General features: G+C 57.0%; 33 protein-coding genes. 22 read left to right on the top strand and 11 right to left on the bottom strand.

The window, feature by feature from the left end:
* A partial coding sequence (locus tag PEH01S_RS25035; RefSeq protein WP_246063061.1) for a leucyl aminopeptidase occupies positions 1-1,187 on the top strand: 1,187 nt, incomplete at its 5' end.
* Between the two features lie 110 nt (positions 1,188-1,297).
* On the opposite strand, the gene PEH01S_RS25030 is transcribed toward PEH01S_RS25035, so the two are convergent.
* A complete protein-coding gene (locus tag PEH01S_RS25030) occupies positions 1,298-1,888 on the bottom strand; it encodes a hypothetical protein (protein WP_025849310.1) in 591 nt (196 codons plus the stop codon).
* A 182-nt stretch (positions 1,889-2,070) separates the two neighbouring features.
* Here PEH01S_RS25030 and PEH01S_RS25025 point away from each other — a divergent pair, with 182 nt between their 5' ends.
* From PEH01S_RS25025 to PEH01S_RS24975, 11 genes are all read left to right on the top strand, one after another.
* A complete protein-coding gene (locus PEH01S_RS25025; protein WP_127488702.1) occupies positions 2,071-3,030 on the top strand; it encodes a Gfo/Idh/MocA family protein in 960 nt (319 codons plus the stop codon).
* A 45-nt stretch (positions 3,031-3,075) separates the two neighbouring features.
* Positions 3,076-5,226 carry a PAS domain-containing protein gene (locus PEH01S_RS25020; protein WP_127488700.1) on the top strand — a complete coding sequence of 717 codons (2,151 nt, stop codon included), beginning with the start codon at positions 3,076-3,078 and terminating at the stop codon, positions 5,224-5,226.
* Between the two features lie 110 nt (positions 5,227-5,336).
* Positions 5,337-5,948: a sulfite oxidase-like oxidoreductase gene (locus tag PEH01S_RS25015; RefSeq protein WP_127488698.1), complete on the top strand. Its 612-nt coding sequence runs from the start codon at positions 5,337-5,339 to the stop codon at positions 5,946-5,948.
* A 243-nt stretch (positions 5,949-6,191) separates the two neighbouring features.
* Positions 6,192-7,307: a UDP-N-acetylmuramoyl-tripeptide--D-alanyl-D-alanine ligase gene (locus PEH01S_RS25010; protein ID WP_127488696.1), complete on the top strand. Its 1,116-nt coding sequence runs from the start codon at positions 6,192-6,194 to the stop codon at positions 7,305-7,307.
* Between the two features lie 241 nt (positions 7,308-7,548).
* Complete coding sequence (locus tag PEH01S_RS25005) at positions 7,549-7,977, top strand: universal stress protein (protein ID WP_127488693.1); 429 nt, start codon at positions 7,549-7,551, stop codon at positions 7,975-7,977.
* 80 nt (positions 7,978-8,057) lie between these two features.
* Positions 8,058-9,842, top strand: a complete 1,785-nt coding sequence (locus tag PEH01S_RS25000) for a LytS/YhcK type 5TM receptor domain-containing protein (protein WP_164828038.1) — start codon at positions 8,058-8,060, stop codon at positions 9,840-9,842.
* Positions 9,817-10,599 (top strand): LytR/AlgR family response regulator transcription factor, encoded by a 783-nt coding sequence (locus PEH01S_RS24995; protein WP_025849317.1) that lies wholly within the window; start codon positions 9,817-9,819, stop codon positions 10,597-10,599. Before PEH01S_RS25000 ends, PEH01S_RS24995 begins: the two co-directional genes overlap by 26 nt.
* Before the next feature lie 243 nt (positions 10,600-10,842).
* A complete protein-coding gene (locus PEH01S_RS24990) occupies positions 10,843-11,172 on the top strand; it encodes a DUF485 domain-containing protein (RefSeq protein ID WP_127488689.1) in 330 nt (109 codons plus the stop codon).
* Between the two features lie 3 nt (positions 11,173-11,175).
* A complete protein-coding gene (locus tag PEH01S_RS24985; protein ID WP_127488686.1) occupies positions 11,176-12,708 on the top strand; it encodes a solute symporter family protein in 1,533 nt (510 codons plus the stop codon).
* A gap of 139 nt (positions 12,709-12,847) precedes the next feature.
* A complete protein-coding gene (locus PEH01S_RS24980) occupies positions 12,848-15,304 on the top strand; it encodes a CoA-disulfide reductase (protein ID WP_127488684.1) in 2,457 nt (818 codons plus the stop codon).
* A gap of 15 nt (positions 15,305-15,319) precedes the next feature.
* Positions 15,320-15,580 carry a metal-sensitive transcriptional regulator gene (locus tag PEH01S_RS24975; RefSeq protein WP_025849321.1) on the top strand — a complete coding sequence of 87 codons (261 nt, stop codon included), beginning with the start codon at positions 15,320-15,322 and terminating at the stop codon, positions 15,578-15,580.
* A 91-nt stretch (positions 15,581-15,671) separates the two neighbouring features.
* Here PEH01S_RS24975 and PEH01S_RS24970 read toward each other — a convergent pair whose 3' ends face one another.
* Positions 15,672-16,049 (bottom strand): winged helix-turn-helix transcriptional regulator, encoded by a 378-nt coding sequence (locus PEH01S_RS24970; protein WP_127488706.1) that lies wholly within the window; start codon positions 16,047-16,049, stop codon positions 15,672-15,674.
* 148 nt (positions 16,050-16,197) lie between these two features.
* Between PEH01S_RS24970 and PEH01S_RS35065 the strand changes: the two genes are divergently transcribed.
* Positions 16,198-16,395 (top strand): DUF2306 domain-containing protein, encoded by a 198-nt coding sequence (locus PEH01S_RS35065; RefSeq protein WP_174807171.1) that lies wholly within the window; start codon positions 16,198-16,200, stop codon positions 16,393-16,395.
* A gap of 69 nt (positions 16,396-16,464) precedes the next feature.
* On the opposite strand, the gene PEH01S_RS24960 is transcribed toward PEH01S_RS35065, so the two are convergent.
* Positions 16,465-19,077 carry a LuxR C-terminal-related transcriptional regulator gene (locus PEH01S_RS24960; protein ID WP_127488682.1) on the bottom strand — a complete coding sequence of 871 codons (2,613 nt, stop codon included), beginning with the start codon at positions 19,075-19,077 and terminating at the stop codon, positions 16,465-16,467.
* Positions 19,078-19,154: 77 nt separating this feature from the next.
* Positions 19,155-21,419, bottom strand: coding sequence for a helix-turn-helix domain-containing protein (locus PEH01S_RS24955; protein ID WP_127488680.1), 2,265 nt, complete (start codon positions 21,417-21,419; stop codon positions 19,155-19,157).
* Positions 21,420-21,668: 249 nt separating this feature from the next.
* Between PEH01S_RS24955 and PEH01S_RS24950 the strand changes: the two genes are divergently transcribed.
* A complete protein-coding gene (locus tag PEH01S_RS24950) occupies positions 21,669-27,104 on the top strand; it encodes an S-layer homology domain-containing protein (RefSeq protein WP_127488678.1) in 5,436 nt (1,811 codons plus the stop codon).
* 210 nt (positions 27,105-27,314) lie between these two features.
* Here PEH01S_RS24950 and PEH01S_RS24945 read toward each other — a convergent pair whose 3' ends face one another.
* Positions 27,315-27,803: a DUF6022 family protein gene (locus tag PEH01S_RS24945; protein WP_025849327.1), complete on the bottom strand. Its 489-nt coding sequence runs from the start codon at positions 27,801-27,803 to the stop codon at positions 27,315-27,317.
* Positions 27,804-27,960: 157 nt separating this feature from the next.
* On the opposite strand from PEH01S_RS24945, the gene PEH01S_RS24940 reads away from it, so the two are divergent.
* A complete protein-coding gene (locus tag PEH01S_RS24940) occupies positions 27,961-28,662 on the top strand; it encodes a MerR family DNA-binding transcriptional regulator (protein ID WP_246063062.1) in 702 nt (233 codons plus the stop codon).
* Positions 28,663-28,736: 74 nt separating this feature from the next.
* Here the strand turns inward: PEH01S_RS24940 and PEH01S_RS24935 are convergent, their stop codons facing one another.
* A complete protein-coding gene (locus PEH01S_RS24935; protein ID WP_127488673.1) occupies positions 28,737-29,174 on the bottom strand; it encodes a DUF6843 domain-containing protein in 438 nt (145 codons plus the stop codon).
* Entirely contained in the window at positions 29,168-30,073 is a 906-nt protein-coding gene (locus PEH01S_RS24930) for a LysR family transcriptional regulator (RefSeq protein ID WP_127488671.1), read from the bottom strand. Before PEH01S_RS24930 ends, PEH01S_RS24935 begins: the two co-directional genes overlap by 7 nt.
* A 232-nt stretch (positions 30,074-30,305) precedes the next feature.
* Between PEH01S_RS24930 and PEH01S_RS24925 the strand changes: the two genes are divergently transcribed.
* Genes PEH01S_RS24925 through PEH01S_RS24905 form a run of 5 tightly spaced genes read left to right on the top strand, consistent with a single transcriptional unit; the run spans position 30,306 to position 35,136 of the window.
* Positions 30,306-31,685 carry a GntP family permease gene (locus PEH01S_RS24925; RefSeq protein WP_127488669.1) on the top strand — a complete coding sequence of 460 codons (1,380 nt, stop codon included), beginning with the start codon at positions 30,306-30,308 and terminating at the stop codon, positions 31,683-31,685.
* Positions 31,686-31,709: 24 nt separating this feature from the next.
* Complete coding sequence (locus PEH01S_RS24920; protein WP_025849332.1) at positions 31,710-32,495, top strand: 3-hydroxybutyrate dehydrogenase; 786 nt, start codon at positions 31,710-31,712, stop codon at positions 32,493-32,495.
* A gap of 36 nt (positions 32,496-32,531) precedes the next feature.
* Entirely contained in the window at positions 32,532-33,233 is a 702-nt protein-coding gene (locus PEH01S_RS24915; protein ID WP_025849333.1) for a CoA transferase subunit A, read from the top strand.
* Positions 33,234-33,249: 16 nt separating this feature from the next.
* Positions 33,250-33,909, top strand: a complete 660-nt coding sequence (locus PEH01S_RS24910) for a CoA transferase subunit B (RefSeq protein ID WP_025849334.1) — start codon at positions 33,250-33,252, stop codon at positions 33,907-33,909.
* Between the two features lie 39 nt (positions 33,910-33,948).
* Positions 33,949-35,136: an acetyl-CoA C-acetyltransferase gene (locus tag PEH01S_RS24905; RefSeq protein ID WP_025849335.1), complete on the top strand. Its 1,188-nt coding sequence runs from the start codon at positions 33,949-33,951 to the stop codon at positions 35,134-35,136.
* A gap of 100 nt (positions 35,137-35,236) precedes the next feature.
* Here PEH01S_RS24905 and PEH01S_RS24900 read toward each other — a convergent pair whose 3' ends face one another.
* The 4 genes from PEH01S_RS24900 to PEH01S_RS24885 all read right to left on the bottom strand — a co-directional run bounded on the left by PEH01S_RS24900 (position 35,237) and on the right by PEH01S_RS24885 (position 40,637).
* On the bottom strand, positions 35,237-36,661 hold the full coding sequence (locus PEH01S_RS24900; RefSeq protein ID WP_127488667.1) for a sugar porter family MFS transporter: 1,425 nt from the start codon (positions 36,659-36,661) through the stop codon (positions 35,237-35,239).
* Between the two features lie 217 nt (positions 36,662-36,878).
* Entirely contained in the window at positions 36,879-38,225 is a 1,347-nt protein-coding gene (locus PEH01S_RS24895; protein WP_127488665.1) for an AraC family transcriptional regulator, read from the bottom strand.
* The gene (locus PEH01S_RS24890) at positions 38,200-39,654 is read right to left on the bottom strand and encodes a sensor histidine kinase (protein ID WP_127488663.1); all 1,455 of its coding nucleotides are present in this window, start codon (positions 39,652-39,654) and stop codon (positions 38,200-38,202) included. Before PEH01S_RS24890 ends, PEH01S_RS24895 begins: the two co-directional genes overlap by 26 nt.
* Positions 39,651-40,637 (bottom strand): substrate-binding domain-containing protein, encoded by a 987-nt coding sequence (locus tag PEH01S_RS24885; protein ID WP_127488661.1) that lies wholly within the window; start codon positions 40,635-40,637, stop codon positions 39,651-39,653. The genes PEH01S_RS24890 and PEH01S_RS24885 overlap by 4 nt, the downstream gene beginning before the upstream one ends.
* Positions 40,638-40,921: 284 nt before the next feature.
* Here PEH01S_RS24885 and PEH01S_RS35565 point away from each other — a divergent pair, with 284 nt between their 5' ends.
* Both PEH01S_RS35565 and PEH01S_RS24880 read left to right on the top strand, forming a co-directional pair.
* A complete protein-coding gene (locus tag PEH01S_RS35565) occupies positions 40,922-41,008 on the top strand; it encodes a putative holin-like toxin (protein WP_220388992.1) in 87 nt (28 codons plus the stop codon).
* A gap of 221 nt (positions 41,009-41,229) precedes the next feature.
* The coding region (locus PEH01S_RS24880; protein ID WP_164828037.1) for a serine hydrolase domain-containing protein at positions 41,230-42,213 on the top strand (984 nt) is incomplete at its 3' end.

Genomic DNA, 42,213 nt, shown 5'->3' with positions numbered 1-42,213 from the left:
CGCTGCCGCGCGCCGGGCGCGCGGCCTCACGCGAGCTGGCGCAAGCGCTCGCGGAAGGGCTCTGGCTCGGCGCGTACCGCATGCCGAGCTATGCCGCCGCAGGCGGGGCGCAGCCGCCCGCGCTGCAGGAAGTCGCCCTGCTGCACGGCAGGGCGGAGGGCCCGGACACGCTCGCGGGACTCGAGCGTGCCATCCTCGCCGCGGAAGCGCTGGCGCTGGCGACGAATTATGCCCGCGACCTCACGAACTTGCCCGGCAACTATCTGGTGCCGGAGACGCTCGCGCGGGAAGCGCAGGCCTTGGCCGCCCGGTATGGGCTGGAATGCACCGTGCTAGACGAGCACGGCATTCGCGAGCAGGGCATGGGCGGCCTGGAGGCCGTCGGCAAGGGCAGTGCGAACCCGCCGCGCATGATTGCCGTCCGTTACCGGGGAACGGAGGAAGAGGGAGCCGAAGTGATCGGCCTCGTCGGCAAAGGCATCACCTTCGATACCGGCGGCATCTCGCTCAAGAAGCCGGAGGGCATGGAAGAGATGATCAGCGACATGGGCGGAGCCGCGGTGCTGCTCGGTCTGATCCATGCGCTCGGCCGGCTCAAGCCGCCGGTGAATGCGGTGATCGTCATTCCGGCTGCGGAGAATATGCCTTCCGGCTCGGCCTTTAAGCCGGGCGACGTCATTACGGCGATGAACGGCCAGACGATCGAAGTGCTCAACACGGACGCCGAAGGGCGGATCGTGCTGGCGGACGGTGTGCTGTATGCGAAGGCGCTCGGGGCGACGCGTCTGATCGATGTGGCGACGCTGACCGGCGCGGTGCTGGTTTGCTTCGGCGACGTCGCGACCGGGGCCGTGGCGAATGACGAGCCGCTGCTGCAGGAGCTGCTGTCTGCCGCCAAGCGGGCGGGGGAAAAGGTGTGGCCTCTGCCGAACTATCCGGAATATCATGATATGCTCAAGAGCCAAACGGCCAATATCCGGAACGCCACCTCGCGCGACCGTTGGGCCGGCAGCATCACGGCAGGATTGTTTATCGGCTTTTTCGCCGGGGAGACGCCGTGGGTGCATTTGGATACCGGCGGCACGGCATGGCTGTGGAGCGAACGGGGGACGGAGCCGCTGGGCGGTACGGGGGCGATGGTACGCACGTTAGGCTGCTATTTGTGCCATTCCGTATTGAACGGGTAGAGCATAGCGAGACGCAAAAAAAGCGGATTCCGCAGCGGCGCTGTCGCGTACGCTTTGAAATCCGCTTTTTTTGCAATCCCATCATGCAGGGAGGCGGCCGGTCCGGCAGCTTACGCCTGAAGCTGGTTGCCTTCGTTCGCCGCGACCGCGCCGGGTGTAACCATTACCTTCATCGCCGCTTCTTCCAAATCGGCCATCCGAATGAGCAGGCGCGACACTTCGTCTGTCGTATAAGACAGACTGCGGGTCCGCTCGGCTAATTGCGGAAGGTCGATGCCGATCCATCCCTGCTTGCGGGGATGAAGGGACAGGTCAAAAGGAAGGACGGCCAACGCCGCTTCGGTGCTTTCGGAGCCGCCCGCAGCTTTGGCTTCCGTCGCCCCGGAAGATTCACTATTCCCCATACTGTTTAAGTGGAAATACAGCTTGCGGCTTTGATTCCAACGAATAAATCCGGGCTTGAACGAGATGGTCAGCACCGGATCGCCGCCGATGGTTTGTTTTACGAACCGGACCCCGGATTTCGGCTTCATGCGAATATATTGATGCCGTCCCAAGTCGGGCAAAAATATGACGATCGCGACCGGCAGCGCGCTGGCCGCATACAAGTATACGATGGATTCATAGTAAACCGCGAGCCCAAGCAGACCGATAAATAAAATAACGGATAATACGAGCAACCACTTGTTTGATTTGAACATGAACGTAAATCCCCCAGATGATCAGGCATTTTCAAAAACAGCCGATACTCCTATTTTACCATAACCTTCACAGCCTTTGAAAGCGATCCGCCTGTTCGCGAATTGTCAATTTTTTGTAAGGGTTGTGGAAGGGGGGCGGCCGAAACGTAACATGAACAAATTATGAATCGGGGGGCATCCGAATGAAACGCAAAATAGGCATCATCGGGCTGGGAGATATCGCCCAAAAAGTGTACTTGCCGCTGTTATCCGCCAACGAGAAAGTCGAAATCGCAGGGCTTTCCAGCCGTTCGATGTCCACTGTAGACCGAATCGGCGCACAGTACCGGATCGCCGGACGATATGCTTCCCTCACGGACATGCTTCGTCAGGCCAAGCCGGAGGCGGTATTTGTCCACAGTCCGACAGAAACGCACGATACCATCGTGACGACATGCTTAAAGGAGGGAATTCACGTTTACGTCGATAAGCCTCTGGCTTATGACATCGCAGCCTCGGAACGGATGGCGGCCTATGCCGCCGAGCGCGGGCTGCTGCTTGCCGTCGGGTTTAACCGCCGCTTTGCGCCGCTGTATGTGCAGGCCAAGCGATGGATGGAGGAAGGGGGCGGCTTCGATCTGGTTACGGCGGCGAAGCACCGGACAAAGCTGCAAAGCCACGGTGCCAAGCAGACGCTGTACGACGATTTGATTCATATGCTCGATTTATTGCTTTGGCTTGGCGGGGATGCCTTTGACGTGGCGTCGTACCGGCAGCGCACCGATCGGGAAGGAAGGCTATTGTTCGGAGCGGGAACCTTGACGTTCGGTCATGGCGCATCCGCATCTTCCTCGCAGGACTCGGGGGTGGCGCAATTCAGCATGGTGCGCCAAGCGGGAGCCGATCTCGAACAGCTGGAGCTGCACGGAAGCGGCCGGTCCGCTGAGGTGCTGAACATGGAAACCGCCGTATGGAGAAAAACGGGTGCATTCCCCCAAGAGCAAACGTTCGGAAGCTGGGATACGATCCTGCACCGCCGGGGGTTTGCCGCTGCGGTGGAGCATTTCTTGGAATGCATAGCGGACCCTTCGCGCTGTACGATCCGCGCCGACCGGACCTTGCCGGCTCACCGGCTGGTGGAAAAGCTGTTCCCGATGAAGTGAGCGGGACCGCGTCAGGTTGACATGTCGAAGGAGGTGTCTGCTTTCATGGAGCAGGATTCCCTGATCAAGTACAGCTTCACCTATGCCCCCGGCGGTATCGCGCTCATTTCGGCGGAAGGATATTTTGTCAGGGTCAACCCGGCGTTCGGCCGTCTGCTGGGCTATACCGAAGACGAATTGGCGAACCGGCAGGAGAAGCAGCTTACTTCTCCTAACGATCCGGGTGTCAAGGAAGCGGCTGCCCCGCTGCTTGAGCCGGGCGCCGCATCCCGGATCACGGTGGTCAAACGCTACCTGCGCAAAGACGGCGGCACGGTCCGGGTAAAGCTCGAGGTCATCCTCATTCGCGACCAGGACGGGGCGCACGCCGGCTTCTGCGCTTACGCATCAGAATGGCCGGAACCTGAGGAGCCGAAGATGCTTCAAGCGGCGGAGCTGTACGAAATGGTCTCGGAGCATGCCCGAGACGTCATCTCTTACGGGATTGACGGCGTGCTGCAGTTCGTTTCGCCGGCTTCTCTCAAGCGCCAGCTTGGCTTCGAGCCGGAGGAGCTGATCGGAAAGCACGCTTCCGAATTCATCCATCCGGAAGACCTTGAGTCCTTGGGGGAGCAAACCTTTCGGGAATCCGATTCGTTCATCTGCCGGGTTCGCCACAAGCAGGGGTATTACATCTGGTTTGAACTTTCCGTGAAGCGGGTTATCGACCCGGAAGGAACCCAGGTTAAAGAGATCTATATCGGCCGGGACGTCTCCGAACGGGAGCGGGCGCAGGCTGCGCTTCGCCATAGCGAGCAGAATCTGGCGCAATCGCAGCGCATCGCCCGTTTGGGCAGCTTTGAATGGGACGCGCTAACCGGCAAGATGCTGTGGTCGGACGAGCTGAGCCGCATTCTCCAAACCGATCGGCTTGCGGGCGTGACGTGCGAGGAGCTGCTGGCCCGCATCCACCCGAACGACCGGGAGGCGGTGCGGAAGTCGATGCGGGAAGCTTTGGCCGGACGCGAAATTCAGTTGGAAAGCAGGATCGTCCTGAGCGACGGGACCGTCAAGTTCATTCGGATGCAAAGCATGACGACATTGACGTCGAACGGAAGACCGCTTCGAATCAGCGGGACGGTCCAGGATATTACGGGCCAGAAGCTGATGCTGCAAATGCTTGAAGAAAGCGTGGACCGGTATACGTCGCTCAAAAAATATAATTTGGACGCGATCGTGTCGCTGAACAAGAGCGGGATTATGACATCGGCCAATCCTGCGGCCGAAACCATTACCGGCTATTCCGTGCTGGAGCTGATCGGCATGCCTTTTACCGATTTGCTGGCCCCCGAAGAAGAGAGGGCACAGACGCTGCTCCATAAAATCATGCACGAAGGCGCCTTGTCCAGCATGGAGATGAAGATCGTCCGCAAATCGGGACAACCGGCCTATTTGCTTGCAACGCCGGCCCCGATCTACGTCAACCGCAAGCAGGTCGGCTGCTATATCATCGCCAAGGACATTACGGAGCAGAAGCGGAAGGACGAGCTGCTGCTCAAGTCCGAGAAGCTGACGATCGCCGGACAGCTCGCCGCAGGGGTCGCTCACGAAATCCGCAATCCGCTGACGGCGCTCAAGGGCTTCGTTCAGCTGATGGGCCGGTCGGAGCATAGCTATTCGCAATATTTGCCGATCATGAAGGAGGAGCTGGAGCGAATCGAGACGATCATCAGCGAGCTGCTGATGCTGGCCAAGCCGCAAGCCGTCCAAATGAAAATCGCCGACCTCGCCGTGCTTGTTCAGGATGTCGTAATGCTGACCAGCGCACAGGCGATGCTTCTTAATATCGAGATCCGTTTCTCCACAACGAGCGAGCCGCTGCCGATCCGCTGCGACCCGAATCAAATCAAGCAGGTGTTCGTCAACTTTCTGAAAAATGCCATTGATGCGATGCCCCGAGGGGGGATGATTGACGTAAGCTTGGAGGCCGCAGAGCAGAAACTTGCTTTGGTCTGCATCGCCGATCAGGGCTGCGGCATTACGGAGGAGCAGCTGCGGCAGATTGGCGAGCCGTTCTATTCGACCAAAGAAGCGGGGACGGGACTCGGCCTGCTCGTCAGCCACAAAATTATCGAGCATCACAAGGGCAGGATTCATATCGCCAGCGAGGTGGGCGTCGGCACGACGATACAAGTCACGCTGCCCCTCCACCGTTAGCCGGCGGGGAAAGGTTCCTGGAGAAGCCGGATGTAAGACAACAATGTCCAGTCCCCTTTTTACGGGTATACTATAAGGAAAAGACGCAGCGTGAAAAGGAGGCGTAATTGATGACGACGGATGATAAAAGGCCGGAGCCTGAAGCGGGAGGATCTGCGCCGGAGCGCGTGCCTCCCGGCCAGAAGGTGACGGAAGGCTTCCCGGTGCTGCACTATGGCGATATTCCTTACTACAACGACATGGGCAAATGGAATCTGCGCCTATTTGGGCTGGTGGACGAGGAGCTTACGCTGAGCTATAAGGAATTTTTGGCGCTGCCGCGCCGGGAGTTCCGCAACGACATCCACTGCGTCACGACCTGGTCCAAGCTGGACAACGTCTGGGAAGGCGTAGCCGTAGCCACGCTGATGGAGCGGATTCAGCTGAAGCCGGAAGCGCGGTACGTGATGCTGCACGCCGAGCACGGGTGGAGCACGAACCTGCCTTTAGCGGATTTCCTGCGCGATACGACGTTTTTCGGTATCCGCCATAACGGCGTACTGCTTTCGCCGGAGCACGGCTATCCGGTTCGCGCGGTCGTCCCGCACCTGTATTTCTGGAAAAGCGCCAAATGGCTGCGCGGCATCGAGTTTATGGAAAAGGACAAGCCCGGCTTTTGGGAGCGGAACGGATATCATATGTATGGCGATCCCTTCAAGGAGGAACGCTACGATTTTGATTGACGGGCACAAGCACTGAAATGACCGGCATCTGTAACGACCAGGTGCCGGTTTTACGTTAGGCTGAAATCGCCTGGAACACTCTTTTTATGAAAGCCGGCAGCCTAAATCAGCCTTGAATTTATGAATCGGGCATGTACCCCTGTTGGGACAAAATAACGATCCTTTAAACTAATTGTAAAAAGTTATCACCCAGGGATAAGTATTTCTGGGGAAACATTTTACGATTGGCGGTGGGCGGGGAATATGAAGGGAAAATCAATTCTGTACAGACCGATCATTGCGGTCACCGGCAGCTCCGGTAAAACGACAACGAAAGAAATGATTGCCGCGATATTGAAGAAACGTTGGAAAATCTTCAAATCTCCCCAAAATAGAAATGCTATATCGGCCACCAAAAGGCATGCAAAATTGCTCCGTTCTGTTCACCGTGCCGTTGTTTTGGAATATGGCATGCAGTATTACGGAAACATCAAACGTCACTGCCACTATATTCGTCCTAATATAGGGGTTATCACCAATATTGGAAGGGCCCATATCGGCAATTTTGGCGGCCGAATTCAAGGTGTGGCCAAGGCGAAGTCGGAATTAATCCGTTATATGAAATCGACAGGGACATTATGGCTAAACGCCGACGACCGCCATTCCAAACTGCTGCGAACGAAGGGATTCAGGGGCCGCATCATGCGAATCGGAATCCGCAATAAAGCCGATTACCGGGCGTCTCAAATCCATAACGCCAATCGTGGAACGACATTCCGGGTAAAGCTTGGCGGGACAGAGCGCCGTTTCTATATCCCGATTTTAGGAAGGCACAATATTTATAACGCGTTATTTGCCATTGGCATTTCGCATCGTTTGGGATTTGCACCGCAACAGATACAGAACGGTCTCCACACCTTTGAAAAGCAAAAAAGACGGCTGTACGTATACAGCTTGAGAAGAGGCATAAGATTAATCGATGATTCTTACAGTGCCAATCCGGATGCGGTAAAAGCCGCTCTTGATGTGTTGTCCGCTGCCGGCAAAAAGAAAAAAATTGCCGTACTGGGTTCCATGCTGGAATTAGGCGCATATTCGGTCAAGGGCCATAAAGAAATAGGAAGATATGCAGCACGAAAAAACATCACCCATGTATTCGCAATTGGAAAAAATGCCCCACAGATTATCGCTGGGGCCAAAGAAGCAGGCTTTCCCACCCAAAACTTGCACAGCTTCGTCTCCAGGGCACAGCTCCACAAGGCATTAACCCAAGTTATACAACCGGGCACGACGATTCTTGTCAAGGGGTCAAATCAGATGGGCATGAACAAAATCGTAGCATACCTAAAGCAAACTTATTACAAAAATGGCGATTCGTGAAATGAACAGCGCTGCGATTTTGATGCATGCAATTTAATTTAAGGGAAATGACCGGCGTTCGTATCGGACGCCGGTTTTTCTATGACCGCATTAGGCGCACCTTATTTCCATGTTTTATCGTATCGTTTGTTTGCATTTGTATTTCCTCGTGTTGCCGCAAGACTGTGATCAATGTCATTCCTATCGGGCAGGAAGAACGGTAACATAAATATAGTAGATCTCGGGGAAAGGGATGGTTTTTATGCCGTATCAAAACATATTGGTTGCCTTTGACGGCTCGGCCTTATCGGTAAAAGCGCTGGAAAAGGCAATGAAATTTGCTCAAGAGTATGCTGCGAGGCTTGAAGTGATACATGTCTGCCATATTCCCGTTCCTGTGTTCGGAGGACCGTTATATGCAGCCCCGTTCAACGGGGAAAAAGATTACTTGCTTGCCGCCCAAGCCGTTATCGATGAAGCGAAACGGATAACCTCGCAGCTGCCTGACGTGAAGGTGATCCTAAGGCAGGGGCAGCCGGCTCTTGCCGTTCTGGAATACGCTGAGGAAAGCGGATGCGACCTGATCATTATGGGAAGCAGAGGACTTGGCGGCCTGCGCGAGTTTGTTCTTGGCAGCGTCAGCCATCATGTGGTTCAGCACGCCAAAGTTCCGGTGCTGGTTGTCAAGTAACTCGGTTCAAAGCACCTATATGGTGCTTTTTTTATTTCCGGGTATAATGGTGATAACTAGCCAAGGAACGGAGGATGCGGATGCAGCACTTGACCTTGCTGCTCATGGAGCGGATGGGCCTGCTATTGTTGATTACGTTCATCCTGACCCGAATCCCGCAGTTCCGTTACCTGCTCGACCGGCGGCCGGATTGGAGAACCGGACTGACGTTTTCGCTGGTTTTCGGTCTGGTCAGCATCGGGGGCACATACGCCGGGGTGACGATTACCGGGGATAGGGTGGATTCTTCCTTTCTTGTGGCCTCCCTTCAGCCGGAGGAGGCGATGGCGGATTCGGCGCTGATCGGGGTGATGGTGGCTGGTCTGCTTGGCGGGGTCGCCGTAGGCACGGGGGCCGGTCTCATCTCCGGCATTCACGCGTACAGCCTGGGCGGAATTACCGGCGTCGCCGATGCAGTGTCTACGCCAATCCTGGGTCTCTTGGCCGGACTGGTCGCCCGCTTCTTTGCCGAAGAAAGAGTCATCGCGCCGGTGAAGGCGCTGTTTATTAGCGTGTTCGCTCCCATCTTGCAAATGGGCGTCGTGCTGATCGTGAACGAGTCTTCGCCTGCCGCAATCCACACGGTGGACCTCATCGGGATCCCGATGGTGGCGGCCAACAGCGTAGGGGTCGGCATTCTGGTCGCGATGATTCAAGCAGCCATGAAGGAGGAGGAGCGGGCCGCCGCCTCCGAGACGCAGCGGGCACTGCATATCGCGGAGATGGCGCTTCCTTTTCTTAAGCAGGGGTTGACCTTCGAGACCGCCGAAGCGGCGGCCAGTGTACTGCGCCGCGAGCTTCGCGCCAGTGCGGTCGCCATTACGGATACGAAGCAAATCTTGGCGCATGCAGGCACAGGGATGATGCCGGGCATCCAAGGAACGCCGATCGCTTCGGAATTGTCGAGGAAGGCGATCCAAACCGGGGAGATTCAGATTGCCCGAACGAAGGAACAGATTCAGCCGCACCATCCGGCGATCGGCGCGGCGATTATTGTACCGATCCGAAGCGGGGGACAAGTGGCGGGATTAATTAAATTGTATTATCCCAGCGTCAGGCAGATCCGTCCGGTGGAAGAGGCTTTTGCCCAAGGTCTGAGTAAGCTGATCTCGATTCAGCTCGATATCGCGATGGCGGAGCAGCTGAGGAGCTTGATGAAGGATGCAGAGTTGAAAGCGCTTCAGGCGCAAATTAACCCGCACTTTTTGTTCAATACGCTCAATGCGATCGTCACGCTGATTCGGATCAAGCCCGAGGCGGCCAGACGGGTTACCGTGCAGCTCGGGCATTACATGCGCATGAACCTGACGATGACCCAAGCGCCGCTTGTCCCGCTGTATAAGGAATTGGAGCATCTCCATACGTACCTCGGCATCGTGAATATCCGGTTCGAGGACCAGCTTTCCGTCGATTGTCATTGCGATCCCGGCCTGGAATCCGTGTCCATCCCGCCTTCCACGCTTCAGCCGCTGGTGGAAAACAGTATTCATCATGGCTTCAAAGGGCGGACGGACAAGGGGGACATTCATGTCGAGCTCCGCCGCGGAGCGGACGGGGTTCATATCATGGTTAAGGACAACGGCAATGGTTTTCCGGCGGAGGTATTGGAGACCCTGGGAGCTGCTCCGGTTACGGGCGGCGGGAGCGGAAGCACGGGCATTGGGGTCTATAACGTGAACCGGCGTCTGATTCACCTGTTCGGTCCGGAGGCGCGGCTGAGATTTTCCAACCCGCCCGAGGGAGGGGCGCGCATCGAATGTACAATACCCTATCAAGCGGAGGAAAGGCGTGAAACGAAAGATGAAAGTGATGATCGCAGAGGATGAGCGGCTGGCGCGGGAGGAGCTGACTTATTTATTGTCCCGGGAACGGGATGTCGAGCTGCTGCCCTTCGCGACGAGCGGGGTTCAGCTGCTGGAGCTGGCAGCGGTGCACAAGCCGGACGTCGTCTTTCTCGATATTCATATGCCCGGCCTGGACGGGGTGCAGACCGCGCACAAGCTGATGGATGCCGAACCGCGGCCGTATATTGTTTTTGCTACGGCTTACGAACAGTACGCCGTCGAAGCGTTCCGCCTGGAAGCGGCCGATTATTTGTTAAAGCCTTACGACGAGGAACGCCTGCGTCAAACGCTGCAAAAAATACGCAAAATGCGGACTCCCTCCGAAGGAAAGGCGGTCTCGCCCGCTGCCGCGACGGCTTCGGTGGCTTCGGATGGGGCGACCCGGTCCCGGAACGCATTCAAGCCGAAGCTGCTGATTGATGACGGCAGCCGGATGGTCGTCGTCGAGCCGGCAAAGATCAGCTATGCGGTCAAAGAAGAGAAGCTGACGCAAATTCATATGGCCGACGGGCAGGTGCATGCGACCCGGCAGACGCTTCAGGAGCTGGAGGAGAAGCTGACGGGGTATGCTTTTTTCCGGACGCACCGCAGCTATTTGGTCAATGTGGACCGCATCGATGAAATCGAGCCGTGGTTTAACGGCGCTTACAACGTCGTCTTGAAGGATACCGGGCGAAGCCGGGTGCCTTTGTCCAGAGTCGCGGCCAAGGAATTGATCAAGCGGCTGCAGGGAGAGTAGCGGGTGGGATAGACCGCCGTTCAGGACGGCTTTTAACCGTTTGAGGAACGCTTTTTGACATTTCGCGCCGAAGTTCAAGTGATCCTCACCTTCCTATGCTACAATAATAAAGCGCTTACAAGTAAATAACTGGGACCTGGGGCGGGCAGGATAAGACATCCCGGTTCCGATAGCGCCGCAGCCGGTATTTCCGGCAGACGTTAGACCAAGAGCGACGATCAATCTTTGCAGGAGGGAAAGCCCATGAAAGAACAGTCCCAAAGGAATGCTTACAGCGAAATCGTACGCTCCGATACGTTTCGCAGGCTGATGGTCCAAAAGAAACGTTTTATCCTGCCGATGTCGATCTTCTTCCTCGTCTTCTACTTCGTTCTTCCGGTCCTGACCTCGTATTCTCAAGTGCTGAACAACAAAGCGGTCGGTTCGATCACATGGGCATGGATTTTCGCTTTCGCGCAATTTATTATGACCTGGGTGCTGTGTTCGCTGTATACCCGCAAGGCAGTCGAGTTCGACGCCTTGGCCGAACAAATCAAGGACGAATCCAAAACGAGCCTGCGGAAGGTGGGGTAGCTGATGAATACGGCCTTTCTCTTGTTTCTGATCATCGTGGCGGGAACGCTGGTCATTACGTATTATGCAGCCAAAAAAACGAAGACCGCCAGCGAGTTTTACACCGCCGGAGGCGAATTGACCGGCTGGCAGAACGGTCTGGCCATTGCCGGTGACTACATGTCCGCGGCTTCATTCCTGGGGATCGCCGGGATGGTGGCGCTGTTCGGCTTCGACGGCTTCTTTTACAGCATCGGCTTTCTTGTCGCGTATCTCGTCGTGTTATATTTAGTCGCGGAGCCGCTGCGCAATCTGGGCAAATATACGATGGCGGATATGATCGCGGCCCGTTTTGACAACAAGAAAGTGCGGGGTGTGGCGGCGCTGAACTCGATTACGATCTCGATCTTCTACATGATCGCCCAATTGGTCGGCGCCGGAGCCTTGATCAAGCTGCTGCTTGGTCTGGAATATTCGACCTCGGTCTTGATCGTCGGAGCGCTGATGACCGTCTATGTCGTGTTCGGCGGGATGACGGCCACGAGCTGGGTGCAGATCATCAAATGCGTGCTGCTGATGGCGGGTACGTTCATCATTTCACTGATTGTGTTCGCGAAATTCGACTTCAATCTCCTTCATATGTTCGACGAAATGGCGAAGGCTACGCCGTTGAAAGAGGCCTTCTTGAACCCGGGCAACAAGTTTACGAACGGGCTGGACACGATCTCGCTCAATCTGGCGCTCGTGCTCGGTACCGCAGGCCTGCCGCATATTTTGATCCGCTTTTTTACCGTAAAAGACGCCCCGACCGCCAGGAAGTCCGTGGTTGTCGCTACTTGGGTGATCGGGCTGTTCTATGTCATGACGATTTTCCTCGGCTTCGGCGCGGCTGCTTTTGTCGGGAAGGATGTCATTGTGCAGGCGAACGCGGCCGGCAATATGGCGGCCCCGCTGCTGGCCAAGGCGCTCGGCGGAGACTTCCTGTTCGCTTTCGTCTCGGCTGTAGCGTTCGCCACCATTCTGGCGGTCGTCGCCGGACTCGTGCTCTCGGCCGCCTCCGCTTTCGCGCACGACTTCTACAGCCATATTTTGCGCAAAGGGAAGGCGACGGAGAAGGAGCAGGTAAGGTCTGCGAAGCTGGCCTCTGTCGGCGTTGCGATCATTTCGATTATACTGGCGCTGTTTGCCCAGAAGCTCAACGTTGCTTTTCTGGTCTCGCTGGCTTTCGCCGTCGCCGCAAGCGCCAACCTGCCGGTCCTCGTATTCACCGTGTTCTGGCGCAGATTCAATACCGCCGGCGCCGTGACGGGAATGCTCGTCGGCTTGATCAGCTCTTTGATCCTGGTGATCGTCAGCCCCAACGTGTGGGACCCGGTCGCAGGGAAGGCTATTCTCGTCGGGGAGCCGCTGATTTCGTTAACGAATCCGGGCATCATCTCGATCCCGATCGGATTTTTGGGCGCCATTGCAGGAACCTTGCTGTCATCCAAGCGCAACGATGAGAAATACGATGAGATTTTGGTCAAAGCGAATACGGGCATGCAAGAGGTTGTGTGAGTCGAAATGAATAAGGTGGTTCAGGAGTCGTGCAGTCGCACGGCTCCTTTTCTCGTTGTCCGGTTGACTACAATACCCCTTGGGGTATATTATATACCCTATAGGGTATTTATTATTTTATAGAAAAGGACTGATTGCCGTGCCTGGAAATATTGTCATCGTTGGCGGAGTGGCGGGCGGCGCTACGGCGGCTGCCCGGTTAAGACGTTTAAACGAGCACGATTCGATCACGATGTTCGAACGCGGAGAGCATATTTCGTTTGCCAATTGCGGGCTGCCTTATTATATCGGAGGGACGATTGCGTCCCGCGACAAGCTGCTGCTTCAATCGCCGCAGGGGATGAAGGACCGGTTCGGCATCGACGTTAAGGTGCGCACGGAAGTGACGGCGATCGACCGGGCGGGCAAAAAAGTCCGGGTGAAGCAGCTGGATACCGGCGAAGAAGCGGAATATCCGTACGATGTTCTCGTGCTATCGCCGGGGGCGAAGCCCATCGTGCCGGAAATTCCCGGCTTGACCGAGGCGGAGGCGGTGTTCACGCTGCGCAATATTCCCGATACGGACCGGATTCACGCATGGATTGACGAGCATAAGCCGCGTCATGCCGCCATTATCGGCGGAGGGTTTATCGGCGTCGAAATGGCCGAGAACCTGCGTCATCGCGGTCTTGAAGTGACGCTGGTGGAGCGGAACGGGCAGGTGCTGGGGCCGCTTGATCCCGAGATGGCGAAGCCGGTGGAACGGCACATGCGTCTCCAGGGAGTAAATCTTATGCTCGGTACTTCCGTCGTCGCCATCGGAGATCGCGGGAAAACGCTGCGCCTGTCCACGGGGCAAGTTCTCCGGACGGATATGCTGCTGCTGGCGATCGGCGTAACACCGGAGAGCGGATTGGCCCGCGAGGCGGGGCTTGAGCTTGGCGTGAGAGGAGCCATCCGTGTAAACGAACGGCTGCAAACGAGCGATCCGTCTATCTATGCGGTGGGCGATGCGATCGAAGTCAAAGACCGGACGCTCGGCTTTGAAACGGTAGTGCCGCTCGCTTGGGGGGCCAACCGCCAAGGGCGGCTGGTCGCGGACGCGATTTACGGACGGAAAGCTTCCTACCCCGGGGCTTACGGAACGGCGATTGTCCAAGCGTTCGACCTGACCGCGGCCGTTACCGGGGTGAATGAGAAGACGCTGAACAAGCTGGGGGTTGCTTACGAGGCTATCCATATTCATCCGGCCTCTCACGCCGGGTATTATCCGGGAGCCGCTCCGCTATCGCTCAAGCTGCTGTTCGATAAAGCAAGCGGCACGATTTACGGTGCGCAAGCCGTCGGACAGGACGGGGTAGACAAGCGGATCGACGTGATTTCCGCGGCGATGCGCGGAGGGCTGACGGCGGCGGAGCTGGCCGATCTGGAACTGGCGTACGCGCCTCCGTATTCGTCGGCCAAGGACCCGGTGAATATGGCCGGATACGTTGCGTCCAACGTGATCGAAGGCTTGGTCGAGACGATGCAGTGGCACGAGGTGGATGCGTATGTCGAGGGCGGCGGTCTGCTCGTCGACGTCCGGGACGAGGCCGAACGGATGACGGGCTACATTCCGGGCTCGGTCTGCATTCCGCTGAACGATCTGCGCAACCGGCTGCACGAGCTGCCGCTCCGGCATCCGGTTGTCGTCTCATGCCAGGTTGGCTTGCGGGGCTATGTCGCGGCCCGGCTTCTTCAGCAGCACGGCTACCGGGTGCGCAATTTGGACGGGGGCTACCGGACGTATGCCGCGATGGCAGACGAGCCGCCGCTTCCGGCTCCCGAGACGGGCAGCGGTCCGTCGGCGGTGCCGGCCGACTCTCCGGCCCCGGCCGCTGCGGTTCAAGCTCAGGTTCAGGTCGACGCTTGCGGACTGCAGTGTCCAGGCCCTATTATGAAAGTATACGAAGCGGTCCGGCAGATGTCGCCGGGAGAACGGCTCGAAGTGAAGGCCACCGATTTCGGATTCGCCGCGGATATTGCCAAATGGTGCGAAAAAACAGGCAATCCGCTGGAGACGGTCGAATCTTCGCCCGAAGGCGTCCGGGCGGTGCTCGTGAAAGGGGCCGATGCCGCACCGCAGCAATCCGTCCCGACTCCGTCCAAAAACGGCGCAACCATGGTCGTGTTCAGCGGCGACCTGGACAAGACGATCGCCGCCTTCATCATCGCTTCGGGGGCCGCAGCGATGGGCAAGCCGGTCACGATGTTTTTCACCTTTTGGGGCTTGAACGTGCTGCGCAAGGCGGAAGCCCCGGCCGTCAAGAAGGACGGCCTGGAGGCGATGTTCGGGATGATGATGCCCAAAGGCGCAGGCGCCCTTCCTTTGTCCAAAATGAACATGGGAGGTCTTGGCGCGAAGATGATTCGCCGCGTCATGCAGCGCAAACATGTCGATTCGCTGGAAGCCTTAATGGGCAATGCGATCCGGTCCGGCGTCAAGCTGGTCGCTTGTACGATGAGCATGGATATTATGGGCATCCGCAAGGAAGAATTGATCGACGGGATCGACTATGCCGGCGTGGCGACCTATTTGGGCGATGCCGAGGATTCGGGCTTGAATTTGTTTATTTAGAAGAGGTGAGTCGGTGTGGAATACGATAATGCGGTCAAAAACCGGCTGAAGCGGATCGAAGGCCAGATTCGCGGAGTGCTCGGCATGCTGGAAGAAGGACAAGATTGCAGAGACATCGTAACGCAGCTGTCTGCGATAAGGACGGCCGTGGACCGGACGATCGGCACGGTCATCGGGGCGAATCTGGAGCATTGCATCCGGGAGGAGCTGGAAAAAGGCAATTCGCCCGATCAAGTGATCCAAGAGGCGGTGCAGCTGCTGGTTAAGAGCCGATAAGGGGTTAGTTTGCCGCAGCGTGCGACGGCGCTGCACAAGGACCATCGAAGGATAGATGCTGCCAAATTAAGGAAGGGGGGCTGTCCCTCCTTTATTTTTTGGGAGCTTGTTGTGCTGCGGCTGATTGCGGCTCCTTCTTCATCCGGCTGCTGTGCATGAAGCCCCAATCGCACATGCTTTTGAGCACGGCCTGCAGCGTTTTTCCGTGCTCCGATAACGAATATTCGACCCGGGGCGGAATTTCGTGATACACGACCCTCGTTACCAGTCCGTCCCGTTCCAGCTCCCGCAGTTGATTGGTCAGCATGCCTTGCGTGACATGGGGGAGATGGCGCCGTAATTCGCCGAACCGTTTCGTCCCTTCTTCCAGCAGAATGAACAAAATCAGCGGCTTCCACTTTCCCCCGATCGCCTGCAGCGTGGTCACAACCCCATGCGTCGACATGGTATGTTGCGGCGGCTCCTGCATCGTCCTCACTCCTTTCGTAGCGTACATGATTGGCTCCCTTAATTATGGCGAGGCGCAGCGATTTTATGAAGTACTATTTTTATTCGTACTTAGTATGAAAAATATACTATAGTTCCTTTCCCGCCTAATCGTTGTGCGGATTTCAGGGATGATCTTGGGGGCCATTAATTTTTCAACGAAAGTGCTGAACAATTACCGGGGGCTGCACCGGGTAAACGGCTACTTGTACGTCCTGTCCGTTGCGGTTGTCGTCCTCACTTCCGGCTATATGCTTGGCGTCGAATATACGCTCAGCTATATGCTGGAAGTCTACAGCATTCGTGCCGTCAGGAAGCAGGAAAAATAAGGTCATTGCTGACTATTTTGCCGAAAAAAAAGCACCGTCCGAGGACGGACGGCGCTTTTTCGCTATTCGCTATTCAAGGCCGGATGAATCCTGCCGATCGAAAAGCCCCAGCTCCTGCGCCCGCAGCAGCGCTTGGGTGCGGGAGGAGACGCCCAGCTTGCCGTACATGCGGGACAGGTAGACCTTCACCGTGCCTTCGCTTAATGCATGCTCCAGGGCTATTTGCTTGTTCGAGGCTCCTTGCCGGATGCCGTTCAGCATTCTCCATTCGCTTGGCGTCAGCGCCTCCACCAGCCCGGAAGAAGAGGGAACGGCAGGCGGATCGTCCGGCTGCGGGAACCAGCCGAGCAGCTTGCTCGCATAGGCGGTCAAGCGCGTTTCCGGCTCTGACGCGCTTCGCTGCGCGACGTACTGTTGAAGCAGCCGGACCATTGCCGGGCCCTCGTCTACAAAGCTGCGAATGTACGTATATGGCTCGGCCACGCTGAGCGCTTCGTGCAGAAAATCAAGCGCTTGTCCCGCCTGTCCGCGCCTCTGCTCCATCAGCGCCTGCTGGATCGGAATCTCGATCATGCTGATCAAGCAGCCTTCCCTGCGGCCTTGCGGCTTGAGCTGCTCCAGCAGACGAAGCGCTTCGTCTTCCTTGCCCATGGCTCCCAACAGGCGGGTGGCGCTCAAAATCTCCATTTCCCGATTGTACGTCGGCTTGCGCTCCAACCGCAGCTGCAGCAGGGCGATCTGCCCGGCGGCCTCATCGACCTGTCCCTGCAATAAATGAATTCGCGCCCGGAACGCCCGGAGCGGGCGAACCCAATGGTATTCGGCATGATGGGATACGAAGTCGATCGCCTCATCCATCGTTTCGCCGGCGAGCGACAGACGGCCCTCGGCGATATCGATGCGGGCCTGCGTAATGCGGTTCGGCACGAACAAGCCGGGAATCCGTTTGGCCCGGGACACTTTCTCCACCTGCTCCGACAATTGCCGGCTTTCCTCCAAGCGGTTCCATTCATACATGGACTCGGCCACCGTCTGCACCACATATTGATTGATCAGCGAATCTTTCCAGCCGCGGGCTTCGAGCAATTGCATGAATCGTCTGCCGATTCTCCCCGCTTCCTCGGATAGCGCGCCCTTCAATCCGAAGGCGGTGCGGCGGACCAGAGGCTCCGATTCGTTGTAGTTGAAATTGTAGAAAACCGGGTCTTCCGGCAGCAGCTCGTTCATCCGTTCGGCGAACGCATGCCACTGCTCGTACTTGCCGCTCGAAAATGTCAGATTCGCTTTGACGAAAAACAATCCGCTGCGCACGCGGTCCCGGAATTCGGGAGAATATTCTCCGTTAGCGAGCCGAATCTCGACGGTTCGCATCTCGTCCTCGGCGCATTCGAATTGTCCGGTTGCGACCAAAAGAAAAGCATACAGCAAATGCAGCTGAGGCGGCCAAGCCGTACCGACAGGGAAGCAGGCGAACCAGCTCAGCAAGGTGGCGAACTCTCCCCGCAGCAGCACCCTCAAAATGTGCTTGTCGAGGAGAGCCGATGCGAGTGCGTAATCGTCGGCGGCGATCGCATAGTCGATCGCGTCGTCGAACAGCCCCCGCTCGGCAAAGCCAAGGCTCGCCAACCGGTTTAACCGGGTCCATTGCTCCGGGTGCTCATGCCTCAGGCGGGTGCGCAGAAATTCCGAGAAGACATGATGATACCGGAACCATGTGTGCCGGTCGTCCAGCGCAACGATGAACAGATTGCGGCTGCGGAGCTGCTCCAGAAGAAGCCGGCTGTCGCCGCGAAGCGTCACCGTGTCGCAGATGGAAGCATCCATGCGCTGCAGAACGGATGTCTGCAGCACAAACTCATGCAGCTCTTCCGGCAGCCGGGACAGCACTTCGTGGAATAAATAATCCGCTACGTTAAGATCGGTTCCGGAGAAGGTATGGACCAGGCGCTCGTAATCCGGACGCTCTTGGAGCGAGAGGGAGACGAGCTGCAGGCCGGCGGCCCAGCCCTCCGTCACCCCGAGCACTTTGGCGAGATGGTCAGAAGACAAAGGAAGCTTCACGACTTCCCGGTAAAAAATCTCCACCTCCTCGCTGGTAAACAGCATATGGGGGGCCGGGATATCCGTCCGTTCCTCTCTGACCAGCCACTTGGCCGTCGAAAAGGGAAGCTCCCTCCGGCTCGCGATCAGCAAATGCACGTTATCCGGCAAGACATCGATCATATAGCCGACGCTTTGATGAATGCTTTTGTCGTACAGGCAGTGGTAGTCGTCCAGAATCAAAGCAGCGGGCCGGTCCAGCGAATGCAGCTCGTTCATCATCACATCGATCAGGGCGTCGACGGAGCCCTGCGGAAGGGCGTGCAGCACAGGCGCCATCTGCTCGGCGAACCCGGGGGCCACGGAGGCGTCCAGAGCGTAAATGACATAACGCCAGAAGCGGACCAGATCGTTGTCCCTCTCGTCCAGCGATACCCAGGCGACTGGTTGTTCGTTATAACGAACCCATTGGCAAAGAAGGGTCGTCTTGCCGAACCCCGGAGGGGCGCAGACGGTCGTAAGTCTTCCTTGCATACCATTGGAAATTTTATGCAGAAGCCGATCCCGCGCTACGAGGATATCGCGGGTAACGGGCGGTGAAATTTTACTTTTTAGCACGACGGGCTCTGAGTAGCGAATCATAATTCCTCCGCAGAACGGTTAAGTTGGTCTCCTTCCCATTATACTTGATTCGCCTTGTTCAGTTCTATCTCCCCGTCTCAAGAAGTTCGCGCCATCGTTTGCGTTCTCCGGTATTCGCCGGGCGATTGTCCGGTGCGGTTTTTGAACATCCGGTTAAACGAGGAAATATTGCGGTAGCCGACCTGCTCGGCGATTTCCTGAATGTTCAGTCCGGTTTCGAGCAGCAGCAGCTCCTGCGCCTTCCGGACGCGGATGTCATGCAGATGGTCGGTAAAATTGACCCCGGTTTTCTCTTTAATATAGGTGGAGACATAGGCCGGCGTCAGGTTCAGCGACCCTGCCAGCGCCTCGAGCGAGAGGTCCTCCGCATAATGGCTTTGAAGGACGCCGAGCACGTGCTCGACGATCGGATCGGATGCTTCCTTTTTCTCCTTGATGAATACGGTAACGGCGTTCAGGAACGCTTGCAGCGTATCGCGGTATTCCTCCAGCGTACAGCATTCCCCGAGCTGCTGGATCATCGGCTTCAGCCGCCAGGAGATGCTTGCCTCCACTTTGTAGTGCTCCACGATTTTTTGCGCCTGCGCCGAAACGGAGGAGGCGAATAGCCGGAACCGCCGGACGCTCGCTTCATCCCGGTCCAGCTCGTCCAGCCATTGTCCGACGAGCCGGATAGCTTCGGCCGCATTCGCCGCTTGCAGCGCGGCATTCAGCTCCTGCTCCTGGGTCAGCGTCAGCGCATAGACGGACGGATCGGCGCGGCACTCCAGCACGATCTGCATCTCCTCAAGCAGTCTCGCTTGCCGGGCCATCTCCTGCACCTGCTTGTAGGCGTGCCCGAGCTGGGCGGAATGCCCGAACCACGAGCTGACGGCCGCCGTGACCAGGCAATGGCGCCGGTCGCGGTCGAGCATCGGCTTCAGCTCCTCCAGCATCGCCACCAAACGGTCCCGTTCGTTGCCCGGCACGACCGACAGGAATTGATGCGTCTCCATCCGGAACGTATAGGAGCCGGGAAAACGCTCGTCCATCACCAGCTTGAGGTGCTCGCCGATCGATTGGGCCGCGAGCTCCCGGTTGACCGGCATATCCACGAAAGCGGCGGAGCGGAAGCGAAGCTCGTAGAGCACGATGGTGAATGTCTCCGCATGATGCGGAATGCTGTGCCAGTCGCTCAGCTCGTGATTGATATTTTTCAGTTTGGCGATATAGTCGTAGCCGTTCAATACGGATTGCTGCTGCCGAAGCTCGCCGAGGATCTCGTCTTTCTCCTTGAGCAGCGTCTGGATTTTATGGCCGATCAGGTCGAATTCATGGATCTGGCTGTCCGGCGCCGTTTCGCCGGGGTTCGAGATGGAAGAGAGCAGCTCCCGGACCGGCTTATGGATCCGCTTGCTCAACAGGACCGACAGCACGAGGCTGACGATAACCGCCGCTGCCATGACAAGCAGCATGAGCTTATTCAGTCGGTTCGTCTCTTCCGCGAAGCTTAGGCCCGGAACGGTCAGGATGTACTGCAAGCCGTCCGCATCTTGTTGGTTGAAGTAATAGTTGCCGTCCAGCACCGTGTAATCCGGTCCGCCGCCGGCTGCCGGCAGCGCGGACAGCAGCCCGTCCGGCAGCTCCGGTCCGCCGGTGCTCGTCCGATACAGGACACGCCCGTCCGGTTCCAGAATGGTCAGGTTGAGATTGGTCCGCTCTCCGGCTATCGCTTGCCGCAGCCGCTCGGCGTCGATCATGGCAACGACCAGGTAGCTTGCCGTCGGCGGCTTGATGGAATATGGAATCAGCGTTTTTTTCTCCGGATATTCCGCGGGGTTAAAGAACGAAGCCGCCGGATGAATGACATAGTTCGGCTCGCGTTCGAACTGCGCTTTCCAATATGTAGAAGAATACGTTTCGCTCGTGAAAATGTCGGAAAACAGCCGTTCCTCTTCCTCGGCTCCCTTCTTGTCCACCAGCAGCGGAACCGGCTTGAAGAGCAGCATCATATTGTCCAAATACAGCTCCGGCTCCCGTACCGTCACTTGGATGTCTTCGACAATCGCGCCGGTTTTGAACGAATCCTTCTGCGTCATCGAGATGATGAGGCGGTTCAGCCTAGTCACGTCCTTGTCCGTGTACTGCTTGTACAGGGCGTTCTTCACCCGTTCGAATTGGGAATGGTACCGGTCCGCCGCATGGCGCAGCGTCAAACGGTTCTGCTCGATCCGTTCGCCGTGAAGGCGGTTTTTGACGAGCGAGAAGATGGCGACATCGACCAGCGCGAAGATGACGATCAGGATCATAAAGCTCGTTAATATTTTGCGGAATAAAGATTGGCGAACAAGCAAAGCGATCATGCGGACAGGCTCCTTTATCGTCTGGATGCGTCCTTCTATTGTAGCGCAATAGCGGCTGCCAAAGGTATGGGCACTTTTTTGGATCCTGCGCTTTTTTAACGATTTGGCGCTTCACAAAAGCTTAACGGGCGGATGACAAGCGGTGCAAAGGATCGAAGAAGATGTGTATAGGCAGCCGGGACGCTCCCGGGTATAGTTCGATTTGGAAGATCGGAATCACCTACAAGACCAGACGGGAGTGTGCAAAGCGTGTTTAACAGGAAGTGGAAATCGTGGGTTTCGGCGCTGACGGTGGGCGGTCTGCTGCTTGGACTGCTGCCTCCGGGCGGATGGGGAACGCCGGCAGCAGAGGCGGCCGGTATGCCGGATTATGCGAAAGTGCCGAAGCTGCTCGTCACAGAGCTTGTCCCCGACAGCTCGAATGTGGCGGGAAAAGCCGTCGATGCGTACGAGTTCATCGAAGTATACAACAATTCGAAGCAGACGGTGAACTTCAAGGACTATACGCTGGCCTACCTGGCCGGTTCGACCGAGACGGTATGGTCGGCGGTCTATAACAACGATATGGCGATTGCGCCTCAGCAGACGATCGTGCTGTGGGTCATGAACGCCGACAATACGAATGAACCGACAGCGGCCTTCAATGCGAATTACGGCACGCCGCTGCAGGAAAACGTCAATTTGTTCCGCGTGAACGGCGGCGGGGGCATGTCGAACAGCGCGCCCCGGAGCGTGCTAATAAAGGATAAAAGCGGCAGCGTCATCTCTTCCGCTTCGTATGAGAACGACGCCCAGACCGTCAAAGATATGGGGATCGTGTATCAGTATCCGACGGACGGCAGCGTCAACATGACGATGAGCAGCGCGGGAACGACGGCGGCGTCGCCGGGCCGCGTGGAGGCCTTCCAGGTACCGGAGCTGACACCGGACGACGTGCCGTCGGGCTCCAACCTGCAAATCAGCCATACGCCTCCTGCGGAAGCGTCGAATGCGGACGATTTGCCGATTTCGGCCGTATTTACCGGGAATCAGCAGACGGTCACGGCTGCGGTCTATTATAAAACCGGGTCGCAGTCGGCGTTCACTTCGCTGCCGATGGCTCCGGCTCCGGGCGGTGGGTATACGGCGAAAATTCCGCGGGAGTCGCTGGCCGAAGCCGTGCTGCAGTATTTTATTCAGGCGAAGGACGGGAGCCGGACGGTTACTTCGGAGACGTATACGGTAACGGTGAAGCTGCCCGACTTCGATGATTCGAAGCTGCCGCCGATCCTCGTGACCGAATTGCTGCCGAACAGCACGAACGTCGGAGGAGCGGACGGCTATGAATTTATCGAGATTTACAACAATACGGACCAGCCGATTAATTTCAAGGACTACAAGCTGTTCTACCGGTATACCGATTCGGGGCCGGACAGCGACGTGATCTGGCCGACGGACCGGGAGGACCTGATTCTTCAGCCGAAGAAGCCGTTCGTGTTCTGGGTCATCAACAGCCAAAATACGGCCAAAACCGTAGCGGATTTTAACGCGGCCTTCCAGACGAACCTCGTGGAACATACGGACATCGTCAAAGTATACAGCGACGGGATGGCCAATGGCTCCAAGCGGGGCGCAGCCATCGGAACCAATACGCACGTCGACGTATCCGTCGCGTATTATGACGGCTCGCTGCCGAACGAAACGAAAGAAAATTACGGCATCGTCTACAAGTATCCGATGGACGGTACGGGAACGATGATCAAGGCGAGCGCCGGGTTGAAGCCGGCCAGTCCGGGAAGCTTGGAGCCGGGACAAGTCCCTGCGAAATCGCTCATCGTAACTCCGGATACGTCGGCCCCGACAGTGACGAACCTGACCCAAGTGTCGCAAGTGGAGCAGTGGAGCAATCTGGAGCTTGTCGCCGATGCCCAGGACGACCGTCAGGTGCTGACGACGGCGCTGTATTTCCGCTCGGACAAGCAGGCGGAGTATACGAAACGGTACCTGTATCAGGACTACAACGATAAAAAGTATCATTATACGGTGTATTCGCCCGATCTGATCGGTAAAGCGTACATCGAATATTATTTCAAGGTGTCCGACGGGACGAACGAGACGACCTCCCCCGTATACCGGGCGAACGTAACCGGCGGCATGAATCAGGCCGGGCTCCGGCTGAACCTGAAGGACGGGGAGCTCGTATCCGGCCATCGTATCGTCAAGGCGGCTGCAGGGCAGTCCGGCCCGGCTGAGGTGAAGCTGGCCATTGACGGTCAGGACCTGTCTTCCCAGACGTATGCTGCGATGGAGAGCGATGCCTATTTTGCCTTCGACGCGGCTTCGGTCGATTATTATTTCAAAAATGCCGTGACCGTCGGCCAAGAAATCATCTATACGTTCCAAGACCCGATTCCGACCTACCGGACCCTTTCGGTGCCGATCGGCGCTGACCGGCTGCGTGTAGGCGGCAACGTATTTTCCATCCGGGCGGGCTCGAAGTCGTCGCCGTTCGACGACCGTCCGGAGGAGAACAAGGACGATTTCAACGTGAAAAACGTGCGGCTCGTGCTCGCGGACGGCACGGCGCTGTATGACCCGCAGTATGCCAATAAGGAAAAAGAGATCAAGATGGGCGACAGCAGCGGCCGTTTCCCGGCGCTCGATTTCCAATTCAATCTGGATGCCGATCAATTGAAAGCCAGAGCGTATGCTTGGGATACGAAGCAGCTGAACGACGGCGTGCACCAAGTGACGGCTACCAGCGCGGTGTACGGCACGGTAACGGCGAACGTGACGGTCGATAACACGGCACCGGTCATCGAGCCTTCGGTCGAAAGCGGGAAGGTATACCGGGGAGCGATTACGCTTGATGCGAAGGTAACGGATGCGCTGACGGGACTGAAAGACGTCGAGGCGGCCTTGAACGGCAAGCCGGTTACGCTGCCGTATGCGACGACCTCCTCACAGCTTGGCAAGGGGGCGCATACGCTCGTGATCCGGGCGGAGGACAACGTAGGCAACAAGGCCGAGAGCACGGTCAGCTTCGAGGTGCCGGAGGAAGATCCGTATAAGCCGACCGTTGTGGCGCCTGTCGACGGGCAGAGCGGTATCGATCCGAACGCCGTGCTGAAGGTCAAGGTCGGGGACCCGAACCAAGATGAGATGAACGTGGCGTTCTATCGAGGGTTCCACTATGGCGGCAGCCACAGGGCCGGTTTGACCGCCAAGCGGGGCGCATCGGATATCGAGCCGCCGAAGCAGCTGGAGCTGGCCGGGGAGAAGGCGTTCACCGAAGAAGACTATCGGAAGATCGGCGCCCCGGACGGCGACTATCTGATCGACGATTCAATCGGTCAATTCCCGTACCACCGTTTCGAAGCGAAGCTGGACCCGTCCGTGCAAGCGGCGGACCGAGTGAAGGTGGAATGGCAGGGCAAATCGCTCGAAGGCCGCAAGGTCAGCCTGTACGGCTGGAGTCCGAAGGCGCAGCAGTGGACGATGCTCGACAGCAAGGTGGCGGGCACGGAAGATTTTGCATTGACCGCTACCGTGACCGCCGGGGAGTACAATACGAACGGCACGCTTCAATTGATCGTGCAGGACGAGCTTCCGGTATCGCAGCAGCCGTACGATTTTTCGTTCCTGTGGATGTCCGACACGCAGTACTATTCGGAGAGCTACCCGGAAATTTACCGCCGCAACGTGCAGTGGATTGCCGATCGCCACGAAGAGATGAAAATCAAATACGTCGTCCATACCGGCGATATTGTCGATGAAGCGGACAAAGAGTACCAGTGGATCGAAGCGGACCGGAATATGAAGGTGCTGGAGGATGCGAAAGTTCCTTATGGCGTGCTTGCGGGCAATCATGACGTGTCCCATCAGCTGTCGGACTATACGCAGTACTGGAAATATTTTGGCGAGGACCGGTTCAAGAAGCAGCCAACCTTCGGCGGGTCTTATCAGAACAACCGCGGTCATTACGACCTGGTTTCCGCGGGCGGCAACGATTTTATTTTCGTCTACATGGGCTGGAACATCGGTGATGCCGAAATTCAGTGGCTGGACGAGGTGCTGAAGCGGCACCCGGACCGCAGAGCGATTTTGAGCTTCCATGAATTTTTGCTCGTCTCCGGCAACCGGGCCCCGATTGCGGATAAAATTTACGAGCAGGTCGTCGTCCCGAACAAAAACGTCATTGCCGTCTTGAGCGGCCACTATCACGATGCGGAAACGAAAATCGATCCGATCGACGACGACGGCGACGGCAAACCGGACCGCACCGTCTACCAGATGCTTGCGGATTATCAGGGCGCCGAAAAAGGCGGGCTCGGCTACATTCGCCTGCTGCAATTCGATGTGAACAAGAACAAAATTTACGTAAAAACGTATTCGCCGTATTTGGACGACTACAACTACTACGATCCGAAGGAGTATCCGGGCAAGGACGAGCTTGAGCTGGACGTAAACCTGACGCCGATGCAGAAGCGCGTGGCGACGGACTACATGAGCATCAGCGTGTATACGGACCAGGAGATCGGCCAAGCGAATCAGGTCGCCGGGGGGCAGGAGGCTTCCGTCGTTTGGAGCGGTCTGCAGCCGCAAAGCTACTACCAATGGTACGTGCGGGCAGCGGACAACAACAGCGGGCAATCGCTGTCGGACATCTGGGGCTTCACGACAGGCGCTTTACCGCCGACGGACGGCACGGACAAAACGGCGCCGGTATGGCCGGAAGGAAGCGCGCTGCAGGCGACGGATGTGACGGATACGGCGGTCACGTTAAGCTGGAACGCCGCGGCGGACAATGTGGCGGTCACCGGCTACCGGATCAAGAGCGGAGATCAAGAGCTGGTCAAGCTGTCTGGCGACAAGCTGTCGTACCGCGTGACGGGGCTGAGCAGCGACACCCGCTATACGTTCCAAGTCGAGGCGGTAGACGCCGCGGGGAACTGGTCGGCCGGGCCGAGCGTCACCGTGCGGACGGAAAGCTCATCTTCGAGCAGCGACGACAACAGTGGAGACGGCAGCAACGGAAGCGGCAGCGGGGCCAATCCGGGAACCCCGGCTAAACCGGAGCAACCGAAGCCGGAGCAGCCGGCATCTCCGCAGCCGGGCAAGCAAACCCCAACGGCTCCGACGCCTGCGCCGGTACCGAATCCGTTCCGCGACGTGACGGAGAGCTACGCGTGGGCCAGCGAAGCGATTGCCGTGCTCGCTTCGAAAGGAATTATTCAAGGCACTTCCGACACGACGTTTGAGCCGGGTCAAAACATAACGAGAGCGGATTTTATCACCTTGCTGGTACGCGCTCTTGGTTTAAAAGGCGATTTCGATTCCAACTTCAGCGATGTGAATCCGGGCGATTATTATTATCAGGCCATCGGCATTGCGAAGAAGCTGGGCATTACCGACGGGGTGGGAGACAATAAATTCAACCCGAAAGAAAAAATATCGAGGCAAGATTTGATGGTGCTTACGGCTAGAGCGCTGGACGTCTCCAAAAAGCTCGAAATTCGGGGAGCTGCGGCGGATCTGGCTGCCTATAGCGACAAAGCCGCTGTTGCTTCGTACGCAACGAACAGCGTGGCCGCTATGGTCAAAGCCGGTATCGTGGAGGGCAACGGCAGCGGACTGAATCCGCAGGGACAGGCGACAAGAGCCGAGACGGCCGTTATCCTGTACCGGATCTTCAAGAAGCTGTAATTCATCCTGCACGCAGCAGCCTGCGTCGAATAATTAGTTGCTCTTTATGTAAAAGATCAAGTCCCTGTTAGTTATCTAAACCTAAATTTTAAAAAACGATATTAAACAAGGGGTTTCGCATACTAGACATATCTAATATGTGAAACCCCTTATTGTTAAACTATCGTTCTCCGTTTAATTTCGTTGCTCTTCAAACTTGTTTCCCTCCCACTACTCCTTAAGTTGCCGAATCCCTTGAATGATCTGCTCCTTGACGCTCTCCCGTATCGTGTAAAACACCGGTGCTGAAGGGATATCAAACTTCAAATGAGAGTGGGGAATATCTGTCAGTAAAGTTCCAATCGGTTGACCTTGCTTATTTCGGACAACGTTCCAGAATACACGCGATCTGTTGTCTTCCGCTCCCCATTTTTCAAGGGAGTTTCGAAAAATCAAGTTTTTGCCGATGACAAAATCGTCCTCCTCTAGGGTCTCCGATACTTCGAATCCAGCCTCTTCCATTCTCTCAAATACAACCGGCATCAATTGATCCAAGAAAAGACCATACGCTGCATCCTCGATTTCAAGAAAAGCAGCAGTCAATTGTACATACATCGACTCGTACAAGGCCCTCCATTCAGATGCAATGTATCGGTTGCCTTCCGAACCGATTTCTTCGATCGTCATGCCACAATGGTAGGTTGGAAATGGTTTATTCATCCTAATACACCTCTTTTCTCAAGTCTACTTTCATTCTATAACATACAAGCAAATTGAAAGGTTTAACGCAAAATGAGAAGGAAAATCAAATGTAATTCCAGAAAATCTTACAACAAACTTTATCCTGATCTTTTAGGGGAGAGATCGCGAGTTGACAATGCGTCCAAAAAAAATGGCGGCCACATTCATGATTAGCGCCAGCACCTTACGGAATTACGAGGCCAAAGGCCTCATTCCTCCAGCAGAACGATCCGTCAATGGCTATCGTATTTATACGGACCTGCATGCAACATACTTGGCATGTATTCAAGCCATGGCCCCGGCATTTGGGATGGAAGTGACAACCGAAGTGCTTCATTATCTTCGGCAGGACAAGACGCATGATGCTTTGTGGGTCATTAGGGAAAAGGAAGTCGCTTCATACGAGGACAAGGAGAAATTAGAGAAGTTGATCGAGGATATTCGACTACAAGTGAACGAAAATGCGGCTCCATATACAAAGGAACGCTTCACCATCCATGAAGTATCTGAGCTGACTCATGTACCTAAATCGACGATTCGCTACTGGGAGCAAGCAGGTTATGTAACGGTGTACCGAGACCCTCAAAACCGTTATCGTTGTTACGATGGAGCTCATCTGCTAAAGGTCAGGTTGATCCAAGTGCTTCAAAACTCCGTTTATTCAGAGGAAACCGTAAAATTTAAACAATCAATCGCCACTGCCGAACATACGGATCTGCAGATGCTCATGAAGATAGCTGAGAAAATCCGAACTTACCAAGATAAGAGGATTGAGTCCCAAATGTGCGGGATATCTTGTTTACACAAATTAATTCAATTGACAAAAGCACCGGTCTAACTCGGACGGAATCAAACGTTAATGGGGTCACCCGATTGCATCCGCGGCGACCCCATGATTTGGTTTAGCGCGTTTCAATTGCGGCTCTTCGCATCGTTCCACTGCTGTCCCGTACCAACGAAAAAAACATTGACCGAGACTTGTTCCTGGATACCTTTTGAGGTTAGAACGTCTTTTGTTTTCATGGCTTGGGTGCGGATCATCTCAAGTCCGATTTTATTACGCTTCCCTTGCTCGTCAAGATAATAAAATTCCATTCCTCCCGAGGTTGGCGAATCTGACGTATTCAGAACCCCCGTGCGAGGAATGAGATGAACATATTCCTTCCCCTCGCGAATCAGCGGAGGGCTGCCTTCCTGCTCATATCTAATTTCGACCCATCCCGTGTAACCATCCGGCAATAGATAAATGTGACTTTTCTGATCATGAATTCCGTAATTTCCGATAACAAATGCAGCAATGGAGATTCCCAAAAAGACAACAAGATATAGCACATATAATTTTTTTAGCACAAGGGCTCACCGCCAGCCGGGCCGGAAGTCTGCTCGACGAACCGGAGAAATTCGCGCATCGCGTAGGAAACGTACCGCTCTTTGTTCCAAATGACGACGAGATTCCACGGAATCGCAGGATTCGTCATCGGCAGCACCCGGACGTCCGGGTTCACGACCTTGGAGCAGATCGCTTCGGGCAGCAGGGCCACGCCCAGTTCGGCGGCGACCATCTCCACAAGCAAGTCCCATTGGGAGCTTTCGTGCGCGATGAGCGGGTGAAAGCCGGCCTGGTGGCACGCTTCGAGCACATGATGGCGGACACCGAAGCCTTTGGCAAACATGAGGAACGGCTCCCGGCTCAGATCGGCCAGCTTCACGGGGGGACGCTCGGCCAGCGGGTGCGACCGATGGAGCACCAGCGCCAATTGCTGCCGGATAAAGGGCATTGTCCCGAAGCCGGCTTCTTCGTCGGGAGAAATGACGACGCCCAGATCGATCGATCCGTTCAGGACGAGCTGCTCGACGTTTTTGGCGCCTTCTTCGACCATCTCGAATTGGAGACGGGGATACAGCTTCTGAAACGGTGCGACGACGCGCGGGAAAAAAACGGAGCTGATCACGGGAGGCAGTCCGATCGTAAGCGTTCCGGTCTTGAGCTGGGAAACATCGTCCAGCGTAATATACAGGTCGTTCACCGCTTGAAGGATGTGATGGATTTGCTGGATCGCCGCGCTGCCCGCATCGGTTAATTTGACCTGCTTGCCCGAACGGTCGAACAACGTAACGCCCAGCTCTTCCTCCATGCTCCGGACCAGCTTGCTTAACGTCGGCTGCGTCATATGAAGCGCTTCCGCGGCTTTGGTGAAGTTTTGCAGCTTGGCGACCTCAAGAAGATAAGTCAAATTCCGCAAATCCAAAAAACTCATCCCCACCCATAATTTTTTGGCATCGTTGCTATTCGATGTATGAATTTTACCTCGTGACGTTCCCCATTGTAAACTGGAATAGCCGCGAGAACTTCCAATTTCGGGATGCAAAATTTCCAGAACAAAACAGCTTCGGCAAACCGGTGCTCCTGGTTTTGTAATCGCTATCTTTGGAAGGGTTTGCAATGTATTCATCTTAGAGAGAAAAGAGGAGAAGCGCGAGATGATCATCGAAGTTCTGGCCATTGTATTCGCCTTGGGACTGCTTATGTTTTTTGCTTACCGGGGCTATCCGGTCATTGTATTTGCTCCGATTTTCACCTTGCTGGCCGTCGTCATCTCGGGCAATGCGCTCATGCCCAGCTATACGGAAACTTATATGACGAACGCGGCCAACTATGTAAAAAACTTTTTCCCCATTTTCCTGCTGGGGGCTATTTTCGGTAAAGTGATGGAAATGAACGGGGCGGCGGCCTCCATTGCGCAGTCCATCGTGCGGGCGCTCGGCTCGAAGCGGGCGATTCTGTCCGTCATTCTGGCCTGTGCGGTGCTGACGTACGGCGGCGTATCGTTATTCGTGGTCGCGTTTGCGGTGTATCCGTTTGCCGTGGCGATTTTCCGGGAAGCGAACGTGCCGAAACGGTTAATTCCGGGGACGATCGCGCTTGGCGCGTTTACGTTTACGATGGACGCGCTGCCGGGCACGCCGCAAATTCAAAATATTATTCCGACCAGCTATTTCGGGACGGATGCTTATGCCGCGCCGATCGTCGGGATCGTCGGCAGTCTGATGGTGTTTTTCGGAGGGCTCTGGTGGCTGGAACGCCGGCGCAAGCAGGCCGAAGCCGCCGGGGAAGGATACGGAACGGATCATAAGAACGAGCCGGAGCTGCTGGAAAATCAGACGTATCCGAGCCTGTGGATCTCCGTGATGCCGCTGCTGCTCGTGCTCGTTTTCAATTATTTGCTCAGCCGCGGCTTTTTGGACGTGACGACATGGTACAACGCGGAGCTTCTGAAGTCATTTAATATCGCCAATGTGAAAACGGTTGCATCTTCCTGGGCGCTCATTATCGCTTTGTGTATCGGTATCGTCAGCGCCTTATGCATTAATCTTCGCCAAGTGCAGAGCAAGCTGGCCGCGGGACTGACGGCGGCGGCGATGGGGTCGCTGCTGGCGATTTTCAATACCGCCTCGGAGGTCGGCTTCGGGAACGTGGTCAAAACGCTGCCCGGCTTTAAATTGATTCAGAACTGGATTATGGGGCTTAGCTCGCAGCCGCTCATCTCCGAAGCGATATCGGTGAACATCCTCGCGGGCGTGACCGGCTCGGCCTCCGGCGGACTGTCCATTGCGCTTGAAGTGATGGGCAAAACGTACCTGGCCGCGGCCCAAGCGGCGGGCATCAGCCCGGAGCTGCTGCACCGGATCGCTTCGATGGCCTCCGGGGGCATGGATACGCTGCCTCATAACGGCGCGGTTATCACGCTGCTGGCGATTACCGGCTTGACGCACCGCCAATCGTACAAGGACATTTTTGCGGTTACCGTGCTGAAGACGTTGACCGTGTTGATTTTGGCCGTGATCTTCTCGTTCATTTAATAAGTACCAGCGGAGGGATGGACTATGGGAAATTTCTTAACGAATAAAGTCGCATTAATTACGGGGGCCGCCAGCGGCATCGGCCTGGAAATGGCCCGCACCTTTGCGAAGGAAGGGGCCCGCGTGGTCGTCTCCGACATGCATGGGGACAAAGCGGAAAGCGCGGCGGAAGAGCTGCGGAGCGCGGGCTATGAAGCGATGGGCGTGAGGCTCGACGTGACGCAGGAGAGCGATTTTGCCGCTGCGGTCGAAGCGGCCCGCGGGACTTACGGGAGACTGGATATTCTGGTCAACAATGCGGGCTTGCAGCATGTCGCGCCGATCGAGGATTTTCCGGTGGAGAAGTTCGACTTCATGCTGAAGGTGATGCTGACCGGCGCTTTTATCGGGATCAAGCACGCGTTTCCGATCATGAAAGAACAGGGCTGGGGCCGCATCATCAACATGGCCTCCATCAACGGAGTGATCGGCTTCGCGGGCAAAGCCGCTTATAACAGCGCCAAGCACGGGCTGATCGGCCTCACGAAGGTCGCGGCCCTGGAAGGGGCGGCGCACGGCATTACCGTCAATGCGCTGTGCCCGGGCTACGTCGATACGCCGCTCGTTCGCGGTCAGCTGAACGACTTGGCGAAAACCCGTCAGGTGCCGCTGGAGCGGGTGCTGGAAGAGGTCATTTATCCGCTCGTCCCGCAGAAACGGCTGCTGTCGGTCGAAGAAATCGCCGAGTTCGCGATGCTGATCGCCAGCGACAAAATGAAAGGTGTCACCGGGGCGTCGCTGCTTATCGACGGAGGTTATACCGCGCAATAAACCATAATTCACCTGATTTTTAGAGGAGGAGAGGACATGGGCACAAGTAAATTGATGGACTCCATGGCGGAAGCCGTACGGGATATTCAGGACGGAGCCGTGCTGATCGTCGGCGGCTTCGGGCTGTGCGGCATTCCCGAGCATCTGATCGCGGCATTGAAGGAGCAGGGGACGAAGGATTTGACCGTCGTCAGCAATAACTGCGGCGTCGACGACTGGGGGCTGGGGCTGCTGCTGGCCAACCGGCAAATCAAGAAAATGGTGTCCTCCTACGTGGGGGAGAACAAAACGTTCGAGAAGCAGTTCTTGAGCGGCGAGCTGGAGGTCGAGCTGGTGCCGCAGGGCTCGCTGGCGGAACGGATCCGGGCAGGGGGCGCGGGGATTCCGGGCTTTTACACGGCGACCGGGGTCGGGACTCCGGTTGCGGAAGGCAAAGAGCACAAGACGTTCGACGGGCGGACGTACCTGCTGGAGCGGGCGATTGTCGGGGATTTTGCCTTGGTCAAGGCTTGGAAGGCCGATCCGATGGGGAATCTCGTCTTCCGCAAGACGTCCCGCAACTTCAATCCGATGGCCGCTGCGGCAGGCAAAATTACGATTGCGGAAGCGGAAGAAATCGTAGGCGTCGGGGAGCTGGACCCGGACGAGATTCATACGCCGGGCATTTACGTGCAGCGCGTCGTACGGGGCGGAAGCTACGAGAAACGGATCGAGCGGTTAACGGTCCGCAGTGTGTAAAAGAGGAGGGTTCCACATGAGCGATAGCCGAACCAGAATTGTAAAACGGGCCGTTCAGGAAATTCGAGACGGCATGTATGTGAATTTGGGCATCGGGATGCCGACGCTGGTCGCCGACGAAATTTCGGCCGACCTGAATGTAATGCTGCACTCGGAGAACGGGCTGCTGGGGATCGGACCTTATCCGAAGCAGGGCGAGGAAGATCCGGATTTGATCAATGCAGGGAAAGAAACGGTCACGGCGATTCCGGGCGCATCGTACTTCGACAGCGCAGAATCGTTCGCGATGATTCGCGGCGGCCATATCGATCTGGCGATTTTGGGCGGGATGGAGGTGTCCGAAGCGGGCGATCTGGCCAACTGGATGATTCCCGGCAAAATGGTCAAAGGCATGGGCGGCGCGATGGATCTGGTAAACGGAGCCAAGCGGATCGTCGTCATTATGGAGCATGTCAACAAGCACGGGGAAGCGAAAGTGAAAAAGGAGTGTACACTCCCGTTGACAGGCCAAGGCGTCGTACACCGGCTCATTACGGACCTCGCCGTCTTCGACTTTACCGATCAGGGGATGGTGCTGGTCGAATTGCTGGAAGGCGCAGCGTTGGATGAGGTGCGCGCGAAGACGGAGGCTTCGTTTACGGTCGATCCCCGGCTGGCGGAGAAGCTGGGCAATTGATTCGAAATATCGTTTGAATAAAGCTTGAAGGAGGTTCACATGAACAACGATGTGGTGATCGTAAGCGCCGTCCGTACCGCGATCGGCGGGTTTCAAGGGGCGCTGTCGGGCATTCCCGCCACGGAGCTTGGCAGCCTCGTGATCAAGGACGCGTTGGAGCGGGCGGGCGTCAGCGAGGATCAGGTCGACGAGGTGATCATGGGCAACGTGCTCCAGGCGGGGCTCGGACAAAATCCGGCACGCCAAGCGTGGCTGAAAGGCGGCTTTTCCCATGCGGTGCCTGCGGTGACGGTGAACAAGGTATGCGGCTCCGGCCTCAAGGCCGTCATGCTGGCGGCGCAAAGCGTGCGGCTGGGCGATGCGGACATCGTCGTGGCGGGCGGCATGGAAAATATGAGCCAAGCGCCGTACTTGCTGGAAGGCGCCCGTTCGGGTTTACGTATGGGCGACGGAAAGCTGGTCGATTCGATGGTCCGGGACGGGCTGTGGTGCGCCATGTGCGATATCCATATGGGGATCACGGCCGAAAATATCGCGGACCGGTACGGGCTTACCCGTGCGGAGCAGGATGAATTTGCCGCTTGGAGTCAGCAGAAGGCGGAGCAGGCGATCCAGTCGGGACGTTTTCGGGACGAGATCGTTCCCGTGTCGATTCCGCAGCGAAAAGGCGATCCCGTCGTCTTCGATACCGACGAGCATCCGCGCTACGGCACGACAGCGGAGACGCTCGCCAAGCTTCGCCCTTCGTTCCGCAAGGACGGCACCGTGACCGCCGGGAACGCGTCGGGCATCAACGACGGAGCGGCAGCGCTGGTCGTCATGTCGGCGGCTCGGGCAGCGCAGCTCGGATTGAAGCCGCTGGCAAGGATTAAAGGCTATGCGCACGCGGCGTTGGACCCTTCGGTCATGGGACTGGGGCCTGTCGATGCGGTCCGCAAGCTGCTTGGCAAAACCGGCGTGTCGATGGACGATATCGACCTGCTGGAGCTGAACGAAGCGTTCGCCGCCCAATCGCTTGCGGTCGGACGGGACCTCGGCGTGCCGCGGGAGAAGCTGAACGTGAACGGCGGCGCCATCGCGCTCGGCCATCCGATCGGAGCCAGCGGCGCCCGCGTGCTCGTCACGCTGCTCCATGAGCTGGGCAAGCGCGGCGGAAAGCTCGGCCTCGCGGCGCTGTGTATCGGCGGAGGGCAAGGGGTTGCGATGCTGGTGGAGCGGGAGGCGTAACGGCTAACAAGGTATGGGGCGGCGTTATAGCGTAAAAAGAGGAGCGCACAGGGAGCGGCTCCTCTTTTTCGTAGGATGTGATTGTTTGGGCAAAACCGGTTCAATCGACCGCTGGAGCCAGAGCGGGTTGGTCGCCCGGTTCGGCTTTCGCTTTGGCTGACCAGACGGCTTCGATTTCCTCCAGCGATTTTCCTTTCGTCTCGGGCACGACGCGCCAGGTAAACAGGAACGTAACGAGCGACAGTACGCCGAAAATCCAGAAGGTCATCGCCGGTCCCGCGGTATTCAGCATCGGAGGAAACGATTGGGAGACGATATAATCGGCCGCCCAGAGCGACATGGAAGCGATGGCTGTCGCCCGGCCGCGGATGCGGTTCGGGAAAATTTCGGACAGCAGCACCCAGACGACCGGACCGAGCGAGATGGCGAAGGCGGCGACATAGACCAATATCGAGACGAGCACCAGCGGACCCAACGTCTGCCCGCTATGGAAAGCGATACCGATGACCAGAAGGGAGACGGTCATCAACGCCGAACCGACCAGCAGCAGCGCTTTGCGCCCCGCTTTATCGATCAGCCACAGGGCCAGAATCGTGAACAGGAAGTTGATCAGTCCGACCAAGATCGTCTGGACCAGCGAAGCGTTCGTCCCCGCTCCGGCTTCTTTGAAAATTTCCGGGGCATAATACATGATGGCGTTAATTCCCGTCACCTGCTGCAGCACGGCAAGCACCACGCCAACGAGCAAGGCGGTGCGCAGTCCGGGGCTGAACAGCTGGCGGAGCGAGGCGTTTTCCTGCTTGAACGACTCCTTGATGTCCAGCACTTCCTGGCGGGCCGGATCGTCGCCGTGAATCTTGAGCAGGATCGGCAGCGCTTCGACCGGCCTTCCCTGCTTGATCAGCCAGCGGGGGCTTTCCGGAACGAAAAACAGCAGCACCAGAAACAGCAGCCCGGGAAGCACTCCGACGCCGAACATCCAGCGCCAGCCGGTCGCGATATTCCATGCGTCGTCCCCGTAGCCGGCAATGCCCGAATTGACAAAGTAGACAAGGAAAATACCGGTCACGGTGGCAAACTGGTTCAGCGCCACCAGACGGCCGCGGTACCGGGCCGGCGCGATCTCCGCGTTATACAGCGGGCACAAGGTCGAGGTGATGCCGATCCCGATTCCGCCAATCATCCGGGCAATAATATAGCCGGTGAACGTGTCCGGGAAAGCGGAGCCGGCCGAGCCGATGATGAACAGCACCGCCGCGGCAATCAGCACTTTTTTTCGGCCGAATCTGTCGCTCAGCATGCCGGAAACGGCGGCCCCGGCAATACACCCGATAATCAGGCTGGAGACGGCCCAGCCGACCTCCAGCTCGTTCAGGTCGAAGCGCTGTTTCATGAAACCGATGGCGCCCGAAACGACGGCCGTATCAAAACCGAACAATAAACCGCCCAAAGCGGCGACGATAGAAACAAGCGTGACGAACTTCATGCTGACTTGTCCGTTTTGCGTGTTGGGATTGGTACTCATGATTCATTCTCCTTTCCGTGAATCCGGAAGTGGGTTCATTATATCACGCGAATCTGCGCGTCTTACCTTTTATTACCCGCACTTATTTGTGCTCTTTCCGCATTTAATTCGGAAATCCCCTGCTTCACACGCCGCACAGCGCGGGCTAGCATTTTCTTGTTCTCGGAACGCAAAAAAGTCCATGCCTTAAGAGAGCATGGACCTCCAAATGATTCGATTATTTCGTTTGGCCCCGGTAGTCGGTCGGCGTGACGCCGGTCACTTTTTTGAACACGCGGCTGAAGTAATTCGGGTCTTTATACCCTACCTCGAAGCATACTTCCTTCAGGCTTAAATCCGTCGAGGCCATCAGTTCCTTGGCTCTGCCGATCCGCAGGCCCGTCACAAAATCGATAAACGTCTCGCCCACCTGCTGCTTGAAAATTTTACTGAAGTAGTGGGGATTCAGATGAACGAAATCCGCCACCTCCTCCAGCGACAGCTCTTCGGCAAACCGCTCTTGAATATAGCCTTTGGCTTTGTCGAGGACGGTGACCGTCTGCCGCTCGCGCTCTTCCCGAATGCGCTGCAGTGCCGAGATCACGTAGGACTGCCGCGCCGTTTCCCTGTGGGCGGACCTTGCTTCCGGTTCCTGGATCACGCCCGCCTTATCTTCTTTCAGCTCGTCGAAGAGGCAAACTTTTCCGCCCTGCTCGAAATAAGTAGAGGCAAAGACCGCCTCGAAATACGAGGTGCGCAGCCCTGCTGCATCCTTACGGACCGACCCGATACCGACCGATACGGCCAATTCAAGCTGTCGCTCGGTTAATTCGCACAGCTTTTCTCCGCACCGCCTGATTTTGTTCTTCCATGCGGTCTCCGAAGCTTCGTCCGGCTGCTTCCGCACGAAAATCGCCATATGGCGGTCGATCAGCGAGCTGACGATGCAAGGCTCTCCCTGCGCTTTGACAAAGCTGCGGATGAGGTCGTAGATTTTTTTCTTGTCCTGAATGAAAGCCAGCTCCGGAAAAGCAATGACCATCGCGCAGCCTTGATCGAGAGGGAAGCCGAGCCATTCGGACAATTGGCCGGCGCCGGCGTCCAGCACTTGGTCGACCATAAACATCAAGGCCAGCTCGTTTTCCATCAAAGGCACCTGTTGGGATACTTTGTCCCGGAGCTCCAATTCTTCCGTCCGTTTGCGCTTCTCCCGTTCCAGCTCCTCTACGAGCAGCTGCAGCATGCGGACGACTTGCTCCCGCTTGGCCGGCTTGACTATATACTCCTTCACGCCAAGCGACAAGGCTTCCTTGGCATAAGCAAAATAGTCGTAGGCCGTGACCACGACCAGCTTCGCATCGGGCAGCCGCTCCTTAATTTCACGCAAAGCGGCCAAGCCTTGAATACCGGGCATATTGACATCCATCAAAATAATATGCGGACGATGCTCCTCCGCCAGCTCAATGGCTCTCCGTCCGTTCTCGGCATGAACGACCCGGAACGTATCCGGCATCGCCCGCCGGATGATCCATTCCAGCCCTTCGCGCTCCAGCGCTTCATCATCTGCGATCATCAGCCGGTACATGCGCCGCCTCGTCCTCCTTTCTGCGGGGAATCCGGATCGTCACCGTCGTTCCTTCCCCCGGTTCGCTGTCGATGTCCACCAGATCGCTGCGCCCGAAAAACAGCTGCAGCCGCTTGAACACGTTGCGCGTTCCGAGCCCGGTGGATTCCTTTTTTGCTGCGTCTTGCTCGGCTCTTACGCCGTTATCGGCCTCCAGCTTCAGCAACGCTTGCCGGACTTCCCCGCTCATGCCGCGGCCGTTGTCCGAGACGGCCAGACGCACATGCTCCGGCTCGCGCCGGACCGTCAGGCGGATCACGGCGCCTTGCTCCATCCGTTCGATGCCGTGCACGAACGCATTCTCCACGATGGGCTGAAGCGTCAGCGCCGGGACGTGCTCCTGCAGGGCGGACTCGTCGATGTCCGTCTCGAACCGGAACCGGTCGCGGAAGCGGGCCTGCTGGATCGTCACGTACTCCCGGACGTGCTCCAATTCCTCCCGCAGCGTCACCGGCCGGTCCAGCTTGCGCAGATTGTAGCGCAGCAGGTTCGACATCGACACGATCAAGTCGCTAGTCCGCTCCGCGCCTTCCAGCAGCGCCAGCTTGGAAAGCGCATTGAGCGTATTGAACAAAAAGTGGGGATGAATCTGGCTTTGCAGCGCTTGAAGCTCCAGCTCCTTGACCAGCCGGCCCATCTCCAGCCGTTCCTTATCCTTCTCGATCAACAGCTTGAGGTCGGCCAGCATCCGCTTGAAGGCATCGGACAAAATGCCCAGCTCATCCTCCGATTGCAGCGGCGGAGGCTCCGGATTCAAATTCCCCCGGGAAATTTGCCCGGCCATCTCGACCAGCCGGTTGACCGGTCCGGTGATGCTGCGGGAGATCCAGACGGCGACCACGACGCTGAGCAGCGTATTGACGGCGAATACGGCCACGGCCAGCCGGTTCATGCGCTCGTTTTCCGCTTGGATTTGCTTGTAGACCGGCTGGTACGAGCTCAGCTCCAGATCGACAAGATGCTGCTCTTGCTCGCGGATAAACCGGGTCGTGGTCTCCGCTTCCTCGTAGAGGGCCGGAGCGGCGCCGGGCAGGGCGGCGAGCGCCTGCTCCATCTGCGTATCGAGCAGATGGAGGTAGCCGGTCAGCTCGGACGTGTGAGGCGACGCGCCGCTGTGCCCGGCAAGAGCGGACCGCAGCTCCTGCAGCCTGGCCCGCTCCCGGTCGAGCTCGGCTTTCCGGTCTTCGCCCGGATTCAGCAAATAACCGTAGAGCGTCTTAAGATGATCCTCCGCCGCTTGGGCGGACTGCTTGTACAGCAGGATCCGGTTCATCATCAGATCGTAGCTCTGCTGCACGACCTTTCCGCTCTGGAATAAAAAGAACGTGACCGAGTTGACGAGCAGCACGAGCAGGGGAATAAACAGCAGCAGCTTTGTGCGGATCGTCATGGGCAGCTTCCTCCGATCCCCAAGGCGCTGCGGTCGAGCACGGACGTATCGGTATAGTGCTGCGGCTGCGGCGTTTTTCCTTGAAAATAATCGTGCAGCAGCGCTACGGCATCGTAGCCCATTTGACGCGGCTGCTGGACGATCGTGGAGGCTATTTTACACTGCCGGACGCCTTCCGTCGTTTCCGGCAGGTCGTCGAACGCAAAGATGCGCAGCCCTTGCGGCCGGACGCGTCCCGCGGCTTCCAGCATGCCCGGACCGTCCAAGGCGCTGAATCCGACCAGATCACTCATCTGCGGGTGCCGGTTCAGCATGGCTGCCGCCTGCTCGGCCGCTTGAAGGCGCGAAATGTTCGACGAGCGCACCTCGGCGATCTTCAGCTTCGGATAACGGCCGACCACGGAGCGGAAGCCTTCGAGCCGCAGCCGTTGATTGCCCGCTTCGCTGCCGATCAGAACGCCGATGGTCCCGGAGCCTCCTGCCGCCTGCGCCACAAGCTCGCCCATCCGTTTTCCCGCTTCCATGTTGTCCGTGCCGACATAAGCCAATCGCCGGCTTCCCGGCTCGTCCGTATCGACGGCGATCACGGGAATGCCGCGGCCGGCCGCTTTGTCGATCAGTCCCCGGTACTGCGGATCGCCGATGCCCTGTAGCAGAATCGCATCGGCTTTAGCCGCGATCGCTTTTTCCAGCAGCCTGGACTGTTCGGCCGGGTTGATGCGGAACGGTCCGGTATAGTCCAGCTCCATGCCGTACTGCCGGGCCGCTTCCCGCGCGCCTTCCTCGATGGACCGCCAGTACGGGTTATCCAGCTCCTGAGGGATCAAGACGATATGGCGGGGGCGGTCTCCGTCCGGGAGGCCGGACTCCAGCGGCCGGACCAGCTCCCTGATGCGCAGCGTGGAGAACACAAATTGCAGCAGCAAGCAGGCAAAGACGATAAAGAGGAGAAGAAGTCCCAAATTCCATTTTCGGTTTGACATGCGGACGCTCCTATTGCGCGGTAAAATATAGGCTCATTATACGTGACGGCTTCCCGGGAGTAAACGTAGGACTACCCGGAATTTACAAGCTCGTTTATTCCCGACGGTTCGTCAAGCTTGCGCCTAGTATTCCCTGACAAGCCAACATTCGCTAGCGAAAAATGTTGAAACAAAAAGTGCAAAAATAGTTCTTAATGTTCTACCAATTTTAACCATTTTGGGCTAAATTTAAATTACAACTTGTAAGATGGTGGAGCAGCTCTTCGAAAGGAGGAGGCTGTTAAATGGATTTATTTCAGGCTCTTTCTGTTCTCTTCGCGTTCGGAATGTTTATAATTACACTGTTGGGTTATATTGAAAAGAGGAAATAATCCGCTTGGTTCTTGTTTTGGTGTGAAACCATACTGACTGAGAAACATCCGCCAATTACAAGTTGATTGCATGAGTTGGATCATCCGATCTGACTCATCTTTTTTGAGAAAAGATACAGCTGCTTTCTCGAACAGGCTTCAGTAAGAAGCTTTTTTATTGCAATTTATATGACTATAAATTATATTTTAGTCATATAAATTAAATAAGAGGCGACATCACCATGAGACACTCAAAAGAGAAAACCGCCCTCATCGGCGGAACGGTTAAGCGGGGCTTTGAGGGCGTACGGGAAGCGTTTGTCCGCAATTTCGAACGGCTTGGGGAAACCGGCGCCGCGTGTGCCGTCTATTGGAGAGGCGAGAAGGTGGTCGACCTGTGGGGAGGATACGCGGACCCGGGAAGGCGGATTCCGTGGGAGGAGCATACGCTGGTTCCCGTGTTTTCCAGCACGAAAGGATTCGCGGCGCTGTGCGCCGCCGTGGCCCATTCGCGGGGCTGGTTCGGTTACGACGACCCGGTGACGCGGTATTGGCCGGAATTCGGGAAGCACGGGAAGGAGCGGATCACGATCCGGCAGCTGCTGTCCCACCAGGCCGGCTTGTGCGCGCTGGACGGGCTGGAGCTTCGCCGGTACGCCGATTTGGATACGGCGAACGTCGCAGGCCGTTTGGCGGAGATGAAGCCGGAATGGGAGCCGGGCTCGGCGCACGGCTATCATACGTGGACGATCGGCTGGTTTATCGGCGAGCTGCTGCGGCGGACCGATCCCCGGGGCCGAAGCCTCGGACGGCTGCTGCAGGAAGAAATTTGCGCGCCGCTGCAAGCGGAATTTTACATCGGATTGCCGGACGAGGTGCCGGATTCGAGACTCGCCAAGGTGCGGGGAATTGACAGCCCCTTGGACTTATTGTTTCATCTTCATGAAATCCCGAAGGCGCTGTTCGCCGGATTTTTAAATCCGAGGTCGCTCACCTCCCGCAGCATGGTGGACCGCAAGCGGCTGGTGGCCAATGCGAACTTCAACGACCGGGATATGCTGTCGATCGAGTTCCCGTCCGGCAACGGAATCGGCGAGGCCCGGGCCATGGCGCAGATTTACGGCGAGTTCGCGACGGGCGGCGAGAAGCTCGGGCTGGCCGCCTCTACGCTGGAGGAGCTGTGCCGGCCGGCGGAGCCGCCCGCCTCCGGCTGGTTCGACCGGGTG

It is taken from the genome of Paenibacillus ehimensis NBRC 15659, from assembly GCF_004000785.1.
Lineage (GTDB): Bacteria > Bacillota > Bacilli > Paenibacillales > NBRC-103111 > Paenibacillus_G > Paenibacillus_G ehimensis.
Note: the sequence above shows the minus strand (reverse complement) of the source record. Positions and strands in the feature narration are given on the sequence as shown.

Excerpts from the sequence above, each read along its gene's own strand:
- PEH01S_RS25015 (WP_127488698.1), top strand. The coding sequence starts at position 5,337 with ATGACGACGGATGATAAAAGGCCGGAGCCTGAAGCGGGAGGATCTGCG.
- PEH01S_RS25030 (WP_025849310.1), bottom strand. The coding sequence starts at position 1,888 with ATGTTCAAATCAAACAAGTGGTTGCTCGTATTATCCGTTATTTTATTT.
- PEH01S_RS25005 (WP_127488693.1), top strand. The coding sequence starts at position 7,549 with ATGCCGTATCAAAACATATTGGTTGCCTTTGACGGCTCGGCCTTATCG.
- PEH01S_RS24985 (WP_127488686.1), top strand. The coding sequence starts at position 11,176 with ATGAATACGGCCTTTCTCTTGTTTCTGATCATCGTGGCGGGAACGCTG.
- PEH01S_RS24900 (WP_127488667.1), bottom strand. The coding sequence starts at position 36,661 with ATGAGTACCAATCCCAACACGCAAAACGGACAAGTCAGCATGAAGTTC.
- PEH01S_RS25020 (WP_127488700.1), top strand. The coding sequence starts at position 3,076 with ATGGAGCAGGATTCCCTGATCAAGTACAGCTTCACCTATGCCCCCGGC.
- PEH01S_RS35565 (WP_220388992.1), top strand. The coding sequence starts at position 40,922 with ATGGATTTATTTCAGGCTCTTTCTGTTCTCTTCGCGTTCGGAATGTTT.
- PEH01S_RS25010 (WP_127488696.1), top strand. The coding sequence starts at position 6,192 with ATGAAGGGAAAATCAATTCTGTACAGACCGATCATTGCGGTCACCGGC.
- PEH01S_RS24990 (WP_127488689.1), top strand. The coding sequence starts at position 10,843 with ATGAAAGAACAGTCCCAAAGGAATGCTTACAGCGAAATCGTACGCTCC.
- PEH01S_RS24890 (WP_127488663.1), bottom strand. The coding sequence starts at position 39,654 with ATGACGATCCGCACAAAGCTGCTGCTGTTTATTCCCCTGCTCGTGCTG.
- PEH01S_RS25025 (WP_127488702.1), top strand. The coding sequence starts at position 2,071 with ATGAAACGCAAAATAGGCATCATCGGGCTGGGAGATATCGCCCAAAAA.
- PEH01S_RS24910 (WP_025849334.1), top strand. The coding sequence starts at position 33,250 with ATGAGCGATAGCCGAACCAGAATTGTAAAACGGGCCGTTCAGGAAATT.
- PEH01S_RS24970 (WP_127488706.1), bottom strand. The coding sequence starts at position 16,049 with ATGCAGGAGCCGCCGCAACATACCATGTCGACGCATGGGGTTGTGACC.
- PEH01S_RS25000 (WP_164828038.1), top strand. The coding sequence starts at position 8,058 with ATGCAGCACTTGACCTTGCTGCTCATGGAGCGGATGGGCCTGCTATTG.
- PEH01S_RS24955 (WP_127488680.1), bottom strand. The coding sequence starts at position 21,419 with ATGATCGCTTTGCTTGTTCGCCAATCTTTATTCCGCAAAATATTAACG.
- PEH01S_RS24925 (WP_127488669.1), top strand. The coding sequence starts at position 30,306 with ATGATCATCGAAGTTCTGGCCATTGTATTCGCCTTGGGACTGCTTATG.
- PEH01S_RS24920 (WP_025849332.1), top strand. The coding sequence starts at position 31,710 with ATGGGAAATTTCTTAACGAATAAAGTCGCATTAATTACGGGGGCCGCC.
- PEH01S_RS24940 (WP_246063062.1), top strand. The coding sequence starts at position 27,961 with ATGCGTCCAAAAAAAATGGCGGCCACATTCATGATTAGCGCCAGCACC.
- PEH01S_RS35065 (WP_174807171.1), top strand. The coding sequence starts at position 16,198 with ATGATCTTGGGGGCCATTAATTTTTCAACGAAAGTGCTGAACAATTAC.
- PEH01S_RS24905 (WP_025849335.1), top strand. The coding sequence starts at position 33,949 with ATGAACAACGATGTGGTGATCGTAAGCGCCGTCCGTACCGCGATCGGC.
- PEH01S_RS24885 (WP_127488661.1), bottom strand. The coding sequence starts at position 40,637 with ATGTCAAACCGAAAATGGAATTTGGGACTTCTTCTCCTCTTTATCGTC.
- PEH01S_RS24960 (WP_127488682.1), bottom strand. The coding sequence starts at position 19,077 with ATGATTCGCTACTCAGAGCCCGTCGTGCTAAAAAGTAAAATTTCACCG.
- PEH01S_RS24915 (WP_025849333.1), top strand. The coding sequence starts at position 32,532 with ATGGGCACAAGTAAATTGATGGACTCCATGGCGGAAGCCGTACGGGAT.
- PEH01S_RS24945 (WP_025849327.1), bottom strand. The coding sequence starts at position 27,803 with ATGAATAAACCATTTCCAACCTACCATTGTGGCATGACGATCGAAGAA.
- PEH01S_RS24895 (WP_127488665.1), bottom strand. The coding sequence starts at position 38,225 with ATGTACCGGCTGATGATCGCAGATGATGAAGCGCTGGAGCGCGAAGGG.
- PEH01S_RS24995 (WP_025849317.1), top strand. The coding sequence starts at position 9,817 with ATGAAAGTGATGATCGCAGAGGATGAGCGGCTGGCGCGGGAGGAGCTG.